At 32.4% G+C, this 57,671-nt stretch carries 59 protein-coding genes, 6 tRNA genes and 2 pseudogenes (1 of these 67 running past the window's edge); 23 read left to right on the top strand and 44 right to left on the bottom strand.

Annotated features, from left to right (window positions below; all coding sequences use genetic code 11):
* From QZN45_RS05395 to QZN45_RS05350, 10 genes are all read right to left on the bottom strand, one after another.
* Window positions 1–417, bottom strand: the 5' portion of a protein-coding gene (locus tag QZN45_RS05395; RefSeq protein ID WP_292609757.1) for a phosphopantothenoylcysteine decarboxylase. It extends 198 nt beyond the left edge of the window; only the first 417 of its 615 coding nucleotides appear in the window; it begins with the start codon at window positions 415–417; the stop codon falls past the left edge of the window.
* A 31-nt stretch (window positions 418–448) separates the two neighbouring features.
* A complete protein-coding gene (locus QZN45_RS05390) occupies window positions 449–961 on the bottom strand; it encodes a flavoprotein (RefSeq protein ID WP_292609758.1) in 513 nt (170 codons plus the stop codon).
* 22 nt (window positions 962–983) lie between these two features.
* Window positions 984–1,523 carry a PsbP-related protein gene (locus tag QZN45_RS05385; RefSeq protein ID WP_292609759.1) on the bottom strand — a complete coding sequence of 180 codons (540 nt, stop codon included), beginning with the start codon at window positions 1,521–1,523 and terminating at the stop codon, window positions 984–986.
* A gap of 19 nt (window positions 1,524–1,542) precedes the next feature.
* Entirely contained in the window at window positions 1,543–2,271 is a 729-nt protein-coding gene (locus QZN45_RS05380) for an endoglucanase (protein WP_292609760.1), read from the bottom strand.
* A gap of 61 nt (window positions 2,272–2,332) precedes the next feature.
* A complete protein-coding gene (pheA, locus tag QZN45_RS05375; RefSeq protein ID WP_394340031.1) occupies window positions 2,333–3,136 on the bottom strand; it encodes a prephenate dehydratase in 804 nt (267 codons plus the stop codon).
* Between the two features lie 34 nt (window positions 3,137–3,170).
* Entirely contained in the window at window positions 3,171–3,971 is an 801-nt protein-coding gene (locus tag QZN45_RS05370) for a CBS domain-containing protein (RefSeq protein ID WP_292609761.1), read from the bottom strand.
* Window positions 3,972–3,993: 22 nt separating this feature from the next.
* Window positions 3,994–4,929: a CBS domain-containing protein gene (locus tag QZN45_RS05365; protein WP_292609762.1), complete on the bottom strand. Its 936-nt coding sequence runs from the start codon at window positions 4,927–4,929 to the stop codon at window positions 3,994–3,996.
* A 63-nt stretch (window positions 4,930–4,992) separates the two neighbouring features.
* Window positions 4,993–5,691 carry a 7-carboxy-7-deazaguanine synthase QueE gene (locus QZN45_RS05360; protein WP_296811594.1) on the bottom strand — a complete coding sequence of 233 codons (699 nt, stop codon included), beginning with the start codon at window positions 5,689–5,691 and terminating at the stop codon, window positions 4,993–4,995.
* Window positions 5,691–6,206, bottom strand: a complete 516-nt coding sequence (locus QZN45_RS05355) for a 6-carboxytetrahydropterin synthase (protein ID WP_292609764.1) — start codon at window positions 6,204–6,206, stop codon at window positions 5,691–5,693. The genes QZN45_RS05360 and QZN45_RS05355 overlap by 1 nt, the downstream gene beginning before the upstream one ends.
* Window positions 6,203–6,796, bottom strand: coding sequence for a DUF366 family protein (locus QZN45_RS05350; protein ID WP_292609765.1), 594 nt, complete (start codon window positions 6,794–6,796; stop codon window positions 6,203–6,205). Before QZN45_RS05350 ends, QZN45_RS05355 begins: the two co-directional genes overlap by 4 nt.
* 612 nt (window positions 6,797–7,408) lie before the next feature.
* Between QZN45_RS05350 and QZN45_RS05345 the strand changes: the two genes are divergently transcribed.
* The 4 genes from QZN45_RS05345 to cas4 all read left to right on the top strand — a co-directional run bounded on the left by QZN45_RS05345 (window position 7,409) and on the right by cas4 (window position 13,217).
* Window positions 7,409–8,500 carry a heparan-alpha-glucosaminide N-acetyltransferase domain-containing protein gene (locus QZN45_RS05345; RefSeq protein ID WP_292609766.1) on the top strand — a complete coding sequence of 364 codons (1,092 nt, stop codon included), beginning with the start codon at window positions 7,409–7,411 and terminating at the stop codon, window positions 8,498–8,500.
* 514 nt (window positions 8,501–9,014) lie between these two features.
* A complete protein-coding gene (locus QZN45_RS05340) occupies window positions 9,015–10,088 on the top strand; it encodes a DNA polymerase subunit beta (protein WP_292609767.1) in 1,074 nt (357 codons plus the stop codon).
* A gap of 720 nt (window positions 10,089–10,808) precedes the next feature.
* Window positions 10,809–12,302: a sodium-dependent transporter gene (locus QZN45_RS05335; protein WP_292609768.1), complete on the top strand. Its 1,494-nt coding sequence runs from the start codon at window positions 10,809–10,811 to the stop codon at window positions 12,300–12,302.
* Window positions 12,303–12,422: 120 nt separating this feature from the next.
* Window positions 12,423–13,217 carry a CRISPR-associated protein Cas4 gene (cas4, locus tag QZN45_RS05330; RefSeq protein WP_292609769.1) on the top strand — a complete coding sequence of 265 codons (795 nt, stop codon included), beginning with the start codon at window positions 12,423–12,425 and terminating at the stop codon, window positions 13,215–13,217.
* A gap of 54 nt (window positions 13,218–13,271) precedes the next feature.
* On the opposite strand, the gene QZN45_RS05325 is transcribed toward cas4, so the two are convergent.
* Genes QZN45_RS05325 through QZN45_RS05245 form a run of 17 tightly spaced genes read right to left on the bottom strand, consistent with a single transcriptional unit; the run spans window position 13,272 to window position 23,121 of the window.
* Window positions 13,272–13,931: a DUF5612 domain-containing protein gene (locus QZN45_RS05325; RefSeq protein ID WP_292609770.1), complete on the bottom strand. Its 660-nt coding sequence runs from the start codon at window positions 13,929–13,931 to the stop codon at window positions 13,272–13,274.
* Entirely contained in the window at window positions 13,924–14,187 is a 264-nt protein-coding gene (locus QZN45_RS05320; protein ID WP_292609771.1) for an energy-converting hydrogenase B subunit P, read from the bottom strand. The genes QZN45_RS05325 and QZN45_RS05320 overlap by 8 nt, the downstream gene beginning before the upstream one ends.
* Window positions 14,188–14,197: 10 nt before the next feature.
* The gene (locus tag QZN45_RS05315) at window positions 14,198–15,196 is read right to left on the bottom strand and encodes a respiratory chain complex I subunit 1 family protein (RefSeq protein WP_292609772.1); all 999 of its coding nucleotides are present in this window, start codon (window positions 15,194–15,196) and stop codon (window positions 14,198–14,200) included.
* A gap of 3 nt (window positions 15,197–15,199) precedes the next feature.
* Window positions 15,200–16,327, bottom strand: coding sequence for a nickel-dependent hydrogenase large subunit (locus QZN45_RS05310; protein WP_296811588.1), 1,128 nt, complete (start codon window positions 16,325–16,327; stop codon window positions 15,200–15,202).
* A 12-nt stretch (window positions 16,328–16,339) separates the two neighbouring features.
* Window positions 16,340–16,786: an NADH-quinone oxidoreductase subunit B family protein gene (locus QZN45_RS05305; protein ID WP_292609774.1), complete on the bottom strand. Its 447-nt coding sequence runs from the start codon at window positions 16,784–16,786 to the stop codon at window positions 16,340–16,342.
* Window positions 16,787–17,272, bottom strand: a complete 486-nt coding sequence (locus QZN45_RS05300) for a 4Fe-4S binding protein (RefSeq protein ID WP_292609775.1) — start codon at window positions 17,270–17,272, stop codon at window positions 16,787–16,789.
* The gene (locus QZN45_RS05295; RefSeq protein ID WP_292609776.1) at window positions 17,273–18,679 is read right to left on the bottom strand and encodes a 4Fe-4S binding protein; all 1,407 of its coding nucleotides are present in this window, start codon (window positions 18,677–18,679) and stop codon (window positions 17,273–17,275) included. It lies immediately after the preceding gene.
* Window positions 18,680–18,691: 12 nt separating this feature from the next.
* The gene (locus tag QZN45_RS05290; protein WP_292882601.1) at window positions 18,692–18,943 is read right to left on the bottom strand and encodes an energy-converting hydrogenase B subunit J; all 252 of its coding nucleotides are present in this window, start codon (window positions 18,941–18,943) and stop codon (window positions 18,692–18,694) included.
* Window positions 18,940–19,416, bottom strand: coding sequence for an MnhB domain-containing protein (locus tag QZN45_RS05285; protein ID WP_292609778.1), 477 nt, complete (start codon window positions 19,414–19,416; stop codon window positions 18,940–18,942). Before QZN45_RS05285 ends, QZN45_RS05290 begins: the two co-directional genes overlap by 4 nt.
* Window positions 19,413–19,691 carry a hydrogen gas-evolving membrane-bound hydrogenase subunit E gene (gene mbhE, locus QZN45_RS05280; RefSeq protein ID WP_292609779.1) on the bottom strand — a complete coding sequence of 93 codons (279 nt, stop codon included), beginning with the start codon at window positions 19,689–19,691 and terminating at the stop codon, window positions 19,413–19,415. The genes QZN45_RS05285 and mbhE overlap by 4 nt, the downstream gene beginning before the upstream one ends.
* The gene (locus QZN45_RS05275; RefSeq protein WP_292609780.1) at window positions 19,684–20,019 is read right to left on the bottom strand and encodes a hydrogenase; all 336 of its coding nucleotides are present in this window, start codon (window positions 20,017–20,019) and stop codon (window positions 19,684–19,686) included. The genes mbhE and QZN45_RS05275 overlap by 8 nt, the downstream gene beginning before the upstream one ends.
* On the bottom strand, window positions 20,016–21,470 hold the full coding sequence (gene ehbF, locus QZN45_RS05270) for an energy conserving hydrogenase EhbF (protein WP_292609781.1): 1,455 nt from the start codon (window positions 21,468–21,470) through the stop codon (window positions 20,016–20,018). The genes QZN45_RS05275 and ehbF overlap by 4 nt, the downstream gene beginning before the upstream one ends.
* Entirely contained in the window at window positions 21,463–21,849 is a 387-nt protein-coding gene (locus QZN45_RS05265; RefSeq protein ID WP_292609782.1) for a cation:proton antiporter subunit C, read from the bottom strand. The genes ehbF and QZN45_RS05265 overlap by 8 nt, the downstream gene beginning before the upstream one ends.
* On the bottom strand, window positions 21,849–22,091 hold the full coding sequence (locus tag QZN45_RS05260; protein WP_292609783.1) for a DUF4040 domain-containing protein: 243 nt from the start codon (window positions 22,089–22,091) through the stop codon (window positions 21,849–21,851). The genes QZN45_RS05265 and QZN45_RS05260 overlap by 1 nt, the downstream gene beginning before the upstream one ends.
* The gene (locus tag QZN45_RS05255; RefSeq protein ID WP_292882596.1) at window positions 22,084–22,506 is read right to left on the bottom strand and encodes a cation:proton antiporter; all 423 of its coding nucleotides are present in this window, start codon (window positions 22,504–22,506) and stop codon (window positions 22,084–22,086) included. The genes QZN45_RS05260 and QZN45_RS05255 overlap by 8 nt, the downstream gene beginning before the upstream one ends.
* Window positions 22,503–22,769 (bottom strand): hypothetical protein, encoded by a 267-nt coding sequence (locus tag QZN45_RS05250; RefSeq protein ID WP_292882593.1) that lies wholly within the window; start codon window positions 22,767–22,769, stop codon window positions 22,503–22,505. The genes QZN45_RS05255 and QZN45_RS05250 overlap by 4 nt, the downstream gene beginning before the upstream one ends.
* A 37-nt stretch (window positions 22,770–22,806) precedes the next feature.
* Window positions 22,807–23,121, bottom strand: a complete 315-nt coding sequence (locus tag QZN45_RS05245; protein WP_292609786.1) for a monovalent cation/H+ antiporter subunit E — start codon at window positions 23,119–23,121, stop codon at window positions 22,807–22,809.
* 295 nt (window positions 23,122–23,416) lie between these two features.
* Between QZN45_RS05245 and QZN45_RS05240 the strand changes: the two genes are divergently transcribed.
* Window positions 23,417–24,379 (top strand): arsenic resistance protein, encoded by a 963-nt coding sequence (locus QZN45_RS05240; RefSeq protein WP_296811584.1) that lies wholly within the window; start codon window positions 23,417–23,419, stop codon window positions 24,377–24,379.
* Here QZN45_RS05240 and QZN45_RS05235 read toward each other — a convergent pair.
* Window positions 24,376–25,092 carry a metal-dependent hydrolase gene (locus tag QZN45_RS05235; protein WP_296811582.1) on the bottom strand — a complete coding sequence of 239 codons (717 nt, stop codon included), beginning with the start codon at window positions 25,090–25,092 and terminating at the stop codon, window positions 24,376–24,378. The genes QZN45_RS05240 and QZN45_RS05235 overlap by 4 nt on opposite strands.
* 210 nt (window positions 25,093–25,302) lie before the next feature.
* Here QZN45_RS05235 and QZN45_RS05230 point away from each other — a divergent pair, with 210 nt between their 5' ends.
* The gene (locus QZN45_RS05230; protein ID WP_296811579.1) at window positions 25,303–25,785 is read left to right on the top strand and encodes a hypothetical protein; all 483 of its coding nucleotides are present in this window, start codon (window positions 25,303–25,305) and stop codon (window positions 25,783–25,785) included.
* A 69-nt stretch (window positions 25,786–25,854) separates the two neighbouring features.
* On the opposite strand, the gene QZN45_RS05225 is transcribed toward QZN45_RS05230, so the two are convergent.
* Window positions 25,855–26,610 carry a succinylglutamate desuccinylase/aspartoacylase family protein gene (locus tag QZN45_RS05225; RefSeq protein ID WP_296801003.1) on the bottom strand — a complete coding sequence of 252 codons (756 nt, stop codon included), beginning with the start codon at window positions 26,608–26,610 and terminating at the stop codon, window positions 25,855–25,857.
* Between the two features lie 31 nt (window positions 26,611–26,641).
* Between QZN45_RS05225 and QZN45_RS05220 the strand changes: the two genes are divergently transcribed.
* Together QZN45_RS05220 and QZN45_RS05215 are read left to right on the top strand one after the other, a co-directional pair.
* The gene (locus QZN45_RS05220; protein ID WP_296811576.1) at window positions 26,642–28,564 is read left to right on the top strand and encodes an IGHMBP2 family helicase; all 1,923 of its coding nucleotides are present in this window, start codon (window positions 26,642–26,644) and stop codon (window positions 28,562–28,564) included.
* Between the two features lie 340 nt (window positions 28,565–28,904).
* Entirely contained in the window at window positions 28,905–30,083 is a 1,179-nt protein-coding gene (locus QZN45_RS05215; RefSeq protein WP_296811574.1) for an argininosuccinate synthase, read from the top strand.
* Window positions 30,084–30,149: 66 nt separating this feature from the next.
* Here QZN45_RS05215 and QZN45_RS05210 read toward each other — a convergent pair whose 3' ends face one another.
* Complete coding sequence (locus tag QZN45_RS05210; protein ID WP_296811571.1) at window positions 30,150–32,471, bottom strand: transglutaminase domain-containing protein; 2,322 nt, start codon at window positions 32,469–32,471, stop codon at window positions 30,150–30,152.
* Between the two features lie 116 nt (window positions 32,472–32,587).
* Between QZN45_RS05210 and QZN45_RS05205 the strand changes: the two genes are divergently transcribed.
* On the top strand, window positions 32,588–33,313 hold the full coding sequence (locus tag QZN45_RS05205) for an NAD-dependent protein deacylase (RefSeq protein ID WP_296811568.1): 726 nt from the start codon (window positions 32,588–32,590) through the stop codon (window positions 33,311–33,313).
* Here the strand turns inward: QZN45_RS05205 and sfsA are convergent.
* Both sfsA and QZN45_RS05195 read right to left on the bottom strand, forming a co-directional pair.
* The gene (gene sfsA / locus QZN45_RS05200; RefSeq protein WP_296811565.1) at window positions 33,263–33,979 is read right to left on the bottom strand and encodes a DNA/RNA nuclease SfsA; all 717 of its coding nucleotides are present in this window, start codon (window positions 33,977–33,979) and stop codon (window positions 33,263–33,265) included. The genes QZN45_RS05205 and sfsA overlap by 51 nt on opposite strands.
* Window positions 33,966–35,507 (bottom strand): NAD(P)H-hydrate dehydratase, encoded by a 1,542-nt coding sequence (locus tag QZN45_RS05195; RefSeq protein WP_296811562.1) that lies wholly within the window; start codon window positions 35,505–35,507, stop codon window positions 33,966–33,968. The genes sfsA and QZN45_RS05195 overlap by 14 nt, the downstream gene beginning before the upstream one ends.
* Before the next feature lie 69 nt (window positions 35,508–35,576).
* Here QZN45_RS05195 and QZN45_RS05190 point away from each other — a divergent pair, with 69 nt between their 5' ends.
* On the top strand, window positions 35,577–36,710 hold the full coding sequence (locus QZN45_RS05190; protein ID WP_296811559.1) for an NAD-binding protein: 1,134 nt from the start codon (window positions 35,577–35,579) through the stop codon (window positions 36,708–36,710).
* A gap of 186 nt (window positions 36,711–36,896) precedes the next feature.
* Here the strand turns inward: QZN45_RS05190 and fhcD are convergent.
* Both fhcD and QZN45_RS05180 read right to left on the bottom strand, forming a co-directional pair.
* Window positions 36,897–37,749 (bottom strand): annotated as a pseudogene (gene fhcD, locus QZN45_RS05185) (formylmethanofuran--tetrahydromethanopterin N-formyltransferase).
* Between the two features lie 170 nt (window positions 37,750–37,919).
* Window positions 37,920–38,987: a UPF0104 family protein gene (locus QZN45_RS05180; protein ID WP_292609798.1), complete on the bottom strand. Its 1,068-nt coding sequence runs from the start codon at window positions 38,985–38,987 to the stop codon at window positions 37,920–37,922.
* Between the two features lie 83 nt (window positions 38,988–39,070).
* Here QZN45_RS05180 and QZN45_RS05175 point away from each other — a divergent pair, with 83 nt between their 5' ends.
* Window positions 39,071–40,504 carry a TrkH family potassium uptake protein gene (locus tag QZN45_RS05175; RefSeq protein ID WP_292609799.1) on the top strand — a complete coding sequence of 478 codons (1,434 nt, stop codon included), beginning with the start codon at window positions 39,071–39,073 and terminating at the stop codon, window positions 40,502–40,504.
* Between the two features lie 57 nt (window positions 40,505–40,561).
* Window positions 40,562–41,212, top strand: coding sequence for a TrkA family potassium uptake protein (locus QZN45_RS05170; RefSeq protein ID WP_292609800.1), 651 nt, complete (start codon window positions 40,562–40,564; stop codon window positions 41,210–41,212).
* Here QZN45_RS05170 and QZN45_RS05165 read toward each other — a convergent pair.
* The 8 genes from QZN45_RS05165 to QZN45_RS05130 all read right to left on the bottom strand — a co-directional run bounded on the left by QZN45_RS05165 (window position 41,201) and on the right by QZN45_RS05130 (window position 43,092).
* The gene (locus tag QZN45_RS05165; RefSeq protein WP_296811555.1) at window positions 41,201–41,815 is read right to left on the bottom strand and encodes an MBL fold metallo-hydrolase; all 615 of its coding nucleotides are present in this window, start codon (window positions 41,813–41,815) and stop codon (window positions 41,201–41,203) included. The two genes, QZN45_RS05170 and QZN45_RS05165, sit on opposite strands and share 12 nt — an antisense overlap.
* Window positions 41,816–41,875: 60 nt before the next feature.
* Window positions 41,876–42,023, bottom strand: a tRNA-Trp gene (locus QZN45_RS05160).
* A 56-nt stretch (window positions 42,024–42,079) separates the two neighbouring features.
* On the bottom strand, window positions 42,080–42,487 hold the full coding sequence (hjc, locus tag QZN45_RS05155; protein WP_292609802.1) for a Holliday junction resolvase Hjc: 408 nt from the start codon (window positions 42,485–42,487) through the stop codon (window positions 42,080–42,082).
* A 105-nt stretch (window positions 42,488–42,592) separates the two neighbouring features.
* Window positions 42,593–42,668, bottom strand: a tRNA-His gene (locus QZN45_RS05150).
* 29 nt (window positions 42,669–42,697) lie between these two features.
* Window positions 42,698–42,780, bottom strand: a tRNA-Leu gene (locus QZN45_RS05145).
* 56 nt (window positions 42,781–42,836) lie between these two features.
* A tRNA-Glu gene (locus tag QZN45_RS05140) sits at window positions 42,837–42,911 on the bottom strand.
* A 27-nt stretch (window positions 42,912–42,938) separates the two neighbouring features.
* Window positions 42,939–43,012, bottom strand: a tRNA-Ile gene (locus tag QZN45_RS05135).
* Between the two features lie 7 nt (window positions 43,013–43,019).
* Window positions 43,020–43,092: transfer RNA gene (locus QZN45_RS05130), tRNA-Asn, on the bottom strand.
* Window positions 43,093–43,286: 194 nt separating this feature from the next.
* Here QZN45_RS05130 and QZN45_RS05125 point away from each other — a divergent pair.
* From QZN45_RS05125 to QZN45_RS05090, 8 genes are all read left to right on the top strand, one after another.
* Entirely contained in the window at window positions 43,287–44,267 is a 981-nt protein-coding gene (locus tag QZN45_RS05125; RefSeq protein WP_296800981.1) for a radical SAM protein, read from the top strand.
* A gap of 259 nt (window positions 44,268–44,526) precedes the next feature.
* A complete protein-coding gene (gene gatB, locus QZN45_RS05120; protein WP_296811552.1) occupies window positions 44,527–45,879 on the top strand; it encodes an Asp-tRNA(Asn)/Glu-tRNA(Gln) amidotransferase subunit GatB in 1,353 nt (450 codons plus the stop codon).
* 11 nt (window positions 45,880–45,890) lie between these two features.
* The gene (locus QZN45_RS05115) at window positions 45,891–46,697 is read left to right on the top strand and encodes a CBS domain-containing protein (RefSeq protein ID WP_296811550.1); all 807 of its coding nucleotides are present in this window, start codon (window positions 45,891–45,893) and stop codon (window positions 46,695–46,697) included.
* Window positions 46,698–46,988 (top strand): phosphoribosyl-ATP diphosphatase, encoded by a 291-nt coding sequence (gene hisE, locus QZN45_RS05110; protein WP_292609806.1) that lies wholly within the window; start codon window positions 46,698–46,700, stop codon window positions 46,986–46,988.
* Between the two features lie 23 nt (window positions 46,989–47,011).
* Window positions 47,012–47,779, top strand: coding sequence for an ABC transporter permease (locus QZN45_RS05105; protein ID WP_292882825.1), 768 nt, complete (start codon window positions 47,012–47,014; stop codon window positions 47,777–47,779).
* A 14-nt stretch (window positions 47,780–47,793) separates the two neighbouring features.
* A complete protein-coding gene (locus QZN45_RS05100; protein ID WP_292609808.1) occupies window positions 47,794–48,594 on the top strand; it encodes an ABC transporter ATP-binding protein in 801 nt (266 codons plus the stop codon).
* A 12-nt stretch (window positions 48,595–48,606) separates the two neighbouring features.
* Window positions 48,607–49,113, top strand: a complete 507-nt coding sequence (locus QZN45_RS05095; RefSeq protein ID WP_292609809.1) for a hypothetical protein — start codon at window positions 48,607–48,609, stop codon at window positions 49,111–49,113.
* Window positions 49,114–49,125: 12 nt separating this feature from the next.
* Complete coding sequence (locus tag QZN45_RS05090; RefSeq protein WP_296811544.1) at window positions 49,126–51,636, top strand: CDP-glycerol glycerophosphotransferase family protein; 2,511 nt, start codon at window positions 49,126–49,128, stop codon at window positions 51,634–51,636.
* 139 nt (window positions 51,637–51,775) lie between these two features.
* On the opposite strand, the gene larB is transcribed toward QZN45_RS05090, so the two are convergent.
* Window positions 51,776–52,537, bottom strand: a complete 762-nt coding sequence (gene larB / locus QZN45_RS05085; protein WP_296811542.1) for a nickel pincer cofactor biosynthesis protein LarB — start codon at window positions 52,535–52,537, stop codon at window positions 51,776–51,778.
* 52 nt (window positions 52,538–52,589) lie between these two features.
* Between larB and hypF the strand changes: the two are divergent.
* Window positions 52,590–54,847, top strand: a pseudogene (gene hypF / locus QZN45_RS05080) (carbamoyltransferase HypF).
* Between the two features lie 54 nt (window positions 54,848–54,901).
* Here hypF and QZN45_RS05075 read toward each other — a convergent pair.
* Window positions 54,902–55,474 (bottom strand): ArsR family transcriptional regulator, encoded by a 573-nt coding sequence (locus QZN45_RS05075; protein ID WP_292609813.1) that lies wholly within the window; start codon window positions 55,472–55,474, stop codon window positions 54,902–54,904.
* A 305-nt stretch (window positions 55,475–55,779) separates the two neighbouring features.
* Here QZN45_RS05075 and QZN45_RS05070 point away from each other — a divergent pair, with 305 nt between their 5' ends.
* Together QZN45_RS05070 and dnaK are read left to right on the top strand one after the other, a co-directional pair.
* Window positions 55,780–56,331 (top strand): nucleotide exchange factor GrpE, encoded by a 552-nt coding sequence (locus QZN45_RS05070; protein WP_292883162.1) that lies wholly within the window; start codon window positions 55,780–55,782, stop codon window positions 56,329–56,331.
* Between the two features lie 45 nt (window positions 56,332–56,376).
* Window positions 56,377–57,671 (top strand): molecular chaperone DnaK (gene dnaK / locus QZN45_RS05065; protein ID WP_296811538.1); only part of this gene is annotated, 1,295 nt, incomplete at its 3' end.

Below are 57,671 nucleotides of genomic sequence, written 5' to 3'. Positions count from 1 at the left end.
CATCTCATCACGAGATATGTTAAATTCAGCCTTAAAGCCAACCAAAAAAATATCAGGATTGATTTTTTTAATCTGACGTATTATTTTAGTTGTTGGTTTCAAATCAATAGATAATGATTTAGTTGAATCTATTTTTTTATCAGAACGTTTTTTAAATTTAAAATCAGAAACCGCAGCTGTAGAAATAAAAATGTCAAAATCAGGAATCAAATCTAAAATTACATCCATCATCTCTTCGCCTGTTTCAACATTTATAACATCAAAAACAGAAGGGATGCTGACAGAAACATTAGCTACAACCAAAGTCAAATTAGTCCCACGAATATACGCCTGTTTAGCCAGTTCCAAACCCATTTTTCCAGAAGATTTATTGGTAATGCCTCTAACAGAATCAATGGGCTCATATGTACCACCCATACTTATTAAAATATTCTTTCCTTTGATGATATCAATCCTTTTTATTTAAATTTATAGTCCTTAATGATTCAAGAACAATATCTTCTTTTGATGGAAATTTTGCCTTTCCTTCATCCATCCTAGGTTTAATGAAAATAGCTGACCCTTCATCTTTAATTTTATCGATATTTTCTTTAATGGACCTATACATTGAATCATGCATTGACGGAACAAAAATAATGGGAGTGTCATGACCCTGGGCAGTAATTAATAAAGTTGAAATTGGATTGTCAGCAATCTTATGGGCAAATTTGGAAATAGTATTAGCAGTAGCCGGTGCAACCAAAATTAAATCCTCTTGAGAATATTTGACATGTTCTATACTTCCGGTTAATTTAGTTACAACACTATTGCCGGTTGCAAATTCCATTGCATTAGGATGAATAATTTCACAAGCGGCATCACTCATAAAACATTTAACATCCACATCATTCCTTCTAAATTCCCTGGCTAATTTAATAGACTCGGTAGCTGCAATACTACCAGTAACACACAATATAATCATAAAAACACCCTAAAAAAAGAAATTATGTAATTCGAATATCAGATACGATATAATCAAATACATATAAATTTGATTCGAATTTATCTAAAGGAGCACTATAAAGTAAAACATAAGCTTGTCCACCTTTTTCAAACCAAACAGCCTTATGTTGTTTTTGAACGCCGTTCTCATTAGAAGTGTAAATGTATTCCAAAGCATCATTGCCTGCAATAGTTGTGGAACCTGATGACACCAGATCATAATCGTTGTTGTATTTCATAGGTTCATAAGTACTATTTACAAATGTAGCGAAATCCCCTTCAACCGGTTTCTTTTCAATGTTAATATTAACTTGACCTACACCAAATGAATCAACAGAATCTGCTTTTGAAATAGCCATAATTGAATATGATGAAAGAGCATCAGAATAACCCCAATTAGAAGGATAATTTATAGTAATTCCTGATTTAGATAATGTTAAAACAGTTGTATCATTGGATTCTGCACTAACACAAGCAGCTGATACGAAAACTAACATCAATAAAAGAATCATAATACTTCCCTTAATTAATCTACCATCCATACTATCACCTTACTGAGAATTAATTCCCACTACCTCCAGATTGGGAACTTGAAGAACTACTAGACTGTGAACCACTGTCATAACTACTACCAGACTGTGAACTACTGGAACTATCACTTGAACTACTTGGCGAATAAGCACCAGAATCAGAACTGGAATAACTACTTGAAGACGAATCCGAAGTAGTTTCAACAGAACTAGATGATGAATAACCAGAACCTGAATTAGAAGAACTGTAGTTAGAATAGGAAGTTGACTGAGTTGTTGGAGTTGTTTTATTTATTTCGAGGAATGCTGTATCTTTAACAACACCAGTTGCATTAGCTTGAGATACTGAATCAAAATCAAAATTAAAAACACCGTAAGCAACACCTGCAGTGAAACCTACAACCAATATTAACAATAACAATAATTTAAAAGTTCCACTATCCATAGAAGATTTTTCTCTACGATTATACTTTGCATCGCCTTTTTTGGGATTAATAATATATTTTTGAACTAAATCCTGCTCTTCTTTCTTTTTATTATTGGTAGGTTTTCTACTTCTTTTTTTATTTTTTGAATTATCAGCAGATTTTCCCTGCATAGATCTAATTCTTCTTGTAGCTGCTTGAGCATCAATAGAATTTAATTTATCTTCATATTTAGAACGAAAATAACTATATTTCTCAGCAGAGATTTTACCAGATCTATAATCATTTTCCAAACTGCTCATAATATTAAGAAGTCTATCTCTATCATCTGACATTCCTACCCTCCTCGAACATTATAACATTATAATATATATCCATATTAATTTATAAGTTTACCTAAAATTCAGGGTAAGAACCTAAAACTTTGAAAAAATAAGTATTTTCTTTGATTTCATTTAAAATATCCTGAACCAAAACATCATCAATATGACCATTAAAGTCCACAAAAAATAAATATTTGCCCAAACCTTCTTTAGATGGTCTTGATTCGATTTTAGTTAGATTAATATTGTTCTTTTGAAAAATGCCTAAAATATTATACAGACCACCAGGGCGATCTTCATAAATTGAAAAAATGATTGAAGTTTTGTCTTTTCCAGTCATTTCATGATATTCTTTTGAAAGAACTACAAATCGGGTTTCATTATTGTCCATGTCCTGAATATTGGATTCCAAAATTTCCAAACCATATAATTCCACAACCTTTGCATTGCTGATTGCCGCTTTAGATTTATCACCAACAATGCTTTTGGCAGCCCTTGCAGTGCTAACCTCATAATGAGGTTGAATCTTATGATTTCTAATATATTCTTGACATTGCGCTATGGCTTGAGCATGAGAGTACACATCTTCAATATCTTCCATTTTAGTACCTGGATTGACCACCAGATTCTGATTGATTGGAATGACAATCTCATTAAATATTTTTAAATCATATTTATGGGCTAATTGATCTAAAGTAATTCCAACAGGCCCTTCAATAGAATTTTCTATAGGTACAACACCATATGAGCATTCATCAGAATGCACACTTTCCATTACTGCAGGAATAGTACAAAACGGAATTAATTCATCACCAAAGTTGCTTGCTGCCTCATGAGTGAATGTTCCTTCAGGTCCTAAAAATGAGATTAAAGAAATAAGAACCCCTCCAAAAAAAATAAAAAAAAGATATTTAAGATTCTAATTTTTCAATTAGTCTTAAAATATCGGTTTGTGTAATTATTCCAACAACTTCATCATTTTCAACAACTGGCAAACCATTGAATCCAGTTTCCATGATGATGTTGGATACTTCAGTTATAGACATGTCTTTTGAGACAAAAGTTGGATTTATAGACATTATGTCTTCAACTAAAAGTTCTTTAATTTGAGATTTCTGATATTTTTCCGGAACTTTTTTCCTAAAGTCAATGAAAGCTCTCATTAAATCTTTAGATGTAATCATTCCAACAAGTGCATCATCATCTACAACAGGTAACCTTCCAACATTAGTTTCAAGCATTTGTCTTCTTGCATGAACAATTCTTTCAGTTGGAGATACAACTGTTAACTCTTTAGACATTATTTCTTTTACAGTAATCTTATCAAATGCAATTCCAACGGCAAGGGTAACAAAGTCTGCTTTTGATACTATTCCAACCATTTTATCTTCATCCGTAACTGGAACAGAACCAATACCTTTATCCAACATTATTCTTGCTACTTCATCCAATTGCATTGTTTGAGGAACTGTAATAACATCTTTAACCATTACAGATGAAATATGAAGTCTTGATGCAGGCATACTCTCATATTTTGATGAACCAAGTTTATTAGCGATGTCTCTTTCTGAGATAATACCTACTAATTGCTTGTTATTGGTTACAGGTAAACGAGATACATTATGTTTACGTAATAATTTTAATGCATCAGAAAGATTTTGATCTTTATCTATAGTAATTATATCCTCAGACATCAAATTCTTAATTTGCATATTATCATCTCCTTTAAAATGTTTAATATCTTTTAACTGCTCTTAAAATGTCTCTTTCAGTGATAATTCCCATTACTTTATCATCTTTAACTACTGGAACACCACCAATATTCTTTTCAGCGAATAATTCACACAATTCACCAATAGTCATGTTTGGTTCAATTGTGATTGGTTCAGTGACCATTATTTCTGAAATTACTGTTTCTAAAACATCAGTAGCCAAATTGGAATTTAAATTATCGAATAATTCTTTTGCATTTAAGAATCTAATAATGTCGGTAGAAGTAATAATACCTAATAATTTTTTAGCTGCTTTAGATATATCAGCTTCTCCACCGACAACCGGAATTCTTCTTAAACCGTTTCTTACCATGATTTTACATGCACTTTCAAGAGGAGTTCCAGGAGTGGTAGTGAATACTTTAGTACTCATGTAATCCTGTGCGGTTTCTCTAGAAGCCACACCAGCCAAGGATAATGCAATATCCCTTTCAGTTACAATACCGACAAGTTTATCATCACCATCAACAAGAGGAATAGCACCTAACTGATTAGATAACATTGTTTCAATAGTTTCGCCAATTGAAGCTTTTTTAGATAATGAAACTACGTCACGAGTCATGATTTCTCTTACAGGTTCATTGATAGCTGCTAAGAAGTTGTCTTCATATTTTTTCTCAATAATGTTAAATTTACTTCCTCCACCAAAGAAGTCTAATATATCCATTACTGTTACAATACCTAACACTTTACCAGAACCAGGGTCGGTAATTGGTAATCTTCTAAATTCATGTTCCATCATTACTTTAGCAGTATCTTTGATACTTTTTGAAGGAGGAATAGAAATTACATCTCTTGATGCAATAGCCATGATGTCTCCTTCTTTATCATGAACTTTAGTTTCACGTTCGATTGCGCCTGTGTTTGATTTTCTGTTAATGGATGTTTTATCTTTCATTTTCACACCTCTACTATAATTATATCACTTTTTAAAAATAAAATCACACAATTAAAAACAAAATTACTCAATATCCAGAATTTTATGAATTTGAGGGATGGTGGAAACTTCAAAATATTGCCCAACAATCTCTGAAAACTCAAATAATTTAAAATTAAGGTCCTTCCATTCGTTTAATGGACTAGAAGGTTGGATAATTATTTGAAGATCACTTTTGCTTGAAATATTATCGGATAATTTTTTGATTACCTCTTTAAATGATTTTATTTTTGTTGAAGGCAATATAACTACTTTACAATATACATTTTTAGACTTCGCCATTAATAAATTTAGTGATTTAATTTCATTGAAAAAAATTTCATCATCAAAATCACCATCAAAATGCTCAGGCAATTTAATATCCAATGAAACCATGTCCAATTTTTCGATTGAATCAATATTATCCGGCAAAGTACCGTTAGTTTCAAGCATTATCTTCAAATCCGTTAATTTTGAAACTTCATTAATGAAGTCTGGATACAGACTAGGTTCACCTCCAGTAAATGAAATGCTTCTGCAATCAGGAGTTAATAATTTATTTATTTCATCAGTTACACTCTGAGGTGTCATTAACCTACCTGATTTTTCAGATTTACTATCATTGGTGTCGCAATAATTGCAGTTTAGATTGCATCCCGCAAATCTAACAAATATTTGTCTTTCACCTATCAATAATCCTTCACCCTGAAAGGATGAAAAAATCTCAATAATTGGAGCTTTCATCATAAATCTTTCCTGTACATCGCTCCCTGACCGATTCCTTCATTTACACAAACTGAAACGTATTCCAAATTGTCATAAGTTTCGGATAATTTTTTAGCCAAAGTTTCTGCAAAAAATTTAGACAATTCTTCAGCTGAAGTATAGGGCAATGGTAAAAATACACAGTCAACTGCAGGAACAGAATAACCTTTACCATCTATTTTAAATCTAACAGAATTTTGTTCTTTTAAATCAAAAATTGAATCTTTATTCTTATCAAATTCCTTAAATTCTATCAAATCATTGTAAACAGGAATCAACAATCTGTGGTCCAGTTCGTCACAAATTGCCTTAGTATAATCTTTAACATCTTTAAAATCAACTACAAACTCGAATTTTCCTGCCCTTTCACCTTCAATTTCAATATCAACAAAATATGAATGACCATGAATAAATCCGCAGGATTCATGGCCCGGAATTACATGGGCAGAAGAAAATCTTAAATTTGATTGAATACCATTTATTAAAATTTTCATCCTAACACCTTAGTTTTACTTATATCGTTTTCAATTGTTTTTAATTCATTAATAAAATTTTTTACAGTTTTATTAATTAAATCCAATAAATTATTTTGATTGAATACTTGTTCACCATTAACTTTAATATCATAAAGACCAATTGTTTCAACATCACTTGGAGTTCCTTTATCCTCCAAGTTAAGGGCAAAGTGTATTTTTGCAGAGCTTAAGGAAATGCTTGCTATTGAGATAGAGAGTTTTCCACCATCAACAAATATATCATCACCTTCCCTTTTTGTTTGAATTCCATATTCAGTTAAGATTTCTCTAAAAATCATCACCAATAATCTTTGTCTTAAATAAGCAACCCTCATATTCGGGGGTTGTTGGTCAAAGAACTCACAAATAAAATTGACCATATAATTAGATTTGATTTCAAGACCCACATCAGCAAAATCCTTTAAATTATCCGGAGTAATATTTACAGGACCAATCCAAGTTACAATTGATGATCCATATATTCCGAATTCTTGAAAAGCCCATGAAGGATTAATTTGGCTACCATCATATTCAAAAATTTCATCAATATGCTTGTGAGTAATATCCATGATAAAAACCTACAATTATTAAATTACCTATTAATATTTAGTTAAAGGTATTAAAAAAAGTATCGCATTATATACAACATCATATTAATATATAAATAATCATATTTGGTCAATTTTGTATATAGATTTCAAAAAATAAATTTGTGCAAATATGAATGAAAAATAAAATAACTGATTTTTGAATTAATTAAAATTAGTTTTTAAAAAAAACAATAACAATATTATTAATCGTAAAATCAATTTAAAAAAATCATATGATTTTTTGCAAATATCAACTAGACACCAGTCTGCCAATTGTCTTTTTGGTCTGCACCATTTCTGTTCACACAATTCTTAAATTAAAACCCTTTTTTTAAATAAAGTAATATTTGCTTCTTTTTAAGATTTTAAAAAATTTTTAGAAATCGGCTTTTAAAGACCAGTTCATAAAGACATATCCTAAAAAAATCAAAACATTACGAATAAAATCATACAAAATATATAAAAAATGTTTAGATACTTATCATTTTACATCTCCAACATCCAATAATAATTATTCATAATTATATCAAACAATAATTTTTTCACTACCTATCACACAGTTAAATATTATTAAATATATAACATAAAATTATGAGTATTAAGGATTTGTTTTCAGATGAAAAGGTGAACACAGGTAGGCAAATGGAACTTGATATAGCAAAAGGCCTTTCAATTATTTTTATGGTTTTTATTAATTTCCTGATATTGGTTGGGGATTTTAATCATTCAACTAGTTTTATATATAATATTCTTTTTGCAGATGTTTTAGGAGGACCTTGTCCGGCTCCAATTTTCATGTTTTGTATGGGAGTAGGTATTGTCTATTCAAGGCATAGCCAATGGGACACCATGATTAAAAGAGGATGCATTTTATATCTTACAGGCATTTTAGTGAATTTATTTGAATATGTTTTACCTTACTTTACAAGCGGTTCACTATTGGGCAGGTGGGATCTTTACCATATCCATGGCGGATTAATATTCTTTTTTTGTGGGGTTTTAATATTTGCAGGTTTGTCTTTCGTTTTAATAGGCATTCTTAAGAAATTTGAACTTTCAAACAAATGGCTGATTATCATAGCATTGGCAATGTCTTTAATTGGTAGCCTCTTGAGATGTGTTGATTTCGGCACACCAGTTTTAAATATATTCATTGGTTATTTCATTGGAACCACTACAGAATATACAGCATTTCCATTATTTAACTGGTTTATTTTTCCAATTTCAGGATTAATATGGGGACAATATTTCATCAGAGTTAAAAACAAAGCACAATTCTTTAAATACTGGCCAATTTTTATTATATTGGTTATAATATATTTCGGACTATCTCCAACATTATGGGGAAAAGAATTATTTTCCGGCAGAGGAGTACTGTATTATTACATGACAACATTGGACGCAATATTGTGTATAATCTATATTCATGGAGTTATGGGGCTTTGCTATTATTTGGCTAAATATTTGCCGGATAGAATCAATAAGGTATTTTCAACATTAAGCAGCAACATCAATAGAATTTATATTGGACAATCATTTTTCATACCTTTAACAATAATAGGTTTAGCTTATATCTTTAAAGATATTCTATTTACCGATTTGACATGTGCCATATTTTCAATATTAATTTTAATCGTATCTACAGCCTGTGCTATATTGTATAAGAAATTAAGAACTGGTTGAAGTGAATATTTTCTCTAGAAAAAATTTAAAACATATTCTTACTTCAACTATTTTAAATCATATCTTAAATAACTTAGGAAAATCTCTACACTATTTAGACAAACATCAAAAAATCAGGAAAAATCAACAAAATATAGTTTTGGACAAAAAATTTTTTAGTTAAAGTCTATGAATTTATTGATAAAATTCTGAGAATAATGAAAATTGGATATCAATCACTCGTAAAATAAGCAAATACTTTGAAGGATTTCTTGGAATCCAAATATCTATCAAACAATTAAGATTTCGATTTAATTTATGAAAATCTAAAAAAATTATTAAATTATTCATTTGATAGATATATAATTTAAAATATATAAATAGAATGTTAAAAAAAAATTCCATCCATTACAGATTCATAATACCTAAACTTAATTTGAACAGATAATATCCATATAACGAACTAAACAAACTCGTCAATATTAGTAAAATTTTAATTAATTAAAATTAAAAATTAAAACTAGGAGTAAAAATTATGAAACAAGTAAGAACAAGAGATTTCATTTACACAAGCGATGATTTGTATTTCGCATCCACCAATTACATCCATCCAGAAAACCGAGTCATTTCATTTTTAAGATATGTTCCAGATCCTAAAGGAGACCGTGAAAAAGACGGTAAACGTTATAGAAAAGTAGGATCAGAAGAAGCATACTCATATTTACGTGAAAACTATCCTGATTATTTGTATTTTTCAGAAGTTACCAATGTTGAAATGATGGGAGTTCCATTGGAAAAGGTTGAAAAAATAATAAAACCTGAAGAAAGGCTTTTAGGCCTTAAAAAGACTTTTGATGAAGGAGGAAAAGTTAAAAATCCTGAATTGATTGCAAAATTAATGGATGTTGCCGACTTTTTCCATTTCATGGCAGACATTCCATATGACCATCTGGGAATTTCAGGTTCAATCCTACCCGGCCTTCAAAAAAGTGATGTAAGCGACCTGGACTTTGTCGTATATGGCCTTGACAATCACAGAAGAGCAATCGCCACTTTTAAAGAACACCGTGGAAAAGAAGTATACATCGAAGAAGTCGACAAGCACATTACCGTTGAAGGAATCACCAACGATTACTGGGATTTTGTTTATGATAAAAGAATGTTTGACGAAAGCCTTACAAAAGAGGAATTCAGATGGTATGAAAACAGAAAAGCAAACAGAGGAACAATCAACGGAACTTTATTTGACATTCTAGCAACCAAGGATTATGATGAAATTGAAGGTGTTTGGGGAGATACAGTATATGAGCCTCAGGGAATAGCAAAAATCGAATGTGATATCGTAAGCGCACTTGGAGCATTCGACAATCCTTCACTTTATACAATTGAAAATGTTGAAGTTCTTGACGGCGTTGATTTCCCATTGACTGAAGTTGTTTCATTTACACACACCTATGCCGGCGAAGTTATTGACGGTGAGCATGTAATTGCTAAAGGCAAAGTGGAAAAGGTCATTATAAATGGTGAATTTTCACATTACCGCATTGTTGTCGGAACTACCCGTGAAGCAATTGATGAGTATTTGAAGCTTAAGGAAAGTCCAGCTTAAATAATATTTCTAGGATTGTAATTCTTTAAACCAAAAAAATCAAAGTGGATTTGAAAAAGGGTGATGTGAATGTCAACACCCAATGCAGAATAACAATTCAAATAGAAAACAAAAAATAGAATTCTCAAAAAAATAGTCAATTAATGTCTATATTTATCTCAAATATAGTAATAATATTTGGATAATATGTCACCAGCAAGAGCATAATTATCTCCACAATCCTTACCTCACTCAAATTAGTTGTATGACCGGAGACATCATTCAATTCAAATGAAATGGGGATGCATAATGAATAAGTATTAGTTAATTCAAACATCCTACTTATCACCTCCATTTTTACATTAGAGGCTAATTTAAAATTACATTATGCATCAAATCGTGTTTAAAGCTTATTAAATCCATTAAGTAAAATTGCTTAGAGAAAAACAGATATATAAACTTTACTGAGATTATTCTTTAAAAACAAGAAACAATACTAATAAAGAGTATCCTCCAAAAAAAGATAATTGTCAAATTTTTTAAACAAACACTAAAAATTTAGGACACATATTATTAACTTTTCACCATTTTACATTAGAAATATTATTCATTTAAGAAAAATAACAAATATAAATCTATTCAAATTATTTTAAGAAAAAATAACACAAGTTAAACAAATTTAATACAATAATATATAAACTTCAAATACCTAAATAATAGTATTAAATTTAATGTGATTATATGACAGAACAGAAAAAATCAGAATGGAATAGTAATCTTGCATTTATGATGGCAATGATTAGTTCTGCTGTCGGTCTTGGAAACATATGGCGTTTCCCAAATGTTTTATACTCCAACGGTGGAGGATCATTTATGATTCCATACATCGTTTCAATATTTCTTTTAGGAATTTCATTTGTTTTAGTGGAGTATGCCGTCGGATTCAAGTTCAAAAGATCAATTGCAAGAATATTATATTCAATTAATGAAAAATTAGAACCTGTAGCATGGTTTATACTGATTGTTGTATTCTTAATTACGACCTATTACGTTTGTGTTGTCGGATGGGATTTAATCTATATATTCCTAAGTTTTACAAAAGCATGGGGATCAAACCCTGACCTATACTTTACTAATTCAGTATTACACTCTACAGATTCAATATCCGGATTTTTTACTATCGTACCAGTTGTCCTTGCTTCAGTATTTGCCATTTGGTTTATAGCATGGTTTATCATCAAAAGAGATTTGAATGATGGAATAGGTAATGTAAGTAAAATTTTATTACCTATACTTTGTGGAATTGTTGTAGTTATTGTTGCATTCTCATTAACTTTACCAGGTGCATCAGCAGGTTATACACAAATTTTCACACCAGATTGGTCGGCGTTGGGCAATTTAGATGTATGGTTAGCAGCATTCGGACAAATCGTATTTTCCCTAAGTTTAGGAATGGCAATTGCAATGACATATGCAAGTTATCTGCCTGATGGTTCAAAATTAGTAGATAACGCAATAATCGTAGCATTTTCAAACTCCGGTTTTGAAGTGTTTAACTCAATTGGAATTTTTTCCATTTTAGGATTCATGACCGTGACAAGCGGAATTCCATTTAATGAACTTGTAACATCCGGAACAGGACTTGCATTTGTAGTATTCCCACAAGTATTCAATACAATGGGACCTGCAGCATATGTAATTGGACCTTTGTTCTTTTTATGCATCTTATTTGCAGGAATCACATCCGTTATTGCACTACTTGAAGGAGTATGTTATTCAATTTCTGAAAAGTTCCTTATCGAACGTAAAAAAACCGCAACCGTAGTTTGCATTATTGGATTTTGTATTTCAATTATTTTTACAACAGGCATTGGAAGTACAATTTTAGGAATCTTCGATGCATTTTTAAATAACTTCGCATTATTATTTGCAGTACTTCTTGAATGTATAGTATTTGGTTGGATTTACAAATTTGATGATTTAATCGAGACCTTGAATGCTCATTCAACAATTAAAGTAGGGAAAACTTGGAAAATAGTCATCAAATACATTTTACCTATTTGTATCCTAGGTCTTTGGATACAGGGAGTGGTTTCAACCATTAATGAAGCAGATACCCTAAGTTCAATCGTAATGTTAATATTAACAATTGTGGTGATAGTGGTTCCATGTATTATTGCACTACTGCCTGCACGTAATAAAAATTACTACGAACATAAAATTTACTCAAAATAGCTAAAATATTAGCTATTATCTTTTTTTATTTAATTTTAAAGAATTTAAGACATTTATTACTTCTAAATATTTATATTATTAAATTTAAAATAATATTACACAATTTTAGAGGTTATAAAAATGATAAATATATCAACAATTAAAACACATATGTTCTGTCCAAGAAACCTATACATCCAAACATACGTAGATAAAGAGGAAGAGAACAATTACCAATTAGCTATCGAGATTAAAAAACTCAAAATCGACATTCAGGACTTGATTCAGAAAAATTTGCGCAAAATTAAAAAGGAAATGGAACTATCCGAAATCGAAAAAGAATTATCTGAAAATATCGACACATTCATAAAAAGCAATGCCGATGCGATAATATCAATGAATCTGGACATGACCTCCGACCAAGTCAATGAAATAATCGACAATACTTATTTTAATATAAAATTAACAGCTTTAAAAATAAAACAGGCCATGAATATGTACCAAAAAGATGCCTTTGCCATTACCGACATGTTTTTTCCAAACTGCATGTATTCCTATTTATTAAAAGACCAAAAACTGGAATTGATTGGAATATGTGATAAAATAGAAATAATTGACGGCAAATATTATCCAGTGATCATTAAAAGTTCAAACCCTCCTCTAAAAGGTGTTTGGGACCAGGATGCCATAGAATTAGTAGCTCATGCAATACTTCTTGAAGAGGAATTCGAAACCGAAGTTTTTGTTGGCTTTGTATATTATGAAAAAATTGATGAAAAAAGACCTGTTGTGATGGATGTGAACTTAAGAAAAGGGTTGTTTGAAGTAATAAGAGAAGTTAAAGAAATTACTGAAAATAAAAAGCTTCCGAACGTGAAAATGAATCCAAAAAAATGCAGCAAATGCGGGTATGAAAATTTCTGTCTTAAAGGTTAAGTTAAGAAGGGAGTTAAAAATAACTCCCCTATATGTCCATAAACATGAAAAAAATTAATATTTTATATTATCTCCAAGTTTTTTAATGTCAAACACTGCAGTATCTGCAACAGACATCACTGCAAGAACTCCAGCTTGGATAGGGTCTGTAATAATTAAATCTGCATATTTGGTTACGCTACCAGGCATATTAAGAGAAATTACAATCAAATTTCCATTTTCTTTAACTTTTTTTACAGATTCTGTAATTTCACCACCCATAAGGGAACCTGCCAAAACCAGTGCAGTAACACGGGGAAGCCTTGAAATAGCCTCAATAGCTTCAGCCAAATTTTTTTCTCCAACTAATGGAATAGTATCAATACTTATACGCTCACCACGTATATTATGTCTGTCAGCTTCAGTGATTGCACCTTTAGCTACTTGGGAAACTTGTGCTCCCCCACCAACGATAATTATACGTTTTCCATAAATATCCAATTGGGAACCGTGCAATTCAACGGATTTGATATCTTTAATATTTTCCAAATCCGAAAGCAAATCATCAATATTTTCAACATGCTCCAATTCCAAATTGATAGATCCCATATTATTTTTTTCAACAAAAAGATGAACGTAACTAATATTAGCACCATGAGAAGTGATAACATCAGTAATATTATCTAAAACTCCTTTCTTTTCGTATGATTGGATAGTTAGCGTATAATCATTCATTTTTTGGCCTAATTTTATCTAATTCAGCATGCGCCCTTTTCCACATGCTTAAAAAATTATCATTTTTAGTAACAGGAATAACTTCAAGACCTAAATCCCTATGTTCAGCAATCCATTCTTCATGAAAAACTGGTATTTCAATTTTAATTGGTTCAGAGGTTTTATTTACAACTATGAGATTTCTATAAGGAAAATCCCACTCAACAATGTATCCTCCAAGACTTACCATGTGATACGGCCTCATTACAAATTTCAAAATAATCACCTCATAATAATCCAAGCACAATAGCCAATATTCCAAGTAATGTTGATCCTAAAATTGTTGGCAATAACTGTCTATTTGTAAATACTGGACTGAATGCTGATAAGATTCCCATCATAAATACGAATATCAATGCGACTGCAATATTGACTAAAATTCCCCATGAAAGAATTGTTGGCGGCACTCCAATAAACAATACTGAAAAGATTGCACCAAGTACAAACATGAAAAATCCTCTTGTCAGATAAACAACAGCCCTATATTTTGCAGCATATTCCATGTATGGTCCTTCAATAACATCGCTTTTAGCCTTAATTATTGAAAATGGATATTCATTTAAAATTATCATATATCCAATGAAGAACACAATAGCTGCAATTGCACCAGATGCTGTAAATAAAAACGGACCATTGGCATGTTGATATGCGGCAATGTCTGATAAGAAAATGCTTCCAGCAGCAGTTACCGGAGCAAATAAGGCCAAATACAATGGAAATGATCCATAAGTAATCATCCTTAATGACCTTTTAGCACTTATATCTTCAATAAATGATCTGTTGGAGTTTAAATGAGTAGCGCCCTTTATTTTATCAGGGAATGGCATCCTAACTGACATGACAGATTTGGATAATGCTCCCATCAAAACATAGCATATTTCTTCCACCTTTAAAAATCCGACGACAGCCACTAAACTTGCAAGTGCCGGAAATTGATAAGCTTGAGGAGTTAATGCAATAAGAACACATAAAACAACAATAAAGCAGATTATTGGCAATGACTTATATAATCCCGGAACAGGAGATGAAACTTCAACATTTTCTTTAAACATGAATTTGATTGGAGCCATTACACCTGGAGCAAGAACGACAGGTCCAATTCTCTGTTGAATTCTAGCATGAATATATTTCCTTTCAATTCCTGGAAGCAGTGTTGAAATTAAAAAGCAAACAAGCACTGTGCCAATTACTGCAAGAATTGAGTTAACGAGTGTATTTTCAAACATAATCTATCTCCTTATTATTTCAATTGCTCTATCAGAACATGTGAAACATGGGTCACACTGTACAATACAAAGCTGAGCATCAGTAATCTGATCACCAATGCATGCATATTGCATAGCACCAATATTGGACATTGATGGAGTTCTGATAATTGAGTGTCTTACCCTACCGCTTTCAAGAGCATAAGAATGATATAATGTTCCCCTTGGAACTTCTATGTAACTTTCAGTAATATCAGTGTCAAACATTTCCCAATCCCTGTTAACTACCTTACCTTCAGGGATGTTAGCAATAGCCTGACGAATTAATTTAATTGATTCAAATGATTCTAAAGCCCTCATCAACAAATTGGATTTGACATCACCACCAGGTTGAGTGACCACATTAAAATCAAATTCATCATATTCAAACATTGTTGTTCGGAGGTCTCTTGCAACACCGGTTGCCCTTAAAGTCGGACCGGTTACAGCCAATTTGATAGCCTGCTTTTGAGGAAGAACACCAATTCCTGAAATCCTTGACATTACAATAGAATCGGAAGTGAATCTTTCGGCAAAATCAGTAAGCCCTTCTTCTATCTTATCCATATCATTTTTTAGCCTTAATAATTTGGCTTCATCCAAATCACATCTAGGCCTTACTCCACCTAAAACAGAACAGCCATACTGAACCCTGTTTCCTCCAATCATTGCAAGCAGTTCCATTACAATTTCCCTTAAATAGAACACTCTCATTGAAAATGTTTCATGGGACAATACTTCACAACCATGCGCCAAATACAAGAAGTGTGAATGTAAACGTTCAAGTTCCCCCATGATTACACGAATGTATAATGCTCTTTCAGGAATTTCGATACCTAATCCAATTTCTGCGGTTCTGCATGAATTCCATATATGTGCATTTGAACAAATCCCACAAATTTTTTCAGTAAGTGAATTTGCCTTTTGAACCGGAAGTCCTTCCATGATTCTTTCTATTCCTCTGTGATTAACTCCGATGGTAATCTCAGCTTCCTGAACTATTTCATCTTCAACAAAAATCCTTACCCTATATGGTTCCAATGCAGCAGGGTGAACTGTACCCATTGGAATTTCCGTTTCAATAATTTTGCTTCTCGGTACTTTTTCATCCATTTAATCCCCTCTTTAATCCGCATCTAATAATGTAGGTAATAATGATACTACACCTGCCAAAACATCCTGAGGCCTTACGGCACAACCCGGAACTTTTGCATTGACCGGTATGATGTTTTCAACAGGTCCTTCAATTTCTTCGGATGGAATATCAGCAAAACAATTCTTATAAACACCACCCATTAGAGCACAACTTCCAGCAGCCACAACCAATTTCGGATTAGGAATGGCCTTGTAAATCTCTTCCAATGGCTTTCTATTTAAATGTGTAACAGGACCTGTGACAACTAAAACGTCAGCTTCACGAGGATTCCAAGTTAAGAACACATTATATTGTTCAGCGTCAAATCTTGGTGATAAAATTGAATTAACAATTTCAATATCGCATCCGTTACATCCGCCAGTGTAAACTAACATGACATGTATTGCTCTGGCTCTTGAAAATGATTTAATTCCCATCTAATCACCTTCCTCCCTATTTCTCAACACAGTATTATCTGATAAATATTGTGAAATGACTTTAAGCTTTTCATCTGAAATTTTAAATGGTTCAGTCAAATCAAGGTCAACTTCCTGATCTCCAACACAGCTTGGATGGATTGTTCCTTTCTGACCATAAAGTGAAAATATCGGACAGAAATCATGACAATAATAACATACAACGCATTTTTCTAGATTAATTTCAGGTACTTCGCTTTTAATCCAATCATCAGTTAATTTTTTAGGACTGGTTAGCCCTTTCATCTCAATTGCACCTGTCGGACATACATTGGCACAACCTCCGCATCCAATACAAGCTGATTCGTCAACCCTATCATCAACTTCTACTGAAAGAGTGGCGATTTGTTTTCTCAATTCCATGTCAGTAACTCTATCAGCTGCAAAAAAGATTCTTTTAAAGTTAGTAAAAGCTCCTTGTAAAGCTATTTTAAGTAAATTGCTCATTTAAATACCCTCTATTGAATCTTTAAAATTTCTTTCGAATAAGAATGCTTTTGCAGGACATGCATTTTTACATGCACCACAATATGTACATTTATCTTCATTAACAACAAACTGTCCATCGATTTCATCAATTGCATCATATGAACAAGTCTTATGACACAAACCACAATGCATACACAATTGCTGTTCGATGAAATTGAATCCACCAGTAATTTCATTTTTATACATTGTAGATTTAGGTATGGCATCAACCGGACAGTGAACAGCACAATTTTCACATAAGATACATTTATCCAAATCAACGGAAATCTTTCCTCTATGCAGAGTAATTGCATCTTCCTGACAAACTTCACTACATATTCCACAGGAAATACAATCATCAGATACTTTTCCATCCCATGAATAGACCATTACTTGGCGAGCTTTGGCTACATCACAAACTTGAACACATTTTCCACAAGATACGCAGAAACCGGATAATGTAGGTAATTCAACATCATCAATTTCATCATAGATAAACATCTCATCATCTTCATGTAAAATGTGAATCGGACATGCATCAATAGCCTTATCATGAGTAACATTCTCAGTATCAGCTGTTGGATCATATCTTAATTTATTACCATCCCTTTTTTGAGACCCATTTTCACATAAATCTGCACATAAACCACAGTTTAGGCAAGATATGATTGAGCCGTCAGGTTTTTGATTCAACTTATTAATATTTATCTTAAATCCATCAACAGAAATCGCATTATGAGGACATGCTTTCATACAGTTTAGACAAAGAGTACATGTATCTCTATTAACAATTTGTAGTCTATTCATTGAACCGTTAGGACATACATCTTCACATAATCTGCATTCACTGCAAATTCCTTCATCCCTATCAATACGTACTTGAATTGCGCTTGCAGGACAATATTGCTGACATCTGCCGCACAATATACATTTCTCTAAATCTGTGCCATAGTAATATCGAGTAACTTCAGTCTTAATATTATCTGTTTTATGTGGAACATCCTTTAAAGGAGGGTCCAATATGTTAAATGACTTGATTAATGTGATTTGTCTGTCTTTTTCTACTTCATAACCATCAATACGATTTGAACAGACTTCACTACATACTCCACAACGTGAACAAATACCATATACAATTCCATCTTCAATAGTAATGTTATTGGTTGGGCAGTTGTACATACACATTCCACAGCCATTACATTTGGCTCTGTCTACAACATATCCTCCGTAAATATTGCGGAATATTGCATCATTCGGACAGTTTTTCTGACAAATTCCACAAGTAAGACAACTAAAAGCCTTTCCATTGATAAACTTAATGGCTTTTGTAGGGCATTTTTTAATACAATCTCTTTTTCCTTCACATGTATTAGTTGTTAAAAACATTTTAAAAACCCCTTATTTACTCCTTGCAAATAGTAGTTTGCCTACAAAAATTCCAATTAAAGCAGCTAGAAATGCAGTGGATATCGGTAAATCTGTGTAAAATGGATAATTACCAGATTGCCATGCCACAACAATACCTGCAATAAAAATTACTACAAATGATCCAAGAGTGAAATGAGTATCGCTGACACCAAGTTTAATCTGAGAACCGATAACTAAACCCAATATCAATCCAAATATTATAGGTCCTAAACTTAACATCATTCACTCTCCTCCACAATCTTCTTAAATCCTGCAAATGCAATAACAATTGAGGATAATCCTACAAATACTTTCAAACCAACGAATATATTGAGGTATGGAATTATACCTGCATTAGTAACATCAGGATAGTGGAAAACATTTTGAATAGCTGCAGGAACGATATTTAACACATCAGTACCTACATTATAAAGGTAGAATCCACCAACGAATAAACCGATTAATCCGAAAATGACAAAACCTAATGCACCAACAGATTCAAGAACTTCAATATATGTATGAGACAATTCCAGTGGAGAATTACCTAAACCATAAACAAGTATAGACAATATAATTCCACTAGCTATCATTGCACCACCTTGGAAACCTCCACCCGGAGTTATATGTCCTCCAAGAATGGTCATTATCCCTAAACAAATCAATATGATTGAAATTGGTAAAGATATAAGTTTTAAAATCATGCTGCCTTGACTCATCGTTTATCCCCCAATAATCCTCTACCAAATATAAGCAATACCACCAAACCGGCAGTTAACAATATAATTGATTCTCCTAATGTATCATATGCCCTGAAATCAAAAATTACGACAGTAACCATGTTCGGAGCAATCTGAGTTCCTAATGCATTATATATATTACTTACGCCAGGATTAATTATACTGCTTATGTGGAATACGGCATCTGCCAAAGTAATTGAAAACAATGCAGTCAATATTGCTGCAAGCAAATTACGAACTGTAGCTTTAGACAAGATTACCACCCCAGTACAAGAATACACCAAGTATCGCCAGCGTTACAATTGCATAAAACAACATTTTCTCTAATGAATCATCCTGTTCTATTTTAAATTTAGGAATAAGTGGAATACTAGAAATCAACACAATTGTCAATATCAATGTTACCAAACCTGCAAGTAAAACACTTACATGTCTTAATAATATTGCAGATAGAACCAATGAAACTATTAAGAAAATTTCCGCAGTAACTATACCTGAAACATCCGCATTAGTTACAGGACCTGGTGAAAACAATTTCTTGAATTGTTTTACAATATCAAAAATTTGATCATATAGTTTCATAATATCCCTCCTACAAAGTTAGAAATTCCATTTGTTACAACATCAGGATATACACCGAATGCAATAACAATAATCAATAAAATTCCCATTGCAAAAATCATCGCACGTGGAACTTCCTTATGTTCAACATCCAAATCATTAGGTTTTGGTTTTAAAAACATTGAGTAATATGTTTTTACGAATACTACAAATGTAGCAATACTTACCACAATAGCCAAAATGGATATTTCCGGATATCCACAACTTAAAGAAGCTTGAACAAGCATTAATTTAGATTGGAAACCGCTTAATGGAGGAACACCTGCCATTGCTAGCCCACCAATTAAAAGCATAATACTTACTTTTGGATGGTAAGCTAAAAGTCCACCCAGTTTTCTTGTATCGACTTCATTAGTTGCATTGACTATAGCGCCAAATCCAATGAATAATAATGCAGTAATAGTAATTTCATTCAAAGCCTGGAAAAGACCTGCAGTTATTGAATATTGAGTACCAAGACCAATACCCAGACCAATGAAACCTAATTCTCCAACAGCTAAAAATCCAATCATTCTTCTGAAGTCTGTTTGAGTAAGTGCGAGTGAAACACCTAAAATCATAGCCAAGATAGAGAAGAAGACTATGAGGACTTCAAATATAGGAAGTGTTGAATAGATTCTAAACATGACCAATACGATTGAAATCATGGAAATGACAGTGAATGACTGAAGCAATGCTGCACCATGAGGTTCTGCTTTTGAATAAATTCCAGACTTGATGGTATGGAACGGCGGTAAACCAGAAGCATATAACCAACCGAAGAATATTAATGCGAGTGACATCAAGAATACTGGAGAAGTAACATCAACCAAACCATTGTGAACAGCAGCAGCGATATCGGTAATATTTACGCTACCAGTCATTGCCAATAGGAATCCAATTCCCAGAAGCATCATTGGAGATCCGATTGAACCTAAAATCATGTATTTTAAGGCCATTTCATTACTATAACTAATTGATGAAGCTGCAACTATACCTACTTGTGCAAGAGCCAATATTTCAAAGAACACAAACATGTGGAAAATATCATCAGTCAATAACATTGCAGTCACTGCAGCAGTACCTAAGAACAACAAGAACAGATAAGGTCCGGAAACTTCTTTATATTTAGTTAAATAAATGAAAATAACTAAGAATGTTAAAAGACCAACCATCGCAATAAATATCTGTTGCAAGAATGTGAATGAATAGGTAATTGCCGGATGGAACATCACATTTGTGACATTGTCCAACATAGGTTCATATCCACCAAAGTAATGAAGACCATAGTTAGAAGCAATTGGTATAATCGGAAGACAAATTGCAACAACAAAAGCGAAAATCTTTGTTACTGTGTTGAACCTTGAAAATGCACTAATAAGCAATGCTGCCATCAATGGAACGATAACCATAAGTGGAATTAATTCATTCATTGTATTCCTCCTGTTTTGATGTATCTGCCAGCATTACTTTAGTAGATAAAGTGCCATATTTTTTATATAAAACCATTACTAACGCAAGCATTACTGCCAATGTACTTGCACCAATTACAATACTGGTAAGCACTAAACCGAAAGGCAATGGATAAGCAGCATTAGATGCAAACCATGAAGTATCCATTCCAGGCATTAAAATAGGTACAACACCACCTGCTTTATAACCAATGGCAACAATAAATAAGTTAGCGCCCTCTTCTATAAAACTAATACCAATAATCTTTTTTATAATATTGTCAATGAATATTGCAGAATAAAGTCCAATAATGACTAATGCAACAGACGTAATCAATATTATAAGTTGTACTTGCGCCATCAGCTATCCTCCCTTTGAGTTTTCTTAACAGCCAAAGCAATGAATACAGGAATAATTGCTGCACCAACAATAGCTTGTGTCAAAGCAACATCAGGAGCCAATAAAATTTGGAACAATACGGCCATAGCTCCCCCACAAAATCCTGTTAAGATTGCTGCTTTCAATAAATCTTTTTGAATAAGAGCAAGAATTGCACTTAAAATCATTACAATACCCAATACTAATTCCAACATCTTACTCACCCTCATCAATTTCCAATGTAGTTACTGAAAATCTTTCATCAGCCTTAAGTTTTTCTGAATTTTCACTTTCTAAAGCTTGCATTTTTTCTTTAGGATGTAAAAATGGATGATTTTCATCTACATCTTCAACAATATTCTGTAATTCTGAATTATTTTCTCTATCTTCTCTTTTCCAATAAGCGTTAGCTATTGCATGTGCTGTGAAAGGTGCTAAGATAAAGTAAATTCCAGCAAGTAAAAACTGGCCTAAACCAATCATAGCAATTATACATGCAATATCAAACAAACCTACAATGTGGATTCTTGCATAAACTTTATTCTTGGTATCTTTACCCAGACTTAAGATTCCTATTGCAGAAATTATAATTAAAATAGCTGATATGATAAGAAGGGCTGACTGAATATACTCTATCATTTATCATCCCCTCCCAAAACAACAGCAAAAGCAACAGTACCTACGAAACCAAAGAATATTAATGCTAATGAGATATCCCTAAAAAAATTAAGGTCATAAATACTACCACCAACAAGCAATGCCATTGCAAAAGCAACAACAACTACAGAACTTCCTAAAAGTCCCATTGATGTAGATTTATAAGCACTTGCTCTTAAAGCGGCAAACATCATTATAATTAATGCAATAACCACAAGATATTTTGCTATAAGTAATATTTCCATACTATCTCACTCGATTTCATTAATAAAAAGAAAATATTTATTCCAACATTTTCTTTATATATGGTTCAAAAGGAATAATATCCTCTTTACTTCTTGGAGAAATAGCAGCTACTTTGATAATGTTATTTTCACTGTCCAAATCAACAGACAAAGTACCAGGAGTCAAAGATATACTATTAGCCAATATTGTTTGAGAAACAGGTCTTTCCAAGACAGTTTCAATATCGACAACAATAGGATCAATGTTTCTCCTTAAAACTGAATTAAAAGCAACGTCGATTGTTGCTTTAATCACTTCATAAATAAGAACTACGAAATAAGCAATTCCATAGCCGATTCTAGTCAAAAACATTAAACAAGCTCCATTTCATTATTATGATTAAAAGTCAAAAAAATTGACTTAAATAACATTAATATTTATCATGATTATTTATTATAAATGTATGCTTTTTTAAAAAAACAGATTGAAATCTGTATTAATTATATCAATAGTTATAAAAAAAATAGATAAACGAATATAATCTTTTTAAAGAAAATATACCCCTACCCAAAATTTAAAACAACAAATAATTGAACAACAATATTTCACGGCAATAATTATATAATATTAAAAATAAATTTAGTCATACCTAAATAATGGTGTGAATATGGAATTGGTAGAAAAACTGGAACCTATAATAATATTTTCAGCAGTGATTATAGGATTAATATTTTCCAACATACAAATTATTGCAGACAACACAAGTAGTCTAATCAACATATTTTTATGCTTAATGCTTTTCGGATTGTTTTTGGAAGTACCATTGTCCGAATTGAAAAACAGTTTCAAAAATGTTAAGTTTACGTCAACCAGCCTGATAATCAATTTCATATGGACTCCTCTATTCGGATATTTCCTCGGATCACTGTTTTTGAAAGGAAACGTTGACATATTAATCGGATTTTTCATGCTCATTTTAACACCCTGCACAGACTGGTACTTGGTATTTACAAAAATGGCTAAAGGAGACCTGCCGTTAAGCCTGTCAATACTGCCAATTAATCTGGTGCTTCAGATTGTTTTGCTTCCAGCATATCTGATATTGTTTTTTTCAAGCGGAAATTCCATGGATTATACACAACTTATGTATTCACTCATTATAGTTATTGTAATTCCATTCACAGCAGCACAGATTGTTAAATTCATATTAAACAATGAATTAAACGAAAAGGCAGCGAATTTATTCAGTTCACTTCAAATTTGGTTTCTATCACTTGCTGTGTTTTGCATATTTGCATCACAGGGAGAACTGCTATTTGAAAATCTGGATTCAGTATTGACAATATTTGTTCCACTGATCCTGTTTTTCATTGCAAATGCAATAATCGACTTGCTTGTGTCTGAAAAAATTAACTTTAACTATTCGGAATACGCAAGCTTAACAATGACAACATTGGCTCGAAATTCCCCATTGGCACTAGCAATTGCAATTAACTCATTTCCAGGACATGAACTGATATCAATTGCATTGGTCATCGGCCCTTTAATCGAACTGCCAGTACTTTATATCGTGTCAAAATTCTGCCTGTGGATTAAGGATTCAGGACTGTTTTTTGTTTGTAGATTCTAAAACATTGAAATATACTGTTCAAATAATTTAAACAAAATAGGCAAGCGATACATAATTGCAAAAATAACCAATATAAAAATTGAAATCAAACCAAAACGTTTATAAACCTTTTTCGAAGATAATGGAGCAAAAATCTTAATTCCTGCAGGTGTAAAAGAATCCAAGACAATGTGAGAAAATACCCCCAAAAATAATGCCAGCACTATTTCAATATAATTAAAATCCACATCTTTTATAAAAAATAAACTTAAAAAGAACACCGGCAAAAATACGAGCAATAATTTTTTATTTAAAAATAAAAAACTTAAAAGAGCTATCAAAACAGCAATAATCAGATAAGAATTATCCAAAATAGTAAATCCCAATACCAATTCATAACTCCAGATTATTATCAGCGAAACAGCAGAAGTCAACACCAAAGCCCCAAATATTGAATGTGTAAAACTTCTGTGTTCCGAAAAATAGAATGTTATCCCCAAGAATACAATAATCAATCCTACGAAATAAGGTAATTTAAGGATATAAAGTGAAATGAACACTATCAATCCTAAAATAATCAACTTATAAACACGATCTTTTTTAAACTTATGATCAAAATCCGGAATATTTACACCGATAAATGTTAAAGCAATTAACAGAGGATTGTGAAAAAACATCAATGCGAGCAAAAGTGCAAATACTGAGTGTCCTTTATAAGAAGATATTGAAATCACCTTATATTAATCATTCTTAAATATATTAAAAATAACTTTTCCGAGAGCATGTGAAAAGTAATCGAAGTCATAGCATACAATAATTTATCAAAAATAATGAAATTTTCAAAAATCTTAAATTTTAGAATGATATAATAATAGGGAATGTAATAAATATACATTACATAACCTAATTGGTTATACAAACTATTTAAAAAAAAAGGTGAAAAAATGAGAAAAGGTTTAATTGTATTAATTGCATTAATTGCAATTTGTATTACAATTGGTGCTGCAAGCGCAGCAGACTGGAGCTTCAATATTGGAAGTGACACCAACTCAGATGGTGGATCAGTACAAATTAACAACAACGAATTGAAAATACAAGATGAAAAATTTACCATCCCTGACGGATACAAAGAAAACGAATCTGCAAGAGATGTAGGTGCTGATGGCAAAGGTAACTTTGAGGGTGCAAAAGTATCTGTCTGTGAACTTAAAAAAGGAAATGAAACAATATTAATTAAAGTTTTCTTCGCAGATGGTGGAATACATAATATTACAGCACCAACAAATTCAGAAAATAAAACCATAGGAGGACACGATGGATTTTTAATAACCGATGATGGCTTATTTACTTTTGATTATGGTGTAAACGAAAAAGTAGTTGAAATCGTCGCTTCTAATGAATCTGCTATCGAATCTGTTCTAAAATAAATTCATTTGATTGAGCTCCCACAACCAACGGGAGTTGAATCAACCTTTTTTAAAAAAAAATACCCAAATTTAAATCCCAAAGTATGATAAAAAACTTTTCATCTGAAGATAAGACCTCTCAACACTACCCTCACCGACACTAGCAAAAGGAGACAGAACCTCACCAGTTATGGCAGGAATGCCCCTTACATTGCATACATCTTCAACAGCCCCCATATAAGATTCACCAGCGCAGTCCAGTGCAATGATTCTACTGTCAATATCCCTTGCAATATAATTTGCAATCAAAAAGCTTTCTGCAGTTGGAGATTTAGTTGAAAATATTGATTCAAACCCTGGATTTGAATTGAAAGCGGTAGAGTGAAAATCCCCTACAAAACTAATGCCCAACTCTTCAATCTTTTGAATTATGAGATTGCTTAGTGAATTTTTAACATGAGATGCCCTATTTAAATCCAAAGTATTAAATAATCTTTTATTTTCCATTGTCGCCTTTGGAGCAGCAAAAGGAATGAAAAAAACAGTACCATTTATTTTTTTATCAACCAATTCATTTAAAAGTCGAATGTTTGCAATTTGTGAAGGCAATTCATTCCCATGTATTCCAGATAGAATCAAAAGCTTATTTTCACCATGCCCCAACTTAAATATAGGTGTTCCAAAAACAGATTTTTCTAAAATAAACTTATTTAACTCATTTAATTCAATTTGATTGAACACATGTGTATTTCTTGAAATATAACCTCCAGATAAATTTGAAATATAGCTCATTTCCAAATTATCTACACATTCCACTTTTTCAAAATCCATAATAATATTATACATAAACGCTCTTATTTATAAATTAGGGATTAAAGTGAAAAAGTATATTAAAAAATTAATAAGGCTCATAAATTATGAACGGGATGCAGAAATTGACCTGATGACACATGAAATCAGTTCAATGTCAGGACAAAAAAGGGAAGAACTGGGAAGAGCCATCAACAAGGTTAAAGGAAAACGCATGGGCAAAGAATTAGGTCTAGAAATTGTTCAATTTGGAAGGTCAGACATAATAGATACCGAAATCAGCGTTGGAGACATGGTGCTGATTAGTACAGATAACCCGTTAAGAAGTGATTTGACTGGAACAGTTACTGAAAAAGGAGCCAGATTCATCAAGGTTGCCTTTGATAAAAGAATTCCAAAATGGGCGCTGAAAAAGAAGGTGAGAATAGATCTATATGCAAATGACATCACATTTAGAAGAATGGAAGACAACCTAAAGCATTTAAGTTTAAAGGGAAAAAACGCATTGGAGTACATGCTAACTGACAGAAACCCTAAAAAAGATAGAAAAACCCCTTATATTGATTATATTGATAAAAACTTAAATCATTCACAAAAAATAGCAATAGAACATGGTTTATCATGTGAAAATTTCTTTTTAATTCATGGGCCGTTCGGAACAGGGAAAACCAGAACATTAGTTGAGTTGATATCACAGGAAACCCGGCAGAATCATAAGGTGCTTGCAACCGCTGAAAGTAATGCGGCAATAGACAACATCCTAGAGCGCCTGATGGCAAATAAAAAATTGAATCTGACCAGATTAGGCCATCCGCAAAGGGTTTCAAAAAACAATATCACATATTCTTTAGCGTATAAGGTTGAAAAGCATAAGTTGAATAAGAAAATCAAAAAAATTTACAAAAAAATTGAAAGATTAATCGAAAAAAGAAAGTCCTATACCAAACCGACACCGCAATTCAGACGTGGCTTTGGAGATTACGACATATTATACAATGCATCAAAAGGAAAAGGTGGAAGGGGAATAAGCGCTGAAAAAATGCAGTCCATGGCACAATGGATTGAATATAATCAGGAAATTGATGAACTGCATGCAGACATCAAAAGAATTGAAAATAAAATGATTCGAAATATCGTTGAAGAAAGTGATGTCATCCTCGCAACAAACTCTTCAGCTGCACTTGAATCCATTGCAAAAACCAAATTTGATGTTGCAATTATTGATGAAGCTTCACAGGCAACCATACCAAGCGTTCTAATCCCAATTGCAAAGGCGCATAGATTCATACTTGCAGGAGACCACAAGCAACTCCCCCCAACAATTATAAGTACAAAAGCGGGAGAACTTGAAAATACATTATTTGAAGCCTTAATCAGAAAGTATCCCCATAAATCACAATTATTAAATGTTCAGTACAGAATGAATAAGCTTTTAATGAAGTTTCCGAACTCCGAGTTTTACAACAACAGTTTGAAGAGTGATACAAGCGTGGATTCAATCAATATAAAAGACATCATTGGTTCCAATTATAATGAAGAGGCACTTCTTTTTATGGACACTTCACAAATTGAAAAAAATCATGAAAATCACCTGAAGGATTCCAAATCAATAATAAATAAGGCAGAAGCTGAAATTGCTGTTAGCGTTGCTCAGGATTACATGACTGCAGGAGTTAAGGAGGAGGATATAGGAATCATTAGCCCCTATGCAGATCAGGTAAAGATTATCCAGGAAAATACTCCTGTTGAAGTAAAAACCGTTGACGGATTCCAGGGACGGGAAAAGGAAATCATCATCATTTCAACAGTAAGAAGCAATGAACACGGAAACATCGGATTTTTAAATGATTTAAGACGTTTGAACGTTGCAATTACAAGAGCGAAAAGAAAATTAATAATAATTGGAAATAAGGATACCTTAAAAAACAATCCGACATACTCCCGACTGATTGAATTTGTCGAGAGTGAAAATTTACTGATTAAAGTTTAGGTATGCCTAAACTTTATATACTATGAAATACAATTTAATATTAGCGAGTAATATATGAACTCGAAACTCTTAATTGAGGTTTTGATTTTTCAAAATGTCCATATAACTTTCAACCTCAATTATGCCCTCAATTAAGAGTTTTCTTCTGTCAAAACTATTTAAAAACCTATTACCAATAGAATAATGAAATAACTAATTTTAAATTAAATATAAAAAGATTAAAAAATGATAGGTCATCATTCATTTAAATTTTTTCAATTTTTTTATTAATTTTAAATACTATTAACACTATAAGTATATAATGATTATTCATTTTTATTGAAATTAATATGGTGATTTTATGACTGATAAAGTACTTTTAGCATTCAGTGGAGGATTAGATACCTCCGTTTGTGTTAAATTATTAGAAGAAAAATACAATGTAGAAGTTATTACCGCATGTGTAGACGTAGGTCAAGGCGAAGAAGAAATGGAAAAAGCAAAAGAAAGTGCAGCTAAAATTGGAGGATTAAAACACTACAATATAGATGCTAAAGAAGAATTCGCCAACGATTACATTGCACGTGGAATCAAAGCAAATGCAGAATACGAAGGATATCCATTAAGTACTGCTTTTGCAAGACCATTAATTGCCCAAAAACTTGTAGAAGTAGCTGAAAAAGAAGGAGCAACTGCAATTGCACATGGTTGTACCGGAAAAGGAAACGACCAATTCAGATTCGAAGCAATAATTCTTGCAATGTCCGATTTGGACATCATTGCACCAATAAGAGAAATGAATCTAACAAGAACTGAAGAAAAGGCATATGCAGAATCCAAAGGAATCGAATTAAGCTACGATAAGATTTACAGTATTGATGAAAACCTCTGGGGAAGAGCAATCGAAGGGGACGTCCTAGAAGACCCTGCAAACGAACCTCCTGAAGACATCTACGAATGGACTGCTTCATGGGAAGATGCCAAAGACGAACCGGAAAAAGTATCTATCGAATTTGAAGAAGGTGTTCCTGTAGCCATCAACGGTGAAATGATGCCTTTACTCGACATTATCAAAAAATCAAATGAAATTGCAGGAGCTCACGGAATCGGTAGAGTAGACATCATTGAAAACAGAATGATTGGTATTAAAAGTAGGGAAATATACGAAACCCCTGGTGCAAAATTATTAATTGCTGCTCACCAAGCATTGGAAGAATTGGTTTTCACAACTTCAGAGTTAAGATTTGCCGAATATGTATCCGGACTCTATGCTGAACTTGTCTACAGGGCACTCTGGCAAGAACCTCTAAGAGACGACCTTGATCAAGCAATCGACAAGATGCAAGAAAGAGTAAGTGGAGAAGTTGTAATGAAACTGTTCAAAGGTTCAATACAACCGATTTCCAGAAAATCTCCATTCAGTATACACAGCATAGAACAAATTACCTTTGAAGACAAGGAAACCGACCAAAAAGATGTCGAAGGTATGATTAGATACCACGGCCTTCAAGCAGCAAATTATCAAAAATTAAACAGATAGCTTTAATAGCTATCATTTTACTTCTTTTTTTGTAATCCCTTCTAAAAAAATATTGAAAAAAAAGAATTAGAAAGGAAGACTTGAATATCTACTATGAAAACTATACGAATTTGTATTCCAATTCTTTATTTTTCCGAAAGAATTAATATTATCCGATGCATCAGCACAAATCCAGGTATTACCAACTAAAACTTGAGCCCAAACGTGACCGATATATCCACTTTTAAAATGGCAGGTCCCATGAACATATCTTGATTTTAAATTTGCAGTCCTATACATGGCAACCAACAAATGTGCAAGGTCAACACAGTTTCCTTTTTTAACTGCTAATGTGCCTACGGCACCATATTTGGTATTATAATAACCACTATATTCCACATTATCCCTTACATAATTAAATATGGATTTTGCTTTATCCAAATCACTAGTCAAACCACGTGTTAATGAATTTACTATCGATTTTATCCTTGAATTACCAACTTGACAGTGATAAGAGGACTTAAGGTATTGACTTAAATAACGTACAGTATTTTTCTCATTAACTCCACCAATAAGCTTTGTGAGTTTAACATTAATCGATTTTGAAGTGGAACTTTTAAGATAATAGTTACTTCCACCAAATTTAACCGAAACTTTATATTTTCCAATTGCAGCATCAGTTTTAAATTTAGCATAACCCCTTGAAGACGTGGTTGCTGCATATGTTTCAGAATCTATAGTTAACTTAATTTTTTGGCCAGAAATAGCTTTACCTTTCAAATCGGTTAATAAAACTTTAAAAGATTGTGAATAATCTTTATATGAACTTCCACATTTCCAAGTAAGTTTAGATTCACTTCTTTTAATAACTTTTATTATAGAAGAACCAGAACTTCCATTTAATTTGGAATCACCCTTTGTTCCATAATCAATAACATATTTGCCAATTTTTAGGTTAATAGGTATTGATACAATTCCCTTAATATCAGTGCTTTTCTTGTAAGTTTTAGAACCGATTTTGATTGTAACTGATTTTTTAGCTATTGGAACATTTCCCGCAGTACAGGATAACTTAAATAAAGTACCTGCACCATAACCAAAAGTTTTTGTACTTTTAACTTTCAATGCAGTATTGGCAGTACTTAGTATAGCAACAAAATTTTTAGCTTTTGATGCTTTGAAATATTTTGCTCCATCATATCTGTACTTGACAGTGTAAAGGCCATTTTTAAGAGATGGCAATTTAAGGGATACAATACCCTGATTATTCGTTTTCTTATAAAAGGTTTTTTCATTAATTTTAATATTAATAACTTTTCCGGAAATCAGATAATCATCCAAACTAGTCACTAATTTGACTTTAATAACTTTACTATCCTTTGGAAGGAGTTTGTAATAATTAGTAATTAATTTGGTGGATACTATATTATAGACTTTAATCTTATACACTTTTGAATATCCATCCTTATTGTAACAGATAATTTTATAGGTTCCCTTATTAAGTTTTTTCAATGCCAAACTTGCCTGACCTTTAGAATTTGTTTTAACCTTATATGTTTTGCCATCAAGTTTGAATTTTATAACTTGATTGGATAATGCCTTCCCATTGCTCTTAAAAAATTTTGCTTTGAATTTTCTATTGTCCCCTGCAATTTTTTTAATACTTTTGGAACTAATAGTTGATAAAATCTTAAAAGTGGTAGTCAAATTATATCCAGTAATCAAATCTGTTGAAACAACCTTATAAGTTCCTGGTTTTAAGTTAATAGGCATACTTGCAACACCTTTACCATTAGTTTTTCTGGTATATGATTTTCCATTGACCGTTATGACAACCTCAGCATTTGATAAAGCATTACCTTGACTGTCAAAAAATGTTGCACTATAGGGTGTATCGCCATTATAATATTTTGATATGTTTTTTGCTTTAATTGTAGGTAACACATTAAATTTAGTGGTCAAATTGCAAGATTCATATGAGTCATCACCTGAAAAATATGCATTAGCAGTATATTTTCCAGGTTTTAATTTTAAATTGACACTAGCTATGCCTTCATCATCTGTTGTAACAGTATAATTAACTTCATTTATGACAAAATTAATGCTTTTATTTGATAAAGACTCATTTGTATTAGAATCTTTTAGTGTTATACAACAAGGTGCGGTGTAATATATGCTGGCTGACGCTTCTGTAAATTCCGTTTGATTTTTAAAGGATTCTTCAAAAATAGCACCACTATGATTGGCTGAAAACGTATTTAAATCATTTTCATGAATTTTATTTTCAATATTAGATTCACTAGAACTTGATGTAATATCAGACATGTTTAAATCGTTTGCATAAATTGCATTAATTGAAAATATAAAGAATAATGTTAAAAATATGAAAATTGAGATTTTCTTATTCAATTAGTTTAACCTCCCTAGATGATTATTTAAGTATCTATTTTAGATGTTAATATACTTTTTTTAAAGACATTCCTTCATACAAAAGAATAATATGCATCAACAATATACACAATATCATGTCTAAAATCAAACAATTGCAAGAAATTATTGACTTATCGGAAAATATAGTGTTTTTCGGAGGAGCAGGTGTTTCTACAGAAAGCGGAATACCTGATTTCAGGTCAGAAAGCGGCATTTTTAAAAGCCTTGAAAAATATGGAGACACACCAGAAAATTTAGTTTCACATACCTATTATATGGATCATACAGAGGAATTCTTTAATTATTATAAGGACAATCTCATCTTCAAAGATGCAAATCCGAATCCTGCACATTTAAAACTATCAGAATTGGAGAAAAAAGGCAAATTAAAGGCAGTCATTACCCAAAACATTGATGGGCTTCATCAAAAAGCAGGAAGCAAAAATGTTTTAGAATTGCATGGAAGTATCGAAAGAAATTACTGTCAAATTTGCGGAAAAGAATATGGATTAAATCATATTTTAGAAAGTGAAGGAATTCCAAGATGCGAATGTGGTGGAATTGTTAAACCAGATGTCGTATTATATGAAGAACCCTTAAACAATGCGGTTTTAAGTTTTGCAATCGATTACATACAAAATGCAGAAACATTAATCATTGGCGGAACATCACTTGTCGTATACCCCGCAGCAGGATTGATTAATTATTTTAATGGAAAAAATTTAGTTTTGATTAATAAAAGCGAAACACCATACGATAACCTTGCAACATTAGTTATCAACGATGCGATTGGTGAAACTTTTTCCCAAATCAAAATCTAAAGGCTCGAGAATTAATTCAATACCGCTTAACTGATTATCACACCTATAAACAAGAATTTCAACACCTTCAGCATATGCTTCGTTTAATGTCTGACTAAATATAGGATCATTTTCCCAGTTCGGTCTGAAAAATTCACCTGCAGGATGTTGAATCAAGAAAAACACACAACAGCGATTTCCTTCTTTTTTAAGTTTAATTAATTCCTTAAGGTGTTTTGCACCCCTTTCAGTTGGAGCGTCCGGAAATCTCGCTTCACCATCAATGATTAGAGTAACCCCTTTCACTTCTACAAAGCAGGAATCACCATTTGAATTTTCCAAGTATATATCTATCCTTGAATTGTCTACACTTTTTTCTCTTTGATGATGATTATAACCTAAAAGTTCCTTTATTTTACCTTCAACAACAGCATCATACACAATACTGTTAGCTTGCTGTGAGTAAAGTGATACCAACACACCCTTATTTTCTACAAAATGAAGTGAGAATTTTGTTTTTCTGTTTGGATTATCAGACGGCTTAAGCCAAACTATAGCATTTTTAACTAGAAGTTCCTTACATCTGCCAGTATTTGGGACATGAGCAATTTCCAAATTGCCATCAACCTCAACTTCTGCTATGAATCTATTTGGCCTTGCTTTAAAAATTCCCTTAACATAATCCATTTTTTATCACACTGCCTATGTATGAAACCAAATCAGTAGCTGAAAATCCATTACCTTTAATATTATACGCTTCATCACCTGCAAGACCATTGATAAATGTTGCCAAACTGGCCGAGTCAAAAGAAGATAATCCCTGAGATAATAAACTGGCAGAAATACCCGCCAAAGCATCACCAGTTCCACCAACAGTCATTCCAGCATTACCACTTTTATTGATTTTAAACTTGTTGCCAGACAATATCAAGTCATATTTTCCCTTAACAACAACAGTTCCTTTAATTTGCCGGATAATCTTTTGGAATTCGGCAATATTCTCATCAACTTTAGAAAAGTCATATGAATCAATATCCAATTTTAAATCATTCTCAACTTTAAAAAATGATTTGAACTCAAAAATATGAGGTGTTAAAATTATATCTTCACGATTTTTAATTAATGACAATTCAACCTGTTTTAACGCATCAGCATCTAAAACAATCGGTTTTTTAATTTTTGTAACCAAAATATTGAATAACTTTGAAGTATCCTCATCAATACCTGCACCCGGACCAATTAAAACCGAATCTACATTATCAACAAGAGATAAAATCTCATCAGAGTGTTTTAAAGATAATTTATCACCTTCCAATGATTTCACAATCAAATCTGGAGAGGTTGATTTAATGGCTTCAGCAGCATTTTGAGGGGAAGCAACATAAACCAAATCGGCTCCAGCCCCAATTGCAGCCATTCCTGCAATAGCCGGAGCACCGGAATAATCTTTACTTCCACCAATTACAAGCAAACGACCATTATTACCTTTATGAGATGATGAATCACGATTTTTTAGCCTTAAAAAATCACCATAATTAACGAAATATTCTGCTTCGAACGGAATTCCAATATCTGCAGTTACAAGACCCCCAACAAGTTCTTCATCGGCATCCCTTACACCAGTTTTAATTTTATGAAAACTTATTGTATAATCCGGAACCACTGCCAAATCATTTATTTCACCAGTTAAAGGATCCATTCCAGAAGGCACATCAACACTTATTGTAATTCCATTGGATTCATTAATAATTTCAATTGCCCTTTTGATATTTGTTTGCAATTTTCCATGGATTCCAGTTCCTAAAAGTCCATCCACAATAACGAATTCCGAATCTTTGCTTTGAGCTACTTCGCATGAATTGATATCTTCAAGAGTTTTTAAATTATAAATGTTTAAACGTGACAAACGAGGTTTCATATTTTCTAAAATTTCCAGATTAGTTTTTGCATCATCAGAACGAATATTTTCTTTCAGCATATAAATATCAACATCATACCCTCTGTTTAATAAGTAACGTGCTGCAACAAATCCATCACCACCATTTCCACCAGAACCTGTGAAAATAACAACTTTTACAGGCTTGGCAAAAGTATAAACTGCAATTTTACCAACCTCTTCAGCAAGAGATTTTCCCGCAGATTCCATCAAGCATAACCTTGATAATCCCAAATATTCACAATTATAGTCTGTAACCATCATATCAATCGGATGCAAATAATCACCTTAAATTAAATATAAGTATCGGATATAAATATAATTATCTTAAATATAAGGAAAAAGCATATGAGAAAAATCACACGAAAAATTTTGACAAAATTGCCTACACGATATGCCGCTACAGGCGTGGCATTAATAGCACTATTATTCGCCTATGGAATTATCGGTTCATACATCATATTGGGTCTGGGTCCAATTGATTCCATCTATTATGCGGTCATTACAATGACAACTGTAGGATATGGAGATTACATACCAGATACAGGTATTGAAAAACTATTTGCAACAACATTGGCATTAGGTGGAGTAGTATTACTCGCATATGTATTTAACGTTATCTTAACAAATTTTCAGGAAAAAGTGGGGAAATATTCGAAGGGAGTTCGAAAAATGAATGCAATTGATAAAATGGATGAATACTACATCCTTTGTGGATATGGTAGAGTTGGAAAAGTAGTTCTTGAAGAACTTATACAAAGAAATCAGAATGTAATCCTAATTGAAAAAAACGAAGAGAATAGTGCCAATATTGAAGAAAGTAATTCTGTTGTCGTCATTAATGAAGATGCAACTGAAAATAATTTAATTGCAAAATTAGCTGGCGAAAAATGCCAAAGTGTAATTATCAGTATTGGAAATGATGTGACAAATTTATTTATTGTTTTAACAGTCAGAGAAACCAATCCTGATGCATGGATTGTATCAAGATGCAGTAAACTTGAAAATAAATCCCGACTTAAAAGAGCAGGAGCAAACAAAATTGTTTCACCAGAAATAGTTGGTGGAAAAGACCTATATTATCAATCAGCAAAACCACATAGTTTAAGGTTAACAGTCAGACACACATCAGATGAAATCTATGACGAATTTGAAGTCATAAGCAAACACAACTGCACTCTAGAAAACATTGATTACCACATTCCAGGAATTGAAACACCACTCAGACGCAGAATTATAACAAAAGACCTGCAAGACGGTAAAAATTTTAGAGATTACTTAAAAAGCCATCCTGATGCTAAAAAATCTTTAGATAACCTCTACACGATGGTCAATAACCTTCATTCACATGTTATTTCAGGTCCGGACAATACAGCATTAGAATTATTGATAAAAGACCTGGAAAAAAAAGAAGAAATTATTGGAAAAAATTTATCCGACAAAGAAATTGCCAAAATAACAAAAAAAGAATTAGAGAAATAATACCTATAATCTTTTACAGCAATTTTACTTACATTTTAGATATAATAGTCAAAGCTGATAGACCACTTATACTTAAAAAAAAAGAACCAATAAGAATAGAACAATAACAAATTCAATTTGAAATCAAACATTATTGCCATCAATCAAAAGAATTAAAATAAAAAAAAGAAAAGAGAGTTAATCTCTCTAGAATAAGTCTTGTAAGTGAATTTGGTAAGGACCTAAGTTTCCACCGTAGTTACCAGCACCGATTTCGATAACACCAGGAACTTGACAAGCAGCTTCAATACCTGCTTTCATAGCAGCTTTAACTGATTCTTCGTCTACACCATCAATAACGATTTCCATGTTTCCGAATACGTTTTCTGGTAATTCAGTATCTACTTGATCTTTTAAGGTTACACATTCTTTTTCGTTGGTAGATGCACTCATGAAAGAGTATTTGGAACCAGTTTTAGAACCAGAAGCAACCATACCTCCGGAGAAAGGAGTAATTACACCTGCAACTGCGTGAATAGCATCAACAGCAGCTTCAGCAGCAACGATTGAAGCCATTTGACTATCAGCCATAATGAAGAAGTTTCCACCAGCTACTCCATCTTTCCATCCCATTTCATCTTCTACTAAGAATTCACCAGACATGATAGGAATAACGTGCATTTCCGTCACCGAAGAATTTGAGTTGTTTTCCTGTTGGGAAGGATTCTTCACTTTCAAGAGCGTTGAATGCTGCTGCAGTAGGAGCAGTTAAAACACATTGTCCGATTCTGTCCATAATTTGTCCGCCTAAAGATTTTTTAGACATGTGACAAATCATAATTGCATAACCAGGTCTTCCATCCGGAGATTCAGTTGGAGGAACATATTGGTCGATACCTGCTTCTGCAGGACATCCTATAACTGAAGTAGCAAATCCAGTAGCTTCAGTAGCTGCAATTTTAGCTAAATGTTTAGTAGCTGCAGTAATAATTAATCTAGATACTTTAATTCCGAAACCTTCAGCAAAGGTATCTTGTATATTTACGCCATTAATTTCCATTTTTTCACCATTAAGTTCGTTGAAAATTAGATTAAAAAAAATAATTTAAAAAAAATTATAAATTAAACTAATTTCCTACAACATTTAAAGATATATTTTATTATTAAAATAAAGTTTTCTATTTGAAAATTACATTCCAATTAAACAAAAAAAGTGTGAAAATATATGAATTATTTATCAATATCGTCCGTTTCCTCATTTATTGATTCTTCAATTTCACCAGATGATGATGCTGACACCTTATCTAATACTGATGAACCATAATAAGGCAATATTACCAAACCGATAATTGTAGCCATCCAAAAGGAAATTAACCTTTCAACAACAGTTGCTGCAGCACTTACTGAAGATGAAATACCTGCAGCAGAGTAGAAAATAATCATCACCCCATCAATAGCTCCCAAACCACCTGGAAGAAGTGGAATCATACCTACCAATGATGCGACAATGAATACTTCACCAATAGTAATAAGACTTACATTGGCTCCAAATGACATGAATACCAAATAAACCCTGATAATTTCAAAAATCCAAATTACAAAAGACAATGGGATAGTATAATACATGACCTTTCTATTTGAAATCAATAATTTCATTGTGTCCTGGAATCCTAAAATTGCATCATGTATCTTTTGCTCCAATTCTTCAGAATTTTTCTTATAAAATCTTCTAACAAGACCAATAATCCATCCATCAACTCTTTGACCAAAACCAGGATTAATACACATGTAAATGATGACCATCAAAACAATAACAATTGCAATAACTGCCAAAACCATTACAACAAGCAACCATGTATCAAAATTAAAATACAATGCCATTGCGGCAATTGTAATGGCTGCCAATACAACAAATGGAAATGTATCCAACGCCCTATCGGCCACAACAGTTGCAAATGTCTCTTCAAACTGATAGTCCTTACGTTTAGCAAGAACATATGCCCTTACAGGCTCTCCACCACCACGTCCAGACGGAGTAATGTTATTTACTGCAAGACCAACAAGCACCATCGGAAGCAATTCTTTAATTGAAACATCCTTATCAGTGAGCTTATTAAGAATTTGCCAACGCAAAGTATATAGAAAATAAGTAAAAACCTGAGTTAGAATAGCTAACGCTATGATAAGTGGATTTGCCATTTTTAAAGCATCGATAACTTGGTCAATACCAACAAACCACAACATTACGAGTAAAATAGCTACACTAAATATCAATAAAAATATAGTTTTGCGGTCCATAAATTTTACCTACTTATTATTATAATTATAATTTTTTTCTTACTTATAAATTTATATAGATATTTATTCAAAGTAATACAATAATGAGGTATATAACTAAAAGTGATTTGTTAATTGTTGCAAGGGATTCAGGGTATCTTATGATAGGAATCGGAATAATGTGCCTTGTTCCGTTAATATTCGATTTAATATACTTTGAATTTGATGTCATTAGCTTTGTAATACCTGCAGCGATTTCTATTGCTTTAGGAGTTGCTTTTAAAAAATATTTTGAAAATTCTACACCTAAAAAAATGCGGCTCAAACATGGAATGATGATTTCATCCTTTGCATGGTTGTGGGCAAGTATTATCGGAGGGATTGTCTTTACATTATCTACAAACATACCGATTGTTGATGGTGTTTTTGAAAGCATGTCCGCATTAACCGGTACCGGAATAACCATGTTTGAAGATGTCGAAATATTACCTCATAGTATCTTATTTTTTAGAGCTCTCGAACAATGGATTGGAGGTTTGGGAGTTGTTGTTATGGTGATTGGTGTTTTGACAAAACCAGGATCCGTTTCATCAAAACTTTACCAATCAGAAGCTCGTGATGAAAGGATTAAACCAAGTATTAAAACCACACTGCAAAAAACATTGGAAATCTATGCAATTTATACCGTTTTTGGAGTGATATTATACGTTTTAGCCGGAATGCCTCTTTTTGATTCAATCTGCAATTCATTCCATATAATTTCAACCGGCGGAATGAGCATAAAAAATGCCAATATGGGCTACTATCAAAATGATATAATATACCTTATTTCAATTGTTTTAATGATTTTAGGAGCTACCAGCTTTTTAGTGCATTATAAGGTTATTAAAACAAGAGGAAAATCATTAATTCATGACTTGCAATTCAAAGTAATAATTGGAGTAATAGCATTTGTTACTGTAATACTTTACTTTATCTCAAACATCGTGCCGATAGATTTGTTATTTACAGTTGTTTCAGCAATTACAACCACCGGTGCAAGTGTTGCAATGCCTGCTGAAATGGCAGGTTGGCCACCGTTTGTCATAATCTGTTTAATGTGTTTGATGCTGACTGGGGGATCAAACGGATCCACTGTAGGTGCAATAAAACTTGTGAGAATGATTACATTTTTCAAGGGAATATACAGGCACATCAGAGAAATTTTATCCCCTGAAGGCCGTGTTGTTGCGGTTAAATTAAATGGTCACAAAATTCCTGAAAAGGCAATATCACAAGCGGGAAATTACATTACTTTATACCTGATGTTTATAATGTTTACATGGGCTTTGTTCTGTCTATATGGCTATGACCCATTTAAAAGCTTATTTGCAGCAATGTCCCTTCAAGGTAACAACGGTTTGGACCTTGGAATAGTCAACCACACATTAAATCCAATAATAAAAATTGTGAGCATGTTCGACATGTGGACCGGAAGGTTGGAAATATATCCAGTATTAATTACATTAAGAGCATTTTTTGAAATTTTCAAAAGATAATATTTATAATGTCCTAAAATAAATATTGATTATCAAAATATAATTGAGGCGATTTTAATGTATGTAATCATTATGGGTGGAGGTCGTGTTGGACTTGCACTTGCGAATTTATTAATTGAAGATGGATATGACATTACATTAATTGAAAGTGACGAGTCATTATGTAGCGAAGTTGCAGCAGAGCTTGATGCATTGGTTATTTGTGGAAATGGAACCAGTTCCAAGTTGCTTGAAGAAAGTAATATTGAGGATGCTGATTTCTTTATTGCTACAACCGGAAATGATGAAGCAAACTTACTTTCATGTATTCTCGTTAGAAAATATGATGTTCCAAATATAATCGCACGTGTAAGTAATCCTGATCACGAAGAAGCATTTAAGGAAGTTGGAATAGACCAAGTAATCAGTCCAGAGATTACAGCAGCAGGATATCTTCAAAAAATCGTTACAAGACCAAATGTTGCTGAATTAATCACACTTGGGGAAGGAGATGCTGAAATCCTTGATATGACAATAACTAACGATAAAATAATAGGAAAACGTTTTAAAGACATTTCCCCAACAAAAGAATACATTATTATTGCTACGTACCAACACGGAAAATTAGTTATTCCACAGCCGGACAATACCATTAGCCGTGGAGAGAAAGTTTCCGTTCTTGTTAAAAGAGGAAACTTTAAAAAAGTTTCTAAAAAATTAGAGAAGTAGAGAATAAGACATTTTAATATGTTCTTTTCCATTATTTTCTACAATAGGGCCATGGCCGGGATAGATATTTTTAATATCTAACCTTGTCAATTTTTCAACGCTATTTTTCATATCATCATAGTTTCCTCCAATATCCATTCTACCGACTCCACCACCAGCAAAGATAGTGTCGCCTGATATTAAGTTTTCACCATCCCATAAACAGATTCCGCCGGCAGTGTGACCAGGGGTATGAATGACTGTAAAATTTGCAATTTCATCACCATCTTCAAGCTCAATATCCACTTTCGAATTGCCCTCATGAGAAAAGGCAGACATTGATGTGCCTAAAGAATCTTCATTTTTCATTGAAATTGCATCCGCTTTATGAACTGCAATTTTAGCATTTGGAAACAGATAATTTCCACCAATATGGTCAAAGTGACAGTGAGTATTGATAATTAATTCAATATTCTCCGGTTCAACACCATTTTCACGAAGTTTAGAGAACAGATAATCTTTATTATCTCCCGCACCAGTATCCACTAAAGTATTGCCATTAATCAAATAACAATTAGAATCATAATTAAAACCTAAAATAAAAATAATATCATTAGAACTCATGAAGAATAATATTGACAATAAAGTAATTAAAATTTTTGAAAAAAAAGTTTTGTAGAAAAATGGGGTCACAGGGATTTGAACCCCGATCCTGGGATTTCTCTTGCCTCAGTACTCCAATTGATCATCACAACGGATACTGTTCAGTTACGCGTATATTTCTTCAAAGACAACTGGAGTCCCAGATGATGCCAGGTTACACCATAACCCCACATATAACATACAATAATAGATATATTTTAATTATATATAAACATTACCATTTAACTAAAATTTCATTTGTTTATCAATTCCAGCTATTTCATCAATTTCAAAGCCTTTTTCAAGAGCATAATCTTTTTCTACTTTATAATTTCCATTACGAGTACGAGGAGTATTTTTAGGTTCTAAAAACAACCATTTAGTGTATTTAAATCTAACTCCAATATAAGCCTTCGCACCAAATATTTTTGAAAATTCACAAAGTGCTTCAATTTGAGGAGCATCGATATAAACTTTATCTTTAGTAGTCGTTTTAACCTCAATTGCCAAATATAATTTACCGTTTCCAGCTACAACATCAGGTAATGGATTTTTAGTTGCACCTCCAGATGCTGGAGCCCTCATAGCTGCAAAATTCCTTTCCCAAAGTTTATGTACCAAATCCCTTTCTTCGGCTGAACCTTTTTTAGCCATATTAACACCTTATACTCAATAATTTGTAAAAACAACATATATAAACTAAATGAGAGAGCATCTGAAAAGTAATGAAAAAATCTTAAAAAAAAAGTTTTTATAAAATGGGGCCGGAGCCGAGATTCGAACCCGAGTCCCGGGATCCACAGTCCCGGAGGATGACCACCTACCCTACCCCGGCATGAGTACAAATAAAAAAATATGTTAAAGTGCGGGAGCAGGGATTTGAACCCTGGTAGACCTGCGTCAACAGGTCCTAAGCCTGTCCCCTTTGGCCTCTCGGGCACCCCCGCTTATAAAAAAGAAAGGATACTATAGAAACCATTAAAAATCTTAACAAATTTTTTAATGCTCCGGCCGGGATTCGAACCCGAGTCTTCGGCTCGAAAGGCCGAAATGATTGGCCGGACTACACCACCGGAGCATACATATAAATAAAGTTTTAGTAACATGGGCCCAATGGGGTTCGAACCCATGGCCTTCCGGTTATGAGCCGGACGCTCTACCTGGCTAAGCTATGGGCCCTTAAAAGCGCCATCGACAGGGCTCGAACCTGTGACCAATCGGTTAACAGCCGAACGCTCTACCTACTGAGCTACGATGGCATATAATAACCCATCTACTCAACCAAATAAAACCCATGTTTAAAAATCAAAAGACTTTAAACAGTAATAATAACTATGCATAGCATAGTATATAAAGCTTTTGGTTTTTTCCACTTTATTGGAAAAAACAAAATAATTTTACAATAATAGATTATATGAACTAATATATAAACTTTAAGAATCAATATAAAAACATGGATTCTAACATATTTGATATGCTTAAACAAGCTAATGAAACAACTTTAAAACATCATGGAAACTTAATTACACTTGAAAGAGCTGTTTTCTTATCCTGGTGGTGTGATAAGGGAGATTGTGCTTTTTGTTATATGTCAACACAAAAAAACAAAATTAAAGACCCCAAAAAAGCCAGACGAAACATAAGCAATATTTATGCAGAAGCAGAAATGTGCAAACGTCTTGACTGGAATATTGAATTTTTATCCGGAGGATATGAATCATTCACCACACAGGAGATAAAAGAAATTGCAACAACAATAAAAGACATTACCGGCGAAGGAGTTTGGTTAAATACTGGAATAACAGATGAATTAAATGAATACGGCTCAGAAATTAAAGGAATAACCGGAGCTGTTGAAGTAGCGAATCCACAAATCCATGAAAAAGTTTGTCCTTCTAAAAAATTAGATGATATAAGCAATATGCTAGATGTAGCCGGAGATTTAGGATTTAAAAAAGCAATAACAATAATATTAGGACTTGGTGAAACATTAGATGATGTCCAATATGTTATTGATTATATCAAAAATCATAAAATTGACAGAGTAATATTCTACTCCCTAAATCCACATAAAGAAACTATTTATGCAAACTCATCCCAACCTGCATCCATTTATTATGCCCAAGTCGTAGCCCAGGTCAGACTTGCATTTCCAGATATTGAAATAATATGTGGAACATGGATCGATAACCTTGCAAATATTGGAATATTAATATTAAGTGGAGCCAATGGAATAACCAAATTCCCATTATTTAAAATGTTTGGGACAAAATATGGTAAAAGAGTCGAAGAAGAAGTTAAATGGGCAGGACGTGAACTGAAAGGAACTTTTACAGATAAAAGTAAGTTAGGTGAGAAAAAAAGTGATGTTTCACCGGAACTTGACAAATTTATTAAAAGATATGTTAAGGAATCATTAAAAAATAAATATTAATTTAGATTAATAAAAACTTTTAAATAAGCTTATTAAAATAGGTTAATAAGTCGAATATTAGATTATTTTAAAAAATATAAGTTAATAAAATTAATCTATAACTTTAAAAAAATACCATAATAATTTATTAATTTTAACAGATTTTAACAATGAAAACTAAAACATTGGTATTAACAATATTTATAAATTGAAATAAACAAATATAAAGTTAATATAAAAATTATCCCATGGAGGAATTATTATTAGTGACGATGTTGATATGATGTGTGGACTTGAAATCCACGTACAATTAGAAACCGAATCAAAATTATTCTGTGATTGTCCTACCAATTATCAGGACGCACCAATAAATTCAAACATCTGCCCAATCTGTTTGAACCAACCAGGTGCTAAACCACATCCAACAAATGAAAAAGCATTGGAAAATGCATTGATGATAGCTTTAATGCTTAACTGTGAAATTGATCAAGATGTAATCTATTTCATGAGAAAACATTACGATTATCCTGATTTACCTTCAGGTTATCAAAGAACTTCCGTTCCTATTGGAATTAATGGAGAATTGAACGGAATTAGAATCAGAGAAATACACGCTGAAGAGGACCCGGGTCAATTTAAACCGGACAGAGGTACTGTTAATTTTAACCGTTCCGGAATTCCTTTAGTCGAAATTGTTACAGAACCAGATATAAAATCTCCAGAAGAAGCTAGAAACTTTTTAAAAGAACTAATACGTGTTTTACAATATAGTGGAGGAGCTCGTGGAGAAGGTACCATGAGAGCTGACGTTAACATTTCCATCAATGGAGGAAACAGAGTGGAAATGAAAAACGTTAATTCCATTAAAGGTGCTTACAAAGCATTGAAATTTGAGCTTGTAAGACAGAAAAATCTTATGAAAAGAGGAGTTGAAGTAAAACAGGAAACTCGTGCATACCTAGAATCACAAATGATTACTGTTGGAATGAGGATGAAAGAAGATGCTGATGATTACAGATTCATTACCGATCCAGATTTACCTCCAATGAAAATTAGTGATGAAACCATTCAAAGAATTCTAGAAACCATGCCTGAAGCTCCACACAACAAGGTTAAAAGATTTGTTGAAGATTATGATATTGATGAAGAATCAGCGAAAGTTTTAACATCAGAACTCGATTTAGCAATTGCATATGAAGAAGTCGTGAAAGAAGTCGATTCTAAATTTGCAGCTAAAATTATGAGAGATGAACTTAAAAGAGTTCTTTCATATAATAAATTAGACTTTGCAGACAGCGGAATTACATCTGAGGATTTGATTGAATTCTTAAAAATGCTTCAAGATAAAGAAATTACAGCAAAAGCAGGTCATAAAATCATCGAACAAATGCCTAATAATGATAAAACTCCAAAAGAAATTGCTGAAGAATTAGGATTACTCGGTGTTGTAAAAGACGATGAAGTATTAGCTGCTGTAAAACAAGCCATTGATGAAAATCCAAAAGCCGTTGAAGATTACTTAAATGGTCAAAAAGCTTCCATCAACTTCTTGGTAGGTCAAGTAATGAGATTAACTCGTGGAAAAGCTGACCCTGGTGAAACAGTAAAATTATTGAAAGAAAATATTGAATAGAGGATGTGAACATGGCAGGGAAAAAATCTTATGTTAAAGATTATATGACTAAAAATGTTATCAATGTTACTCCAGATACAAAAACAGATGATGTTATTAATTTAATGAAAGAAAGTCGTCACAATAGTTATCCAGTTGTGGATAATGGCAAATTAGTTGGTATGATTACTGCATTTGACATAATATCAAAAGAATGGGCAGACACAGTTAAAGATTTAATGACAAAAAAATTAGTAGTCGCCAACCAAGATTTAACTATCAACGATGCATCAAGAGTAATGTTTAGAAGAGGAATTTCAAGAATGCCTGTTGTAGATGGAAACGGAACATTAGTTGGAATTATTACAAACACAGATATGGTAAGATCACATATCGAAAGATCAACACCAACTAAAGTCGAATACTTTAAAAAGACCATGGAACAATTATACGGAATCAAAACCACATTGAAACACATGCCTGTTGAAACCAATAAATTGAGACCTACACAAGACAAAGTTTATGCAGACGAACTTGAAGGAAGGGCTTATGAATTGGAAAAAGGATTGGCAGAGCCTGCAATTGTTGTAAAAACTGGAAACCGTTGGATTTTAGTTGATGGTCACCACAGAGCAGTAGCATCCAAACAAAAAGGATACGAAACAGTGGATTCATATGTCGTCGATTTAGGTCAAGACATCAAATTAGGTATGGAAAAAACTGCAGACAGGGCAGGAATTCGAACATTCAATGATATTGAAATTATTGATGATGACAAACATCCATTAATTGCACTTACAGAAAGTATGCAAGATCAAGCATCTGAGGATGATGATTAAATGGATAATGATAAAATCATACGCGAAGTATACGAAGTTTTAGAATCAAGAAGGGACAATCCCATTGATTCTTACACATCAAATATAATGCAAGACAGCGATAAAAAAGCTGAAGACAAAATACTTGAAAAAATAGCTGAAGAAGCCGGGGAAGTTTTACTTGCTGCCAAAAATGATGAAAATTTAGTATATGAATCTGTTGATTTGATTTTCCACACACTTTTAATTTTAGTTTACAAAGGTGTGGAAATTGATGAAGTCTTTGAGGAATTCTCCCGAAGAAGAAAATAAATTAAAAAGTACTTGGTTAAACTATGTTTGATACAGTCGCTGAAAAGAAGTTTTTACTAAAACAACTAGTCAAAAAGGATTTAACTGCAAAATATAAGGATTCTGTATTAGGGATACTTTGGAGTTTCTTTAATCCTCTTTTAATCATGATAGTGTTTACTGCAATTTTTTCAATGCTGTTCGGTAGATCCATTGAAAATTATCCAGTTTACTTTTTATCAGGAAGATTAATATACGATTTCTATAATTCTGCTACAAAAGGAGCTATGAGATCTATAAAAAGACATGCAAGTCTTTTAAAGAAGATTTATGTTCCAAAATATATGTTTTCAGTAAGTGCAGTATGTTATGAATTCGTTAACTTCCTAATTTCATTTGTAATATTATTTGGAGTGATGATAGTCACTGGTGCACAGTTCCATTTAACAAGCATATATGCAATTATACCAGTATTTTTATTAGTGATACTGATATTCGGAGTGGGATTGATTTTAGCAGTATGTAACACATATTTTTCAGATATTGGATATTTATACAATGTATTTACTTTAATTTTGATGTATGCATCAGCATTATTCTATCCTATGGAAATCGTACCTGGAACTGTACAAAAAATATTTACACTAAATCCAGTATACTCCGCAATTTCATGTTTTAGAGAATCTGTTGTGTATGGTGTTGTTCCGGATTTAAGCACATTATCTTATTTGGCTGCATTTGCATTTACAGTATTTTTCATAGGCATTTTACTATTCAACATTTATGATAAAAAATTAGCATTAGAAATTTAGAAAGGGTAATAATTATGGGCGTATTGGATAGATTTCAAAGAAATAAAAATAATTCCATGCAAAAACTGGATTCAGAAGTCGCCATTGAAGTAACAGATTTGGTAATGGAATTTAAAGTTACAAAAGATAAAATTGATACCCTTAAAGAATATGTTATTAGGACACTGAAACGTAACAAAAAAGCTAAAAGGAAAATTAGAATTCTTGATGGAATTTCATTTGAAGTTAAAAGAGGAGAAAGAGTAGGAATTCTTGGTTTTAACGGATCTGGAAAAAGTACTCTTTTAAGAATAATATCCGGAATTTATGAACCTACAGAAGGTACCGTTAAAATTAATGGAAAAGTGGCACCGTTACTTGCAATTAGTGCGGGTTTTGATAAAAACTACACTGGAAAAAATAATATTTTCCTAAATGGCGCCTTTTTAAGTATGGATGAAAATTACCTTAAAGAAAAATATGATGAAATCGTTGAATTTTCAGAACTTGGAGAATTTATTAATTATCCTGTTAAAAATTATTCAAAAGGTATGCAAGCAAAATTAGGTTTTTCAGTTGCAACTGCAATTAAACCTGACATATTAATACTTGATGAGGTATTGGGAGTAGGAGACATCAAATTCAAAAAGAAAAGTAACGCAAAAATCCAATCAATGATGAAAGAAGGTGTTACTGTGCTTCTTGTTTCTCACTCCATAGGGCAAATCAAGAAAATTTGTGACAGATGCATTTGGATTGAAAATGGAAAAATTGTAATGGAAGGAGAAGCAAAGGAAGTTTGCGACGCTTATGTAAAAAGCAGTAAAAAGAAATAAAAAGGTTTGAACATGGATAAAAGATGGGTTTTAATTATAATAATAGCCGTTATTGGATTAGGTTCAATGTATATGATAATAGATAATTCAATGACAGTAGGTAGTGCGATTACAACTTTCAGTAAAACTACCATTACAATACCTGACGGATTTTCTGTTGAAGACACAGGTAACAATGTTTTAGAGTTATATAACAAAAACAATAATGAAAAAATACAAATTTATGACTTGGGTAAAGGAAATACTGTAAAAAAAATGCATTCCAATTATACAGCAACCCTTCTTGAAGAACAAGACTTTAAGAATACCACAAATAAAACATTTGAGATGGATGATGTAAACATTACTCAAACAATATTAACAGGTGAAAATGACACAATTGTCGTTTCATCTTTTTATCAATATAAGCACACATATATAATATTTATGTCAGGATACGACGATCTCAATACCACAACACAAGATTTGGACTGTATATTATATACATTACGCCCAGATTACAAGCAATCACAAGATTAAAGAGGAATGAAGTTGAGTGAATTTAAATTTACTGCAATAGTGCTGGGAAGCAATTCAGTTAATGAACTTAAAAAAACTCTCAACTCATTTACTAATCAAACATTAAATTTTAGGGAAAATATTGAAATCATTGTCATTGACAACAAAGCAAACTATATAAAAAATATTTTCAATGAAGACGATGATAAAAATATAAAATATATCGAATCAAATTCTCCAACAGCAGCAAATATCGGACTTGAAAATGCTAACGGAGAATATATTATTATTTTACATGCAAATGATTATATTTCAGAAAATACATTAGAAGATACTTTAAAGCTAATTGAAAATGATAAAGATGTGGATTTAATAACCATACCAATTTATTACTATAAAAATGGAAGAAAAGAAAGATATCTAGATTACTCTATTAATGAAAATGGAATATTTGATTTGAATAAAAATTCTGAATTTGTCCAGTTGCTAGGACCTTCAACAATTATCAAAAAAGAAGCCATAAAAGACATTCGATACTTGGATGAATATAACCACCACCTTGCTTTTTTAAATGAAATATCATTAGACAGTCCAAAATTAGGAATTTGCAAACAAGGAAGTTTTTTTATTGAAAATATTGAAGAAAAAATACTTCCAACAGAAGAAATTGCCCTAAATAATAAGGAATATTTAAAATTCATAGATAATAATCTCAATACAATTATCAAAAAAAGCGAAAGCAATTTTCAAGAAATTCCAAAATTTGTTCAATATGAACTATTAAATCAACTTAAATGGCTTTCAGCCATAGAATATTCTAAAGAAGAACTAGATTTAACCAGATTAAAACCTTTCGTTGAAAGTATTGATGATAATATAATTTTGAATAACCTTTTAATTGAAAATGACACTAAAATCTTTTTATTCAAATTAAAATATGACCAAATTCCAAAAGATTTAATTGAAAAACTAAATTTGAATACTGTGTTTATTGATATTTACGACATAATCAATAACAAGCTGAACATATTGGCCAGCTTGACAACGCTTACAGATATAAAGCTAGATATCATAGTTAACGGAGAAAAAATAAATACAACCATAAAAAAATTCCCACAATATGATAAATACAGTTTAGGACATAAATATGCTTCAGATTATTCAATTGAAGCAACAATACCATTATCAGAAAGTAAAAAATATGAAATTAGATGGGAAACAGAAAATGTACGATTAAAAATTGATTTTTCAAGGCCATGTAACTTTTCAAAATCCATTGGATATGGTAAAACAAAACACTACATCAGTATCTTAAAAGAAAATAGAATAATAGTAAAAAGAAAAACAACATTAAACTGGATAAAGCAAGAATTAAGCACCCAAATAAACATGATAAGACGTCATGAATCGGGCTTTTTAAAAGCATTGCCATTTAGAATGGCTTATATGCTAAGCTATCCGTTTTTAAAAAATAAAAGAATATGGTTTTATATGGATCGCCCAGATGAGCCTGATGACAATGGATTGCATCTTTTCAAATATTCCGTCAAACAAAATGAAGACATTGATAAATACTTCATCATAGATGCAAACAATGAAGATTTTGATGAAATTAAAAAAATAGGTAAAGTTCTGCCATATAAATCATTTAAACATAGACTTTTAGGATTATATGTTGAAAACATAATATCTTCCCACCCGGACAATGAAATAATTTATCCCTTTTGGGGAGGTTATCCATTCTTTGCAGGTCTTTTAAAATCAAACAATATATTTCTACAACATGGGATCCTTAAGGATGATATTTCAGATTGGTTAAATAGAAAAAACATGAATTTGTCTTTCTTTTTGGTCAGTTCAAAAAAGGAATATGATTCAACTTTTAAATACCCTTACAATTATGGAAAAAAAGTCATTCAACTAAAAGGCTTGCCCAGATATGACAACCTTAAAAATGTAGAGGACAAACATGAAATAATCATTATGCCCTCTTGGAGAAGATACCTCACTAGAAAATCAAATGAATATATTGCTGAAACAGAATATTTTAAACGATTCAACAGTTTAATAAACAATGAAAAATTAATTGAAAAAGCCAAAGAGCATAATTACGAAATCATATTTAGGCCCCATCCAAATGTTTACAATTTTATAGAGTTATTTGATGAAAACGATTATGTTAAAATAGATTATGAAAAAACTAAGTTTCAGACATTATTTAATAATGGGTCATTGCTGATAACCGATTATTCCTCAGTAGCTTTTGATTTTGCATATTTATATAAACCTGTGATTTATTATCAATATGGTAATGATTATCATTTTGATACTGAAAGAAGCTTTTTTGACTATGAAAGTATGGGGATGGGAGAGGTATGCAAAAATGAAGATGAACTTGTTGATTTGATAATTGAATATATTGAAAATGACTGCAAAATTAAACAAAAATATTCCAAACGAATTGATAATTTTTTCCTATTTAACGATAAGAACAATTGCAAACGAGTTCATGAAGCAATAAAGGAAATCCCTTTAAAGGATTAAGTCCGTATCTGTCCCTTGAAAATTTTCGATATTCAATATTTTCATATTCTTTAAAACCAAAATGCTCATCCATCTTTAAAATATCATTCAAAATCAACCAATTAGCAACTTTAAATCATCATGAATGTTAAGTAATGCATTAATCAGTGTTTACAATACTGAGAGCGAAAACACCCGCTCCAAAACCATTATCAATATTTACAACAGCAATTCCAGGAGCACATGACTGAAGCATTGCATCAAGTGCAACTCTTCCACCTTCACCTACACCATAACCAATGGAAGTCGGAACACCGATAACGGGAACGTCAACTAAACCTGCAACAACAGAAGGCAACGCCCCCTCCATCCCAGCGCAAACAATGAATGCACGAACACCTTCCTTAACCATATGGGCAATCTGCGGAAACAGCCTGTGGATTCCGGCAACACCAATATCATAAGAAGTGATGGCTTCACATCCTCCTTCCTCAACAATCACTCTTGCCTCTTCAGCAATGTTAATGTCTGAAGTTCCTGCAGTAATAATGCCTATTTTTGCAACAGGGTCTTTTTTAGCAATTTGTTTTCTAATAACTAAAATTTTGGCCCTTCTGTTGTAATCAAAAATAAAGGAATCATTTCCCAAATCATTTAAAATATTTTCATATCTTTCAAGAGACAATTTTGTTATAATCAAATCATCATCACTGTTTTCAAGGTATTGCCTAATAATTAAAATCAAATCATCATAATCCTTACTTTCAGCAAAGATTGCTTCGGGAAAACCTGTACGATTATTCCTTTTTATATCAAATTTAGCAACATCATCAAATTCCAAAATTGCATCGGCCTTTAGAAGATTTTCAGCTTCTTCAACAGTAAGTTCTCCATTAACCAATCTTTCAAGAATATCTTTCATAGTATTACTTAGGATAAAATTTTATATAAAATTTAACTTAAATAATATATTTATGAAAGCTCAAAAGGTTTTGACACAAGGAATAGTTCAAGGCGTAGGATTCAGACCATATGTATATAGACTAGCAACCGATTTGAATCTTAAAGGATACGTCAGAAACCTTGGAAATGTCGTTGAAATCATAATTGAAGGAAAAAACACTGAATCATTCATTGAAAGACTTCCCAATGAGTTGCCGCCAATCGCCAAAATTGACTCCATGATAATTGAAGATATTGAAAGCAAGAATTATCCTGATTTTGAAATCATTGAAAGTGGAGATGCATATTCAGGAGTAAGCGTAATACCTCCAGACATTGCAATTTGTGACAAATGCCTTGAAGAAATTAGAAATCCAAAAGACAGACGATATAAATATCCGTTTAATGCATGTACTGATTGCGGACCCCGATTTACAGTTATTGAAAGCGTTCCCTATGATCGAGTGAGAACTTCAATGGATGAATTTCCACTATGTGATGACTGTCTTGTGGAATATAGGGAGCCACTTAACAGGAGATATCATGGAGAAGCCATTTGCTGCAGTGAATGCGGACCTCAAATGGCATTTTATGATGGTTCAAATAAAATAAATTGTGAAAATCCCATTAAAAAAGGAGCAGACATCCTAAAAGAAGGCAGAATATTAGCCATCAAAGGAATCGGAGGAACACATTTAGTTGTCGATGCATATAACGACGATGCAATCAGCTTAGAAAACGTTTAAACAGACCAAATCAGGCCTTTGCAGTTATGAGCAAGGATTTAAAATCAGTCCAAAATTATGCTCACCTATCCGAAAAGGAAATAAAAACAATTACATCAAATAAAAGGCCAATTGTGATTTTAAAGAAAAATGACAATTATCCATTTCCGGAATCCCTCTCTCCAGGCCTTCACAATATCGGAGTGATGCTTCCCTACTCCCCAATGCATTATTTACTTTTTGATGAAAGTGACATCGACACATATGTCATGACTTCAGCAAATACTCCTGGAGAGCCAATGATGATTAAAAATGAAGACATGATGATTAAAAATGAAGACATTATAAATGGAGTCAATGACTATTCTCTAGTGCATAATCGTAAGATATTAAATAGATGCGATGATTCCGTTATCAGATTCAGAAACAATGAACTGTCATTCATCAGACGTTCAAGAGGATATACACCAGAACCATATAAAATCAATTATGATGTCAATGATTTGAATGTGTTGGCTTTAGGTCCCGAACTTGACGTTACATTTTCCATTGCCAAAGACGATATAGTATATCCTTCACAGCATATCGGAAATACAAATAAACCCAAAACATTGGAATTTTTAAAGGAAGCTATTGAAAACATGCAGAGGATTACTAAAATCAGCGAATTTGATGCAATTGCATGTGATATGCATCCTCATTTTTTTACAACACGCCTGGCTTATCAATTAGCTGAAGAGTATGGTGCAGAAGTAATGCCTATACAACACCATCATGCGCATGCCATTGCTCTTGCTAATGACAGTTCAATTGATGAAATGATTGTTATTGCAGCTGATGGAGTAGGTTATGGTAGTGATGGAACCAGTTGGGGCGGGGAAATTCTTTATACTGACATTAAAGATTTTGAAAGATTGGGACATCTTGAAAGCCAGCTAATGCCTGGCGGAGATATGGCAACAAAATATCCTGCAAGAATGCTTGCAAGCATCCTGAAAGATGAGGATTTGACTAAAAATTATGTCAATCATTTCAAATACGGAGAAATCGAAATTAAAAATATTTTCAAGCAATTGGATTCTGGAATCAATGTTGGAAAGACCACAAGTACAGGGAGAGTTCTCGATTCAATGGCAGTTGCACTTGAAATATGTGATAAGAGAACATATGAAGGAGAATGCTCCATGAAACTTGAATCATGTGCTTATTACTCAACAACTGATTTGGAAATCCCATACATTATTGAAAACAATACATTGAATACAACTGAGATTTTAAGAGATGTTGTCAGATTATATCAAAATGGAGCAAAAAAAGCTGATATTGCCCGTGCCGGACAAATTGCTGTTGCAAAGGGATTAAGTGAACTTGCAATAAGTTCAGCAGATAAGAAAAATCTCAATAGCATTGGAGCCACAGGGGGCGTATTTTACAACGAAGCCATTACCGACACCGTTAAAAATTTCATTGAAAATAATGGATATGATTTTATCCAACATAAAAACACTTGCGCAGGAGATGGATCAGTATCCCTTGGACAAGCGATAATAGCTAAAAAAAAGTAAAGAGAATTGTTTGAAATTGAATTCAAACAATTAATTAATGACCACACAACTGTTCTATCTACTTCTATAAGTTCTTTCAAGAATATATTCGGCTCTTTCCAAAAGATTGCCGTATAATCTTATTTGATTTTTCAACTCATCGATAGCTTCGAGCTGTCCGGCATCAATTCTTTTTTCAATATCTAAAAGTTTTGACCATTCGTCACCTGATGGAAGCTGTAGCGTATTCAACATATCATCTGACAGATTTACATCGAAGGTGTTTCTATTGATTGTAATGTGAATATTCACTTCGTTTTGTAAATCATAGTATTTACGCGGACGACCTCTTAAAATTTTCTTATAAGAAGAATTCAAGATACCTATATCTTCCATAGCACGTAAATGTTCAATGATTGCCTTTTGACCAATATCCAGCTCATTGGATATTTCACTAACAAACATAGGTTCTTCCCTTAAAAGGTTAATAATATCTCTTCTAGTTTTACAGCCCATTACATCAAGTATATCTTCTTTATCAATATCTCCTAAATGGTCGTTATAGTTTCCTCTAATTTCTATGTGGCCATTAGAAGAATTGACATTTTTATGATATTTATCATTTTTAATGTCTTCACTATCTCTCATGGTAATACATTATATCATATAATATATTTAAAGTATTGTATTTTTATTACTACTTGTAAGAAAAAAGTCAAAATAATCGAAACCTTTATATAACTTTTTGTTACTATAATATAGTAAGAGAAAGATAACTTTTTGTTACTTTAATATTTGGTTCTGAAAAACTTAAAGTAATAACTCTTATAAGATGAACCATTTTCCTATATGTCCATAAATTCCCAAAACCAATATTAAAGTTCTTAAAATTTAATATTCTCGATGCAGAGTTATTACATTAGTTTTTCAAAAAGCAATAAAAGGGTGCGCGTATGACTGATGAAAATAAAAGCGAAACTGAAGTTGAAACTCAAGATAATCAAGAAAACTATGATGAACTTCTTGAAGAGTTAACTCTTAAGGATGAAGAGATAGCCAAACTTAAAGAAGATCTTGAAAAACAAGAAAATGAAACTCAAGAATATATTTCATTATCACAAAGACTTCAAGCAGATTTCGAAAATTTCAAAAAAATTACAGATAAGCAAAATAAAGAAATAATCAAATTCGCTAATGAAAATATTATTAAAGAGTTCATTGATTGTTATGAAGACTTTGGTAGGGCTTTAGAAATTGAAAACGATGAAGATTTAAAAGAAGGAGTAGAACTCATCTACAATAAATTTAAAGATATCTTAACAAAAGAAGGCGTAGAAGAAATTCCTGCAAAAGGTGAAAAATTTGACTTGAACAAACATGAAGCATTAATGGTTCAAAAGTCAGATGATGTCGAAAACGGATATGTTATAGATGAATTAATGAAAGGATACATGTACAAAGATAAAGTCCTTAAATACTCCAAAGTTATTGTTTGTAAAAAATAAAATTCAAGTTTATTAAATTATTTATAAAAAAAATAGGTGATAATTATGTCTGATTCAAAAAAAGAAAAAATTATTGGTATTGATTTAGGAACAAGTAACTCAGCAGCATCTGTACTTGTAGGAGGTAAACCAACCACAATTCCTTCCGCTGAAGGAGCAAGTCAATATGGTAAATCTTTCCCAAGTTATGTTGCATTTACTGATGACGGTCAAATGTTAGTTGGTGAACCTGCAAGAAGACAAGCAGTTACAAACCCAGAAAATACTATCAGCGCAATTAAAAGAAGCATGGGTACTGACCACAAAGTAACTATAAACGGAAAACAATATTCCCCACAAGAAATTTCCGCATTCATCTTACAAAAAATTAAAAAAGATGCAGAAACATTCCTCGGAGAACCTATTGAAAAAGCAGTAATTACCGTACCAGCATACTTTGACGACAACCAAAGAACCGCTACTAAAGATGCAGGAACAATTGCAGGATTAGATGTTGTAAGACTTGTAAACGAACCAACCGCAGCAAGCCTCGCATACGGTCTTGACAAATCCGAAGAAGATGACATGAACATTATGGTATACGACTTAGGTGGAGGTACCTTGGATGTAACCATCATGGAATTCGGTGGAGGAGTATTTGAAGTAAGATCCACCAGCGGGGACACTCAACTCGGTGGTACCGACATGGATAACGTATTAATCAAATACTTAGCTGATGAATTCAAAGCTAAAGAAGGAATCGACTTAATGGATAATGACCAAGCAGTACAAAGATTAAGAGAAGCTGCTGAAAAAGCAAAAATCGAATTATCCACCACTACAACTACCGAAGTAAACTTACCATTCATTGCAATGGGTGCTGACGGAAGCCCTAAAAACTTAATCATTTCACTTACAAGAGCTAAACTAGAAGAGCTCGTTGATTCAATTGTAGAAAAATCAGGTAAACCAATGCAACAAGCATTAGATGATGCAAAAATGAGCAAATCTGAAATTGACAAAATCATCTTAGTTGGTGGACCTACCAGAATGCCAATTGTACAAAAATTTGTAGAAAAATTCATAGGAAAACCAGTTGAACGTGGTATTGACCCAATGGAATGTGTATCCATGGGAGCTGCTATTCAAGGAGGAGTATTAGCTGGAGAAATTAAAGACATCGTTCTTTTAGATGTAACTCCATTATCATTAGGTATTGAAACCTTAGGTGGAGTATCAACTACATTGATTGAAAGGAACACTACTATTCCTACCAAAAAAAGCCAAATATTCTCCACAGCTGCAGACAATCAACCTTCTGTAGACATTAACGTATTGCAAGGGGAAAGAAAAATGGCAGC

The organism is uncultured Methanobrevibacter sp. (assembly GCF_900314695.1).
In the GTDB taxonomy this organism is placed as follows: Archaea; Methanobacteriota; Methanobacteria; order Methanobacteriales; family Methanobacteriaceae; genus Methanocatella.
The sequence above is the reverse complement of the archived record's forward strand: the minus strand, read 5'-3'. Positions and strand labels throughout refer to the sequence as shown.

What these genes read in the sequence shown, in the direction of transcription:
- QZN45_RS05335 (WP_292609768.1), top strand. Translation starts at nt 10,809, where the DNA reads ATGACAGAACAGAAAAAATCAGAATGGAATAGTAATCTTGCATTTATG.
- QZN45_RS05360 (WP_296811594.1), bottom strand. Translation starts at nt 5,691, where the DNA reads ATGAAAGCTCCAATTATTGAGATTTTTTCATCCTTTCAGGGTGAAGGA.
- QZN45_RS05385 (WP_292609759.1), bottom strand. Translation starts at nt 1,523, where the DNA reads ATGGATGGTAGATTAATTAAGGGAAGTATTATGATTCTTTTATTGATG.
- QZN45_RS05295 (WP_292609776.1), bottom strand. Translation starts at nt 18,679, where the DNA reads ATGTTTTTAACAACTAATACATGTGAAGGAAAAAGAGATTGTATTAAA.
- larB (WP_296811542.1), bottom strand. Translation starts at nt 52,537, where the DNA reads ATGAAAGATATTCTTGAAAGATTGGTTAATGGAGAACTTACTGTTGAA.
- QZN45_RS05230 (WP_296811579.1), top strand. Translation starts at nt 25,303, where the DNA reads ATGAGAAAAGGTTTAATTGTATTAATTGCATTAATTGCAATTTGTATT.
- QZN45_RS05370 (WP_292609761.1), bottom strand. Translation starts at nt 3,971, where the DNA reads ATGCAAATTAAGAATTTGATGTCTGAGGATATAATTACTATAGATAAA.
- QZN45_RS05240 (WP_296811584.1), top strand. Translation starts at nt 23,417, where the DNA reads ATGGAATTGGTAGAAAAACTGGAACCTATAATAATATTTTCAGCAGTG.
- QZN45_RS05105 (WP_292882825.1), top strand. Translation starts at nt 47,012, where the DNA reads ATGTTTGATACAGTCGCTGAAAAGAAGTTTTTACTAAAACAACTAGTC.
- QZN45_RS05365 (WP_292609762.1), bottom strand. Translation starts at nt 4,929, where the DNA reads ATGAAAGATAAAACATCCATTAACAGAAAATCAAACACAGGCGCAATC.
- QZN45_RS05095 (WP_292609809.1), top strand. Translation starts at nt 48,607, where the DNA reads ATGGATAAAAGATGGGTTTTAATTATAATAATAGCCGTTATTGGATTA.
- ehbF (WP_292609781.1), bottom strand. Translation starts at nt 21,470, where the DNA reads ATGAATGAATTAATTCCACTTATGGTTATCGTTCCATTGATGGCAGCA.
- QZN45_RS05125 (WP_296800981.1), top strand. Translation starts at nt 43,287, where the DNA reads ATGGATTCTAACATATTTGATATGCTTAAACAAGCTAATGAAACAACT.
- gatB (WP_296811552.1), top strand. Translation starts at nt 44,527, where the DNA reads ATGATGTGTGGACTTGAAATCCACGTACAATTAGAAACCGAATCAAAA.
- QZN45_RS05390 (WP_292609758.1), bottom strand. Translation starts at nt 961, where the DNA reads ATGATTATATTGTGTGTTACTGGTAGTATTGCAGCTACCGAGTCTATT.
- QZN45_RS05310 (WP_296811588.1), bottom strand. Translation starts at nt 16,327, where the DNA reads ATGGATGAAAAAGTACCGAGAAGCAAAATTATTGAAACGGAAATTCCA.
- QZN45_RS05345 (WP_292609766.1), top strand. Translation starts at nt 7,409, where the DNA reads ATGAGTATTAAGGATTTGTTTTCAGATGAAAAGGTGAACACAGGTAGG.
- QZN45_RS05300 (WP_292609775.1), bottom strand. Translation starts at nt 17,272, where the DNA reads ATGAGCAATTTACTTAAAATAGCTTTACAAGGAGCTTTTACTAACTTT.
- QZN45_RS05180 (WP_292609798.1), bottom strand. Translation starts at nt 38,987, where the DNA reads ATGGACCGCAAAACTATATTTTTATTGATATTTAGTGTAGCTATTTTA.
- QZN45_RS05290 (WP_292882601.1), bottom strand. Translation starts at nt 18,943, where the DNA reads ATGATGTTAAGTTTAGGACCTATAATATTTGGATTGATATTGGGTTTA.
- QZN45_RS05225 (WP_296801003.1), bottom strand. Translation starts at nt 26,610, where the DNA reads ATGTATAATATTATTATGGATTTTGAAAAAGTGGAATGTGTAGATAAT.
- QZN45_RS05315 (WP_292609772.1), bottom strand. Translation starts at nt 15,196, where the DNA reads ATGTTTGAAAATACACTCGTTAACTCAATTCTTGCAGTAATTGGCACA.
- hisE (WP_292609806.1), top strand. Translation starts at nt 46,698, where the DNA reads ATGGATAATGATAAAATCATACGCGAAGTATACGAAGTTTTAGAATCA.
- QZN45_RS05355 (WP_292609764.1), bottom strand. Translation starts at nt 6,206, where the DNA reads ATGAAAATTTTAATAAATGGTATTCAATCAAATTTAAGATTTTCTTCT.
- QZN45_RS05350 (WP_292609765.1), bottom strand. Translation starts at nt 6,796, where the DNA reads ATGGATATTACTCACAAGCATATTGATGAAATTTTTGAATATGATGGT.
- hjc (WP_292609802.1), bottom strand. Translation starts at nt 42,487, where the DNA reads ATGGCTAAAAAAGGTTCAGCCGAAGAAAGGGATTTGGTACATAAACTT.
- QZN45_RS05190 (WP_296811559.1), top strand. Translation starts at nt 35,577, where the DNA reads ATGAGAAAAATCACACGAAAAATTTTGACAAAATTGCCTACACGATAT.
- QZN45_RS05100 (WP_292609808.1), top strand. Translation starts at nt 47,794, where the DNA reads ATGGGCGTATTGGATAGATTTCAAAGAAATAAAAATAATTCCATGCAA.
- QZN45_RS05245 (WP_292609786.1), bottom strand. Translation starts at nt 23,121, where the DNA reads ATGTTTTTGACTAGAATCGGCTATGGAATTGCTTATTTCGTAGTTCTT.
- QZN45_RS05165 (WP_296811555.1), bottom strand. Translation starts at nt 41,815, where the DNA reads ATGAGTTCTAATGATATTATTTTTATTTTAGGTTTTAATTATGATTCT.
- QZN45_RS05075 (WP_292609813.1), bottom strand. Translation starts at nt 55,474, where the DNA reads ATGAGAGATAGTGAAGACATTAAAAATGATAAATATCATAAAAATGTC.
- QZN45_RS05170 (WP_292609800.1), top strand. Translation starts at nt 40,562, where the DNA reads ATGTATGTAATCATTATGGGTGGAGGTCGTGTTGGACTTGCACTTGCG.
- QZN45_RS05215 (WP_296811574.1), top strand. Translation starts at nt 28,905, where the DNA reads ATGACTGATAAAGTACTTTTAGCATTCAGTGGAGGATTAGATACCTCC.
- QZN45_RS05115 (WP_296811550.1), top strand. Translation starts at nt 45,891, where the DNA reads ATGGCAGGGAAAAAATCTTATGTTAAAGATTATATGACTAAAAATGTT.
- QZN45_RS05275 (WP_292609780.1), bottom strand. Translation starts at nt 20,019, where the DNA reads ATGAAACTATATGATCAAATTTTTGATATTGTAAAACAATTCAAGAAA.
- QZN45_RS05285 (WP_292609778.1), bottom strand. Translation starts at nt 19,416, where the DNA reads ATGAGTCAAGGCAGCATGATTTTAAAACTTATATCTTTACCAATTTCA.
- QZN45_RS05070 (WP_292883162.1), top strand. Translation starts at nt 55,780, where the DNA reads ATGACTGATGAAAATAAAAGCGAAACTGAAGTTGAAACTCAAGATAAT.
- QZN45_RS05255 (WP_292882596.1), bottom strand. Translation starts at nt 22,506, where the DNA reads ATGATAGAGTATATTCAGTCAGCCCTTCTTATCATATCAGCTATTTTA.
- cas4 (WP_292609769.1), top strand. Translation starts at nt 12,423, where the DNA reads ATGATAAATATATCAACAATTAAAACACATATGTTCTGTCCAAGAAAC.
- QZN45_RS05175 (WP_292609799.1), top strand. Translation starts at nt 39,071, where the DNA reads ATGAGGTATATAACTAAAAGTGATTTGTTAATTGTTGCAAGGGATTCA.
- sfsA (WP_296811565.1), bottom strand. Translation starts at nt 33,979, where the DNA reads ATGGATTATGTTAAGGGAATTTTTAAAGCAAGGCCAAATAGATTCATA.
- QZN45_RS05265 (WP_292609782.1), bottom strand. Translation starts at nt 21,849, where the DNA reads ATGGCGCAAGTACAACTTATAATATTGATTACGTCTGTTGCATTAGTC.
- QZN45_RS05380 (WP_292609760.1), bottom strand. Translation starts at nt 2,271, where the DNA reads ATGTCAGATGATAGAGATAGACTTCTTAATATTATGAGCAGTTTGGAA.
- QZN45_RS05305 (WP_292609774.1), bottom strand. Translation starts at nt 16,786, where the DNA reads ATGGGAATTAAATCATTTTCAAGAGCCAGAGCAATACATGTCATGTTA.
- QZN45_RS05340 (WP_292609767.1), top strand. Translation starts at nt 9,015, where the DNA reads ATGAAACAAGTAAGAACAAGAGATTTCATTTACACAAGCGATGATTTG.
- QZN45_RS05250 (WP_292882593.1), bottom strand. Translation starts at nt 22,769, where the DNA reads ATGGAAATATTACTTATAGCAAAATATCTTGTGGTTATTGCATTAATT.
- QZN45_RS05325 (WP_292609770.1), bottom strand. Translation starts at nt 13,931, where the DNA reads ATGAATGATTATACGCTAACTATCCAATCATACGAAAAGAAAGGAGTT.
- QZN45_RS05205 (WP_296811568.1), top strand. Translation starts at nt 32,588, where the DNA reads ATGTCTAAAATCAAACAATTGCAAGAAATTATTGACTTATCGGAAAAT.